This is a genomic window from Anaerospora sp. (assembly GCF_032013335.1).
GTDB lineage: Bacteria > Bacillota > Negativicutes > Sporomusales > DSM-15969 > Anaerospora.
On record NZ_DALZUO010000017.1, the window covers coordinates 33,412 to 84,001 of the forward strand.

45 protein-coding genes, 1 other RNA gene and 1 pseudogene are annotated in these 50,590 nt (G+C 46.8%); 41 read left to right on the plus strand and 6 right to left on the minus strand.

Going from position 1 to position 50,590, the window contains the following annotated elements:
* Window positions 1-1,162, minus strand: a pseudogene (locus RTR76_RS13775) (hypothetical protein); the annotation flags it as partial.
* Between the two features lie 433 nt (window positions 1,163-1,595).
* Here RTR76_RS13775 and RTR76_RS13780 point away from each other — a divergent pair.
* The 16 genes from RTR76_RS13780 to RTR76_RS13855 all read left to right on the plus strand — a co-directional run bounded on the left by RTR76_RS13780 (window position 1,596) and on the right by RTR76_RS13855 (window position 18,573).
* Window positions 1,596-2,168, plus strand: a complete 573-nt coding sequence (locus RTR76_RS13780; RefSeq protein WP_312521699.1) for a glycerol-3-phosphate responsive antiterminator — start codon at window positions 1,596-1,598, stop codon at window positions 2,166-2,168.
* A 506-nt stretch (window positions 2,169-2,674) separates the two neighbouring features.
* On the plus strand, window positions 2,675-3,403 hold the full coding sequence (locus RTR76_RS13785) for an MIP/aquaporin family protein (RefSeq protein WP_312521619.1): 729 nt from the start codon (window positions 2,675-2,677) through the stop codon (window positions 3,401-3,403).
* 63 nt (window positions 3,404-3,466) lie between these two features.
* Window positions 3,467-4,963 carry a glycerol kinase GlpK gene (glpK, locus tag RTR76_RS13790; RefSeq protein WP_312521620.1) on the plus strand — a complete coding sequence of 499 codons (1,497 nt, stop codon included), beginning with the start codon at window positions 3,467-3,469 and terminating at the stop codon, window positions 4,961-4,963.
* Between the two features lie 107 nt (window positions 4,964-5,070).
* Window positions 5,071-6,546: an NAD(P)/FAD-dependent oxidoreductase gene (locus RTR76_RS13795; protein ID WP_312521621.1), complete on the plus strand. Its 1,476-nt coding sequence runs from the start codon at window positions 5,071-5,073 to the stop codon at window positions 6,544-6,546.
* The gene (locus RTR76_RS13800) at window positions 6,539-7,816 is read left to right on the plus strand and encodes an FAD-dependent oxidoreductase (protein ID WP_312521623.1); all 1,278 of its coding nucleotides are present in this window, start codon (window positions 6,539-6,541) and stop codon (window positions 7,814-7,816) included. The genes RTR76_RS13795 and RTR76_RS13800 overlap by 8 nt, the downstream gene beginning before the upstream one ends.
* Window positions 7,816-8,187 (plus strand): DUF1667 domain-containing protein, encoded by a 372-nt coding sequence (locus RTR76_RS13805; protein ID WP_312521625.1) that lies wholly within the window; start codon window positions 7,816-7,818, stop codon window positions 8,185-8,187. The genes RTR76_RS13800 and RTR76_RS13805 overlap by 1 nt, the downstream gene beginning before the upstream one ends.
* A 25-nt stretch (window positions 8,188-8,212) precedes the next feature.
* Window positions 8,213-9,145, plus strand: a complete 933-nt coding sequence (locus RTR76_RS13810; RefSeq protein ID WP_312521627.1) for a glycerophosphodiester phosphodiesterase family protein — start codon at window positions 8,213-8,215, stop codon at window positions 9,143-9,145.
* 126 nt (window positions 9,146-9,271) lie between these two features.
* Entirely contained in the window at window positions 9,272-10,300 is a 1,029-nt protein-coding gene (locus RTR76_RS13815; protein ID WP_312521629.1) for a sugar-binding domain-containing protein, read from the plus strand.
* A 20-nt stretch (window positions 10,301-10,320) separates the two neighbouring features.
* Window positions 10,321-11,328, plus strand: a complete 1,008-nt coding sequence (gene gap, locus RTR76_RS13820; RefSeq protein WP_312521631.1) for a type I glyceraldehyde-3-phosphate dehydrogenase — start codon at window positions 10,321-10,323, stop codon at window positions 11,326-11,328.
* 112 nt (window positions 11,329-11,440) lie between these two features.
* Window positions 11,441-12,628 carry a phosphoglycerate kinase gene (locus RTR76_RS13825; protein ID WP_312521632.1) on the plus strand — a complete coding sequence of 396 codons (1,188 nt, stop codon included), beginning with the start codon at window positions 11,441-11,443 and terminating at the stop codon, window positions 12,626-12,628.
* Window positions 12,629-12,639: 11 nt separating this feature from the next.
* Entirely contained in the window at window positions 12,640-13,392 is a 753-nt protein-coding gene (gene tpiA / locus RTR76_RS13830) for a triose-phosphate isomerase (RefSeq protein ID WP_312521634.1), read from the plus strand.
* Between the two features lie 13 nt (window positions 13,393-13,405).
* Entirely contained in the window at window positions 13,406-14,947 is a 1,542-nt protein-coding gene (gpmI, locus tag RTR76_RS13835; RefSeq protein ID WP_312521636.1) for a 2,3-bisphosphoglycerate-independent phosphoglycerate mutase, read from the plus strand.
* Between the two features lie 23 nt (window positions 14,948-14,970).
* Window positions 14,971-16,254, plus strand: a complete 1,284-nt coding sequence (eno, locus tag RTR76_RS13840; protein WP_312521638.1) for a phosphopyruvate hydratase — start codon at window positions 14,971-14,973, stop codon at window positions 16,252-16,254.
* A 296-nt stretch (window positions 16,255-16,550) separates the two neighbouring features.
* Window positions 16,551-16,952: a DUF2292 domain-containing protein gene (locus RTR76_RS13845; protein ID WP_312521640.1), complete on the plus strand. Its 402-nt coding sequence runs from the start codon at window positions 16,551-16,553 to the stop codon at window positions 16,950-16,952.
* A 137-nt stretch (window positions 16,953-17,089) separates the two neighbouring features.
* Window positions 17,090-17,941, plus strand: coding sequence for a histidinol-phosphatase (locus RTR76_RS13850; protein ID WP_312521642.1), 852 nt, complete (start codon window positions 17,090-17,092; stop codon window positions 17,939-17,941).
* 62 nt (window positions 17,942-18,003) lie between these two features.
* Window positions 18,004-18,573 carry a nitroreductase family protein gene (locus RTR76_RS13855; protein ID WP_312521644.1) on the plus strand — a complete coding sequence of 190 codons (570 nt, stop codon included), beginning with the start codon at window positions 18,004-18,006 and terminating at the stop codon, window positions 18,571-18,573.
* 94 nt (window positions 18,574-18,667) lie between these two features.
* Here RTR76_RS13855 and nudC read toward each other — a convergent pair whose 3' ends face one another.
* Complete coding sequence (gene nudC, locus RTR76_RS13860; protein WP_312521646.1) at window positions 18,668-19,498, minus strand: NAD(+) diphosphatase; 831 nt, start codon at window positions 19,496-19,498, stop codon at window positions 18,668-18,670.
* Between the two features lie 101 nt (window positions 19,499-19,599).
* Between nudC and RTR76_RS20900 the strand changes: the two genes are divergently transcribed.
* From RTR76_RS20900 to RTR76_RS13875, 4 genes are all read left to right on the plus strand, one after another.
* Window positions 19,600-19,731 carry a TrmO family methyltransferase gene (locus RTR76_RS20900; RefSeq protein ID WP_396145118.1) on the plus strand — a complete coding sequence of 44 codons (132 nt, stop codon included), beginning with the start codon at window positions 19,600-19,602 and terminating at the stop codon, window positions 19,729-19,731.
* 259 nt (window positions 19,732-19,990) lie between these two features.
* Window positions 19,991-20,767, plus strand: a complete 777-nt coding sequence (gene codY, locus RTR76_RS13865) for a GTP-sensing pleiotropic transcriptional regulator CodY (protein ID WP_312521648.1) — start codon at window positions 19,991-19,993, stop codon at window positions 20,765-20,767.
* Window positions 20,768-21,126: 359 nt separating this feature from the next.
* The gene (locus tag RTR76_RS13870; protein ID WP_312521650.1) at window positions 21,127-21,975 is read left to right on the plus strand and encodes an ABC transporter ATP-binding protein; all 849 of its coding nucleotides are present in this window, start codon (window positions 21,127-21,129) and stop codon (window positions 21,973-21,975) included.
* A gap of 100 nt (window positions 21,976-22,075) precedes the next feature.
* Window positions 22,076-22,231, plus strand: coding sequence for a hypothetical protein (locus RTR76_RS13875; RefSeq protein WP_312521652.1), 156 nt, complete (start codon window positions 22,076-22,078; stop codon window positions 22,229-22,231).
* Between the two features lie 106 nt (window positions 22,232-22,337).
* Here RTR76_RS13875 and RTR76_RS13880 read toward each other — a convergent pair whose 3' ends face one another.
* A complete protein-coding gene (locus RTR76_RS13880) occupies window positions 22,338-22,973 on the minus strand; it encodes a response regulator transcription factor (protein ID WP_312521653.1) in 636 nt (211 codons plus the stop codon).
* Complete coding sequence (locus RTR76_RS13885) at window positions 22,970-23,830, minus strand: ATP-binding protein (protein WP_312521655.1); 861 nt, start codon at window positions 23,828-23,830, stop codon at window positions 22,970-22,972. The genes RTR76_RS13880 and RTR76_RS13885 overlap by 4 nt, the downstream gene beginning before the upstream one ends.
* Window positions 23,831-24,185: 355 nt before the next feature.
* Between RTR76_RS13885 and RTR76_RS13890 the strand changes: the two genes are divergently transcribed.
* The 16 genes from RTR76_RS13890 to RTR76_RS13965 all read left to right on the plus strand — a co-directional run bounded on the left by RTR76_RS13890 (window position 24,186) and on the right by RTR76_RS13965 (window position 44,762).
* Complete coding sequence (locus tag RTR76_RS13890) at window positions 24,186-25,139, plus strand: ABC transporter permease subunit (protein ID WP_312521657.1); 954 nt, start codon at window positions 24,186-24,188, stop codon at window positions 25,137-25,139.
* Window positions 25,133-25,912, plus strand: a complete 780-nt coding sequence (locus tag RTR76_RS13895) for an ABC transporter ATP-binding protein (RefSeq protein ID WP_312521659.1) — start codon at window positions 25,133-25,135, stop codon at window positions 25,910-25,912. Before RTR76_RS13890 ends, RTR76_RS13895 begins: the two co-directional genes overlap by 7 nt.
* Window positions 25,913-25,926: 14 nt before the next feature.
* Window positions 25,927-26,934, plus strand: a complete 1,008-nt coding sequence (locus RTR76_RS13900) for an ABC transporter substrate-binding protein (RefSeq protein WP_312521661.1) — start codon at window positions 25,927-25,929, stop codon at window positions 26,932-26,934.
* A gap of 314 nt (window positions 26,935-27,248) precedes the next feature.
* On the plus strand, window positions 27,249-27,749 hold the full coding sequence (locus tag RTR76_RS13905; protein ID WP_312521663.1) for a hypothetical protein: 501 nt from the start codon (window positions 27,249-27,251) through the stop codon (window positions 27,747-27,749).
* Window positions 27,746-29,728: a TonB-dependent copper receptor gene (locus RTR76_RS13910; protein WP_312521665.1), complete on the plus strand. Its 1,983-nt coding sequence runs from the start codon at window positions 27,746-27,748 to the stop codon at window positions 29,726-29,728. The genes RTR76_RS13905 and RTR76_RS13910 overlap by 4 nt, the downstream gene beginning before the upstream one ends.
* Before the next feature lie 142 nt (window positions 29,729-29,870).
* Entirely contained in the window at window positions 29,871-32,249 is a 2,379-nt protein-coding gene (locus RTR76_RS13915; protein ID WP_312521667.1) for a DMSO/selenate family reductase complex A subunit, read from the plus strand.
* Between the two features lie 17 nt (window positions 32,250-32,266).
* Window positions 32,267-34,651 carry a DMSO/selenate family reductase complex A subunit gene (locus RTR76_RS13920; protein WP_312521668.1) on the plus strand — a complete coding sequence of 795 codons (2,385 nt, stop codon included), beginning with the start codon at window positions 32,267-32,269 and terminating at the stop codon, window positions 34,649-34,651.
* Between the two features lie 20 nt (window positions 34,652-34,671).
* Window positions 34,672-35,253 carry a DMSO/selenate family reductase complex B subunit gene (locus RTR76_RS13925; protein WP_312521670.1) on the plus strand — a complete coding sequence of 194 codons (582 nt, stop codon included), beginning with the start codon at window positions 34,672-34,674 and terminating at the stop codon, window positions 35,251-35,253.
* Between the two features lie 16 nt (window positions 35,254-35,269).
* Window positions 35,270-36,112 carry a DmsC/YnfH family molybdoenzyme membrane anchor subunit gene (locus RTR76_RS13930; RefSeq protein ID WP_312521672.1) on the plus strand — a complete coding sequence of 281 codons (843 nt, stop codon included), beginning with the start codon at window positions 35,270-35,272 and terminating at the stop codon, window positions 36,110-36,112.
* Window positions 36,113-36,133: 21 nt separating this feature from the next.
* Entirely contained in the window at window positions 36,134-36,763 is a 630-nt protein-coding gene (locus RTR76_RS13935; protein ID WP_312521674.1) for a molecular chaperone, read from the plus strand.
* Window positions 36,764-36,939: 176 nt separating this feature from the next.
* Window positions 36,940-37,173 carry a preprotein translocase subunit SecG gene (gene secG / locus RTR76_RS13940; RefSeq protein ID WP_312521675.1) on the plus strand — a complete coding sequence of 78 codons (234 nt, stop codon included), beginning with the start codon at window positions 36,940-36,942 and terminating at the stop codon, window positions 37,171-37,173.
* A 70-nt stretch (window positions 37,174-37,243) separates the two neighbouring features.
* Window positions 37,244-39,247: a sodium-translocating pyrophosphatase gene (locus RTR76_RS13945; protein WP_312521677.1), complete on the plus strand. Its 2,004-nt coding sequence runs from the start codon at window positions 37,244-37,246 to the stop codon at window positions 39,245-39,247.
* 549 nt (window positions 39,248-39,796) lie between these two features.
* Entirely contained in the window at window positions 39,797-40,531 is a 735-nt protein-coding gene (locus tag RTR76_RS13950; protein WP_312521679.1) for an alpha/beta fold hydrolase, read from the plus strand.
* 34 nt (window positions 40,532-40,565) lie between these two features.
* Window positions 40,566-40,961 carry a PaaI family thioesterase gene (locus tag RTR76_RS13955; protein WP_312521681.1) on the plus strand — a complete coding sequence of 132 codons (396 nt, stop codon included), beginning with the start codon at window positions 40,566-40,568 and terminating at the stop codon, window positions 40,959-40,961.
* Window positions 40,962-40,966: 5 nt separating this feature from the next.
* Window positions 40,967-43,297 (plus strand): ribonuclease R, encoded by a 2,331-nt coding sequence (rnr, locus tag RTR76_RS13960; protein ID WP_312521683.1) that lies wholly within the window; start codon window positions 40,967-40,969, stop codon window positions 43,295-43,297.
* A 61-nt stretch (window positions 43,298-43,358) separates the two neighbouring features.
* On the plus strand, window positions 43,359-44,762 hold the full coding sequence (locus RTR76_RS13965) for an FMN-binding glutamate synthase family protein (RefSeq protein ID WP_312521685.1): 1,404 nt from the start codon (window positions 43,359-43,361) through the stop codon (window positions 44,760-44,762).
* An 82-nt stretch (window positions 44,763-44,844) separates the two neighbouring features.
* Here the strand turns inward: RTR76_RS13965 and RTR76_RS13970 are convergent, their stop codons facing one another.
* Window positions 44,845-45,225 (minus strand): RidA family protein, encoded by a 381-nt coding sequence (locus tag RTR76_RS13970; protein WP_312521687.1) that lies wholly within the window; start codon window positions 45,223-45,225, stop codon window positions 44,845-44,847.
* A gap of 200 nt (window positions 45,226-45,425) precedes the next feature.
* Between RTR76_RS13970 and RTR76_RS13975 the strand changes: the two genes are divergently transcribed.
* A complete protein-coding gene (locus tag RTR76_RS13975) occupies window positions 45,426-46,628 on the plus strand; it encodes a threonine synthase (RefSeq protein WP_312521701.1) in 1,203 nt (400 codons plus the stop codon).
* 64 nt (window positions 46,629-46,692) lie between these two features.
* Window positions 46,693-47,166, plus strand: a complete 474-nt coding sequence (gene smpB, locus RTR76_RS13980) for an SsrA-binding protein SmpB (protein ID WP_312521689.1) — start codon at window positions 46,693-46,695, stop codon at window positions 47,164-47,166.
* Here smpB and RTR76_RS13985 read toward each other — a convergent pair.
* Window positions 47,163-48,062: a DMT family transporter gene (locus RTR76_RS13985; protein WP_312521690.1), complete on the minus strand. Its 900-nt coding sequence runs from the start codon at window positions 48,060-48,062 to the stop codon at window positions 47,163-47,165. The two genes, smpB and RTR76_RS13985, sit on opposite strands and share 4 nt — an antisense overlap.
* Before the next feature lie 148 nt (window positions 48,063-48,210).
* Between RTR76_RS13985 and RTR76_RS13990 the strand changes: the two genes are divergently transcribed.
* The 3 genes from RTR76_RS13990 to RTR76_RS14000 form a co-directional block, all read left to right on the plus strand.
* Window positions 48,211-49,842 (plus strand): L-lactate permease, encoded by a 1,632-nt coding sequence (locus tag RTR76_RS13990; protein ID WP_312521692.1) that lies wholly within the window; start codon window positions 48,211-48,213, stop codon window positions 49,840-49,842.
* A gap of 109 nt (window positions 49,843-49,951) precedes the next feature.
* Window positions 49,952-50,295, plus strand: a transfer-messenger RNA (tmRNA) gene (gene ssrA / locus RTR76_RS13995).
* A 70-nt stretch (window positions 50,296-50,365) separates the two neighbouring features.
* A partial coding sequence (locus tag RTR76_RS14000; protein ID WP_312521694.1) for a hypothetical protein occupies window positions 50,366-50,590 on the plus strand: 225 nt, incomplete at its 3' end.

The window sequence follows — 50,590 nt, forward strand, 5'->3', positions numbered from 1 at the left end:
CAGCAGAGGAAGCAGATTGACCTGCTGAGGTAGCTGCATTGGCTTCTGAAGCAGCAGCACTAGCGGCGGAAGCCTGGGAATCAGCAGCAGCATCGACCGATACGATGGCAGCGCCGACAGAAAGAGCAGCAGCTCCGGTAGAGACAGCGGCGGCACCTTTAGCCGCTATTTCGGATTTTCTGGCAGCGTTAGCGGAGTCTTTGGCATCGTCAGCAGAGGAAGCAGATTGACCTGCTGAGGTAGCTGCATTGGCTTCTGAAGCAGCAGCACTAGCGGCGGAAGCCTGGGAATCAGCAGCAGCATCGACCGATACGGCGGCAGCACCGACGGAAACGGCAGCGGCACCAACTGAGACAGCAGCAGCTCCGGTAGAGACAGCGGCAGCACCTTTAGCAGCTAGTTCAGATTTTTTTGCAGAATTAGCGGAGGTTGCTGCATTATTTTCTGAGGTTTTGGCATTAGCCGCTGAAGTGGCGGCCTTCTCAGCGGAGGAAGCAGATTGACCTGCTGAGGCAGCTGCATTGGTTTCCGAAGCAGCAGCACTAGCGGCGGAAGCCTGGGAATCAGCAGCAGCATCGACCGATACGGCGGCAGCACCGACGGAAACGGCAGCGGCACCAACTGAGACAGCAGCAGCTCCGGTAGAGACAGCGGCAGCACCTTTAGCAGCTAGTTCAGATTTTTTAGCGGCATTAGCCGAGTCTTTGGCATCATCAGCAGAAGAGGCAGCCTGTTTAGCTGATTTTGCTGCGTTATTTTCAGAAGTTTTGGCGTTGTTTTCAGAAGTTTTGGTGTTGTTTTCGGAAGCTTTGGCGTTGTTTTCGGAAGTTTTGGCGTTGTTTTCGGAAGCTTTGGCGTTGTTTTCGGAAGTTTTGGCCTTGTCTTCGGAAGCTTTGGCCTTGTTTTCAGAAGTTTTGGTTTTGTCTTCAGAAGCTTTGGCGTTGTTTTCAGAAGCTTTGGCGTTGTCTTCGGAAGCTTTGGCCTTGTTTTCAGAAGTTTTGGCCTTGTCAGCAGATTGTTGAGCCGATTCAGCATAATATTGATCATTTGGTCTTCCAGATCCCGACAAGTCTACGTTTGCCGAGACGGGGAGCAGGTAGAAGGATTGTAAGAACAGGCATAAAAGCAGAGTAGTTACTTTCTTATTCCGGTTTTTCTTCACGTTTTTTGCCTCCAATTATTATATGATGAAAAATTAGAGCGGATTTCCGATTACAGCCATGTCACCTCCCTTAATTCATATACATAAAATTTCTTAGAGCGATCACTACAATTGATTAACAAGATCTATTTCTGGTGTTTTGTTTACAGTCATGGAAAATATATGCAGGACGAGCAATTATATTAATAAAGTTAAATGAAATTTAATAAAAAATTTTAGACCCATTTAGCTGCTTTAGAGTGACAAGAATGCCGCACCTTGGGTAAGTAAAAAGAGACTGTAAACTTCCGTGCGTTACGGTAGTTCACAGTCTCTTGATATCAGTATGTAATTCATTATCACTTGCTTATTCAGTTCTTACATGCAGGGAATTTTTCCAAATAGGCGAATAGATAAGAAAAGACTAAGAATTAAAGAAGGCGATTTTACCGTGATCCCACAGGGTGTATTAAAACTCTTATGCAATGGCCCCGTTATTCCGGCGGTACGCAATCCTGATGATTTTAGACTTGCGATGGACAGCCCCTCACCGGGAGTCATTTTATTATTCGGCGATATTAATACTCTGCCAGGTTTGTTGGAACAAGCGAAGCAGCATAAGAAACGTCTGGTTATTCATCTGGATTTGGTGGAAGGAATAGGCCGTGATAAAGCAGGTATTAAGTTTCTGGGCAGAATGGGTGTTACAGCTCTGATTACTACCAAATCTCATCTTGCTAAAATAGCCCGTGAAGAAAGTATGATTGTTATTCAGCGGCTCTTTCTGATGGATTCGGAAGCATTGAAATCAGGTGTTCAGTTGTTGCGCGGATTTAAGCCAGATGCTTTGGAAGTGCTGCCGGGGTCAATTCCTGCAGCAGCGGTGCAGGAGCTCAGCCGCACAACAGGAGTGCCTATTCTGGCAGGCGGCTTAATGACGACTCCGGCGGATATTCAGCAGGCCATTGCTAACGGAATCTGTGCAGTCAGTACAAGCCGGCGTGAGTTGTGGACAATAACTATCTGAAAATAGCAAAAAAAAAAAAGCAGCAGGAATTATTCAGATAATGGCGAATACCTGTAATAATCACATAGCTGGACGTCTAGTAAAAAAAGTTCGCTTATATCATGTATTGACTTGGTCTAAGAGAGCTTTTTATTTCTCGTCCAATCTTAGGGCGTGTCTGAAAACTGTCTGACCACCCACTGACGGCGCTTTTCGCACCATACTGCGTTAAATTTTTTGGAACCATTATGCCTGCAAAAATTTGCCTTGTCTGGCACAAAAATCACTCGTCATTGGCCAGCCCGCCAGTTTTTAGACACACCCTGGGGAATATTTAAAAGTATTCCGAATATAGTTCTAGTAATTCAATATGAGGGACAGAGAATGAGAGAAGTCCGAATTGCTCACTACCATCATAGTAGGAGTAGTTTGGGCTTTTTTGCTGTCTTTTTAACGAAGGAAGGTGATTAGAGAAGTGCGCCCAAACCAGGTTATCAGCGTTGATAATAATGAGGAGGGGAATTAACATGACAAGTCCATTGATGGGAGAATTTTTTGGAACGGCAGTACTGATTATTTTTGGTAATGGTGTGGTAGCAAGCTGCTTGCTGAAAAAGAGTAAAGCAGAGGGAGCCGGCTGGGTTGCAATAACCGCAGGCTGGGCCTTTGCAGTTATTATGGGTATATTTACGGCAAACGCCCTGGGATCAGCCCAAGCCGATCTTAACCCTGCGGTAACTCTGGCAAAAACAATTGGCGGTGTATACACATCGGCACAAGCTTTTAGTACGATAGTAGCGGAGATTGCCGGTGGTTTTGTGGGCGCGTGTATTGTTTGGCTGTTCTTTATGGATCATTGGAGTGTGACGGAAGATAAGGGGCTTAAACTGGCCTGCTTCTCAACCGGTCCGGCTATTCGCAATACCACCAATAATCTTATTTCCGAAATCATTGGTACCTTCATGCTTGTCTTTGTTATTTTTTGCATATTCTCTAAAGCCGTTGGCGGAGTAGCTCCCGGCTTTGGCCCTTATCTGGTCGGACTCTTAGTATGGGCTCTTGGCTTATCGCTGGGGGCTACTACCGGTTATGCCATTAATCCAGCTCGTGACCTTGGCCCACGCTTAGCCCATGCTTTTTTACCGATTGCAGGTAAAGGCGATTCCGACTGGAGTTATTCCTGGATTCCCGTGGTTGGTCCCTTTATAGGCGGTGCCTTGGCTGCATTTGCTGCCATCATGTTTGGTATACTCTAATTACTGTATAACGCAAAGTATCATAAATTATAACTTTAGCGTAAAATGTAAGGAGTGAAAACAATGACAAAAAAATACGTAATGGCTCTTGACCAGGGAACGACAAGTTCGCGCGCTATTTTATTTGATCAGAACTCCAATATTGTTGCTGTGGCCCAGAAAGAATTTACACAAATATATCCTAAAGCAGGCTGGGTCGAGCATAATGCTGATGAAATCTGGGGTACGCAAATCGGGGTAGTTGCCGAAGTTATGGCCAAAGCCGGTATAGAAGGCAGTGATATTGCTGCAATCGGTATCACCAATCAACGGGAGACAACTGTAGTGTGGGATCGTCATACGGGCAAACCCGTCTACAATGCGATTGTCTGGCAGTCTCGCCAAACGGCCTATATTTGTGATGAATTAAAAGCTAAGGGATTAGAACCTCTCTTCCGTCAAAAAACTGGTCTAGTGGTGGATGCCTATTTCTCTGGCACCAAGGTGAAGTGGATTCTGGATAATGTAGAAGGCACCAGGGAAAGAGCCGAAAAAGGGGATTTGCTTTTTGGCACAATTGATACCTGGCTGATCTGGAAGCTGACTGGCGGCAACGTTCATGTTACGGATTATTCCAATGCTTCCCGTACGCTCATGTACAATATCCGCGAGCTGAAATGGGATGAAGAATTACTGGCAGCGCTTACCGTACCGGCTCAAATGCTACCTGCAGTCCGGCCGTCCAGTGAAATATACGGCTATACCGATGCCAGTGTATTCTTAGGAGCCCGCGTTCCTATTTCCGGTGCGGCAGGCGACCAGCAGGCTGCCTTGTTCGGACAGACTTGCTTCCAGCCCGGCATGGCCAAAAACACATATGGCACAGGTTGCTTTATGCTGATGAACACCGGCGATACCCTGTATGATTCCAAAAATGGTTTGCTGACCACTATTGCCTGGGGTTTGGATGGCAAAGTAGAATATGCTCTTGAAGGAAGTATCTTTATTGCCGGCGCAGCAATTCAGTGGCTGCGGGATGGCCTGAAGATTCTTGAAGCAGCTCCTGATTCGGAATACTTTGCGCAAAAAGTGTCTGATGCCGACGGTGTATATGTTGTGCCCGCTTTTGTCGGACTGGGAGCGCCTTATTGGGATATGAAAGCCCGCGGTGCTATTCTAGGCTTAACCCGTGGTACGTCTAAGGCTCATATCGTAAGAGCTACCCTTGATTCACTGGCTTATCAGACGAAGGATGTCTTAAGCGCTATGGAAGCGGATTCTAATATTAAGCTGCAGGCCTTAAAGGTAGACGGTGGTGCAGTAGCCAATAACCTGCTTATGCAATTCCAGGCTGATATACTGGGCGTTCCTGTTGATCGTCCGCAGGTAACTGAGACGACAGCACTGGGGGCTGCCTATTTGGCCGGCTTGGCAGTAGGATTCTGGAGCAACAAGGAAGACTTGGTGAAAAACTGGCAGCTTGATGCCCGCTTTGAACCGAAGATGGAAGAAGGCCAGCGAGATAAGCTCTATAAAGGCTGGCAAAAGGCCGTTAAACGCTCAATGGACTGGGAAGATTAAAATCTAATAGTGAAGAACTAGAGATAAAGAGATGGTTCGATTTCAGCGTCTGCAACATGTGCAGGCGCTGAAGAACCATCTCTTTTAATTAGAAGGGAGTAATTACTATGCCTCCTATTGAACAGGCAGATATTATCATTATTGGCGGAGGTGTCGTCGGTACCGCGATAGCGCGCGAACTGGCCCGCTACCGCCTGGATGTTGTTGTTGTGGAGCGCCAGCCTGATTTGGCTATGGGAACGTCGAAAGCAAACAGCGGCATCCTGCATGCCGGTTTTGACGCTCATCCTGGCACGTTGAAAGGTGAACTGAATGCACGGGGCAATGAATTATACCGTACACTAGAAAAAGATCTGGATTTGGATATTCGCTGGATCGGTTCAATGGTAGTTGCCAAAGACGAAGAGGACCGTAAGGTTTTAGATGATTTGTTGGAACGGGGCCGTCAAAATGGCGTTCCTGGTCTCGAAATTCTGCCTCCCGAAGAAGTATTGGCCCGTGAACCCCATCTTGCTCCCGATATTACAGGCGCCTTGTGGGCTCCATCAGCAGGCGTAATCTGCCCTTTCCGGGCTACAATCGCTTTTGCTGAAAATGCCGTGCAGAACGGAGCAAGAGTAATAACGGAATGTGGTGTTAACAAGATTGTTACGGAAAATGGAAAGGTAACCGGTGTCGATACTACCCAGGGCTTTATTGGTGCCCGCTATGTAATTAATGCTGCTGGTGTGCATGCCGATGTACTGAGCCGTACAGCCGGCGATGACAGCTATTCGATCAAGCCGCGCAAAGGCGAATATATCCTCTTTGACAAAGCAGTCAGCCATTTAGTCAATTCTGTTCTGTTTCCTACACCGAGTAAAGTTTCTAAAGGTATTCTTGTTTCTCCTACCGCTCATGGCAATGTATTCATCGGCCCTAATGCCGAAGATGTTGCCGATGCTCAAGACGTAGCAACTTCTTCGCAAGGACTGGAAGGCATCATTGCCGGAGCACGCAGGCTGGTACCGGCGATTCCTCTGCAAGCTGCAATTGTGCAGTTTGCCGGACTCAGAGCTGCTGCAGGTTCAGGCGATTTTATCATAAAGGCATCAGATACCGTAGCGGGCCTTATTCATGCTGCCGGTATCCAGTCACCAGGATTAAGTGCTGCTCCGGCAATAGCGGAAAAGATGGTTCATATTTTGCAGGAACAAGGCATGACAATGAAACTAAAAGAAAGCTTTGTTGCAGCTACACTGCCGCGGGTTCACAGCAGTGAACTAAGCTATGAAGACCGTCAGCAATTGATTGCAAACAACCCCTTATACGGCCGGATTATTTGCCGCTGTGAGAGCATTTCCGAAGGTGAGATCGTAGATGCTATTCACAGGCCTTGCGGTGCCCGGACAGTAGATGGTGTCAAACGGAGGACAAGGGCAGGGTCAGGACGCTGTCAGGGTGGTTTCTGCGGTCCGAAAGTAACGGCAATCTTAGCCCGCGAATTAGGCATTTCCGTTACAGAGGTACGCAAGGACTCACAGCAGTCTTACTTGTTTTACGATAAAATGCCGGTAGAATGCGAGGTGGTCTCTCATGATTGAGCGTGTAGTTGATGTGGCCATTATTGGCGGAGGACCGGCCGGACTGGCAGCCGCCAACGGTGCGGTAGCCAATGGAGCAGAACAGGTATTAGTTATTGAACGGGATCGCGAACTGGGTGGCATTTTGCAGCAATGCATCCATAATGGTTTTGGACTGCATCGCTTTCACGAAGAGCTTACCGGCCCTGGGTATGCCAGCCGGTATGTAAAAATGGTGCAGGGACAGCCACAAATTCAAACGATGCTGGATACAATGGTGCTGGAGGTCGGCGCCGATAAAACGATCATTGCGGTGAATCCTCAGGAAGGACTCGTCCGAATCAGTGCCAAAGCCGTTATCTTTACCATGGGCTGCCGCGAGCGGACCAGAGGGGCCATCCGTATTCCCGGACAGCGGCCTGCAGGGGTTTTCACTGCCGGAGCGGCACAGCGCATGGTAAATATGGAAGGTTATCTGCCAGGGAAAGATATTGTCATTTTGGGTTCCGGTGATATTGGTCTGATCATGGCCCGCCGTATGACGCTGGAGGGGGCAAAGGTCCATGCCTGTATTGAAATTATGCCTTATTCCAACGGGCTGACCCGTAATGTTGTTCAGTGTCTGGAGGATTTTGATATACCACTGTTCTTGTCGCATAGTATTGTGAAAGTCCATGGCGGTGACCGTATTACCGGTATTACCGTAGTACAAGTGGATGATAACCGTTTGCCGGTACCGGGGACTGAGTTCGAACTGTCCTGTGACTGCCTGCTGCTCTCGGTAGGTCTTATCCCGGAAAATGAACTGTCCAAGAACATTGGTTTAACCATGGATGATATAACGGGAGGACCGGTAGTTGATCAATACCGGCAGACAACCTTATCCGGCTTTTTTGCTGCAGGTAATGTTGTTCACGTTCACGATTTAGTAGATTTTGTTTCTGAAGAAGGCGATATTGCCGGCAAGTGGGCTGCCCGCTACGGACAGGGAAAACTGCAGCAGCAGGAACGGACTATTGCTGTAGAGCCGGGAGCGGGAATCCGTTCGGTGGTGCCCCAACAGATTGCCATTACTGCTGAAATGCCTACAGTCCGGTTGTTTATGCGCGTGACGCAGCCACAGCAGAAAATAACCATTGCCATTACGTCAGGCGATGAAAAAATAATGGAGCGGCGCCTGCCAATTGCTAAGCCGGGGGAAATGATTGTAATTGATATACCGGCAGATAAAATAAGAACAGCCGGTGAAAAACTACGTGTTCAAGTAAAAGAACAGGGTGGTGAAAAATAATGGAGGCCATTAAGCGAAAACTGAGTTGTATTGTTTGTCCCATGAGTTGTGTGGGTGAGGTATTGCTGGAAGATGGAAAGTTTGCCGGTGTTACCGGCTTGACATGTCAGCGGGGGCGGGAGTATGCTCAAGAGGAAGTAACTTCTCCCAAACGCATGCTGACAACAACGGTACGCGTCACTGGCGGAGAGCTGGCCTTGCTGCCTGTGGTATCACGCACCGCTTTGCCGAAAAATAAAATATTTGCTAGTGCCCGCTGTTTATCCGGCGTTGCCGTTAAGGCGCCCGTACGGGAAGGCGATGTTATCTGTGCGAATATTCTTGGGTTAGGCGTAGATATTATTGCCGCCCGTGATGTAGAAGCCAGTTAAGAAATCTTTTTAAGGAGGCCGTAGGATGCATATCTTTGATTTACAGGCTCACCGCGGCGGAAGAATGGTTCGGCCCGAAAATACACTGGCCGCTTTTGAATATGCCATCAGGCTGGGTGTGTCTACCTTAGAATTAGATATGCATGTTACGGCTGACAATATAGTGGTAATCAGTCATAACCCGGTATTATCCTGGTATTTGGCCCGCGATGAGCAGGGCCAATGGATAAAACCGGGTTATGAGCCTGTCATTTATGCGATGCCATTTGCTGAAGTGCGCCGGTATAATATTGGCCGGGTCAATCCGGTCTGCACAGAATACTGGCAGCGGTATGGGCAACATCAGCAGGCGGTGGAGCAGGAGCCAATTCCCACTTTGGCGGAAGTATTTGCATTGGTGCAGCAGTACGGAGCTGACTCTATCCGGTTTAACATCGAAACAAAATGTTATCCCAATCATCCGGAGTGGAGTCCTTTGCCTGATGAATTTTGCCGGTCTGTTTTGGCTGTGGTTGATGAGTTTGATATGCAGGAACGCGTGATGATACAGTCCTTTGACTGGCGCACCTTAACGGCAATGAGGCGGCTAAATCCAGCAATTACCTGTGTGGCGCTTACCGACGATGAATGCCGGCAGGCTGACGCTACCGGGCTGTCACCCTGGCTGGCGGGGTTAAATCTGGCCGACTATAACAATAATATAGTGGCTGCTGCGAAAGCTGCAGGGGCGGATATTCTTTCTCCTCAATACCAGGATGTAAATGACAAAATGATGGCAGAAGCACAGGCCGTATATATGCCTGTCATACCATGGACAGTCAATAACCGGCACGAAATGAATGAATTAATTAGTCTTGGCGTAGCTGGTCTGATTTCCGATCATCCGGCGCTCTTGCGTGAAGTAATGGCAGAAAGGAATATGCCCTTGCCGCCTGCTTATGTACTGAAAAAATACTAAAATTTATAATGAAGCAGGAGTTTTTCTCTAGCTAGCGAAGACTAGTAAGTGGAAAGTCTTGTTATTTTTATCGTGGGACATATTTTGTACCGGTGGGACGCGGTAAACCCCGAAGGAGAATGTGCATTGAAAGATGTTGCCCGGCTGCATCGTAAGATAGCGCCAGAACTGATTACAATTGTTGAAGACCGTTACAATATTTTGCGACATATTCAGTTCTCCCAGCCTGTTGGCCGGCGGGCACTAGCCGTTATGCTCGATATGGGCGAGAGAGTCATCCGTGCTCAGGTTGAATTTTTAAAAAATGCCTCTCTTGTGGATTTTACCCCTTTGGGGATGACCATTACCCGGGAGGGAACAGCTATATTAGCTGATTTGGCCGAATATATCCGCCTTATGCACGGGCTTACCGACCTTGAAGAAGAACTAGCAAGCAAGCTGAAGCTGAAGCGAGTCGTCATTATTCCCGGTGACAGTGAAGAAGATCAGGCGGCTCGGCGAGAGTTAGGCAGAGCTGCAGCCGGAGTATTGGGCCAGTACTTGGGAAATAATATGACCATTGCTGTCAGCGGTGGTTCCACCATGGCAGTCGTGGCAGAAGCTGTTCAGTCCTCGTCAGCAGCTGTTACTGTTGTTCCTGCCCGTGGCGGACTGGGGGAAGAGGTCGAGTATCAGGCTAATACGGTGGCCTCTGTTATGGCAGCTAAATTAGGTGGTAAATACCGTATGTTGCACATACCGGACGGCCTAAGCGAAAAGTCACTGGAAGTTATCCTGGAAAATGACAGTAACATGCGTATGGTTGCCGATATGATCCGCCATGCCGATATTCTCATTCATGGGATCGGTCAGGCCCAGCAAATGGCTGTTCGCAGGAATATGTCCGAGGCTGCTGTGGCTGAGATACTCGCCAGCGGAGCTGTCGGTGAAGCGCTGGGGCATTACTGCAGCCTTCAGGGTGAAATTGTTTATGTTACCAATAGTGTGGGGTTACGTCTGGATGAACTGGAGCAAATTGGACTGGTTGTAGCAGTGGCAGGCGGACGCGATAAAGCAGAAGCCATTGTGGCCGTAACCAGTGCCGGCGGCCAGTCGGTGTTAGTCACTGATGAGGCGGCAGCCAGGAGCATCCAGGCTATTATAAACCAATCATAATTTTGAGGAGGAATTCATAAATGGCAACTAAAGTTGGTATTAACGGATTTGGCCGTATTGGCCGCAATGTTTTTCGGGCGGCTCTTGGCAACCCGGAAGTGGAAATTGTAGCGGTTAATGATTTGACTGATGCAAAAACTTTGGCTCACTTACTGAAATATGACTCGATACATGGCACGCTTAATGCGGAAGTAAAAGCTCAGGACGGCAATATCGTTGTGAACGGTAAAACAATCAAGGTTCTTGCGGAACGCGAACCCGCTAATCTTCCCTGGAGTGCTCTGGGAGTAGAAGTAGTAGTTGAATCAACCGGCCGCTTTACCGATGGCGATAAAGCTGCTGCCCATCTTAAAGCAGGTGCAAAAAAAGTTATTATTTCCGCTCCTGCTAAAGGCGAAGATATTACCATTGTAATGGGTGTTAATCACGACAAATATGACGCTGCCAAACACAATGTTATTTCCAATGCCTCCTGCACCACAAACTGCCTGGCACCTTTTGCCAAAGTTCTGCATGAGAATTTCGGCATTAAACGCGGTTTGATGACGACTGTACATTCTTACACAAATGATCAGCAGATCCTTGACCTGCCCCATAGTGACCTGCGCCGTGCCCGCGCTGCAGCCATGTCTATTATTCCTACCACTACCGGTGCTGCTAAAGCAGTATCGCTAGTATTGCCTGAACTCAAAGGCAAGCTGAATGGCTTTGCTATGCGCGTGCCTACACCAAATGTTTCGATCACCGACCTGGTAGTAGAACTGGACAAAGCAGCAACTGCAGAAGAAATCAATGCCGCTTTGAAAAAAGCTGCTGAAGGAGACCTGAAAGGCATTATGGCTTATTCCGATGAGCCTTTGGTCTCTCGCGATTACAACGGTAATCCCCACAGCTCGATCGTCGATGGCTTGTCCACCATGGTTGTGGAAGGTTCGATGGCAAAAGTTGTATCCTGGTATGATAATGAATGGGGTTACTCCAACCGCGTAGTGGACTTGATCCGGTTTATTGCCGGTAAAGGTCTATAATTCATAAAGACAGATCATAAACATATGAGATTGCCACAACGCTTCACAAGGAAGTGCGGCAATCTCATATTGTCGTTATCTCCATCTCGTGTTTGAAAAGGAGGCAGGCGTAGTGAATAAGAAAACTATCTGCGACGTCAATGTAGCCGGTAAAAAGGTTTTCGTTCGTGTAGACTATAATGTTCCTATGGATAAGAGCGGTCATATCACGGATGATACCCGTATCCGGGCAACATTGCCAACGCTAAAATATTTACTGGAACAAGGAGCCGCCGTTATTCTTGCCAGTCATCTGGGACGCCCCAAAGGCGCTCCTGTTGCTGAGTTTTCCCTTGCTCCCATTGGCCGTAAACTGGCGGAGTTAATTGGGCGGGAAGTGACGTTTTCACCGGAATGCATCGGTCCTGCAGCACATTCCATGGCAAAGGCTTTGCAGCCTGGCCAGATCTTGCTGCTGGAGAATCTGCGGTTTCATAAAGAAGAAGAAAAAAATAACAGTGCTTTTGCCGAAGAGCTTGCCGGTCTTGCCGATATAGCCGTAAATGATGCTTTTGGTGTATCTCACCGTGCTCATGCCTCAGTAGAAGGGATTACCCGCTTTATTCCGACAGTAGCCGGATTTCTCATGGAAAAGGAAATATCCTTTGTAGGTGGCGCAGTTGCCAATGCCGCAAGGCCATTTGTTGCGATTATTGGCGGCGCAAAAGTAAGTGATAAAATCGGCGTCATTGAAAATCTGCTGCAAAAGGTGGATATATTGATCATTGGCGGCGGAATGGCTAATACTTTTATTGCTGCCAGCGGCCATAGTACGGGAAAATCCCTGGTAGAGACAGATAAACTGGATTTAGCAAGGACTCTGATCCATCAGGCAAAAGAACGGGGCGTTAACCTGCTCTTGCCTTCAGATGTGGTAATTGCAGATCGTTTTGCTGCTGATGCCGAGCACAAGGTTGTTCCAGTCGATGCCATTAGTGAAGACTGGATGGCGCTTGATATCGGACCAGTCTCGCAACAAACATTTGCACAGGCACTTGTTGGTGCAAAAACTGTGGTCTGGAATGGCCCAATGGGCGTTTTTGAAATGGATGCTTTTGCCAAGGGAACAGAAGCGGTGGCTAAGGCTGTCGCTGATTCGGGATCCATTAGTATTGTCGGTGGCGGAGATTCGATCGCTGCTCTTGAAAAAACGGGTCTTGCGAGTAAAATCAGCCATATTTCCACTGGTGGCGGTGCTTCGCTGGAATACCTTGAAGGTAAGGTACTGCCAGGGATTGCCGCGTTGGCGGATAAAGAATAGGAGGGTACGTTATGCGTAAACCCATTATTGCCGGTAACTGGAAGATGCATAAAACAGTCGGTGAGGCACTTGCTTTAGTGAGAGAATTGTGTGGCATTACTGCTAGTGTAACGGATGTGGAAATAGTTATTTGCCCTACGTTTACCGCCTTATATCCAGTACATATGGCTATATGTGAAGGGCCGCTGCGCTTAGGCGCTCAAAATATGCACTGGGAAGCCCAGGGGGCTTATACCGGTGAAATTTCACCTGCCATGGTTAAAGAAGTAGGTTGCACATATGTTATTATCGGGCACTCGGAACGGCGCCAATATTTTGGCGAAACTGATGATACAGTAAATAAGAAAGTAAAAGCGGCTATTGCTGCTGAACTTATTCCGATCATGTGTGTCGGTGAGACGCTGGAGCAGCGGGAAGCCGGTATTACTGAAGGCGTTGTAGGCCGTCAGGTACGACAGGGCTTAACAGGTCTGACTGCTGAACAAATAGCAGAAATGGTGATTGCCTATGAGCCGGTCTGGGCAATTGGTACAGGACGAACCGCCTCCTCAGAGGACGCCAATGCCGTTTGCCGCTATATTCGTCAGGTTGTTACCGAACTGGCAGGTACAGATAGTGCCGAGAAAGTTCGTATTCAATACGGCGGCAGCGTCAAAGGTGAAAACATTGCGGAGTTAATGGCCAAGAGTGATATTGACGGAGCACTTGTTGGCGGTGCCAGCTTGGATGCCGAGTCCTTTGCCAAAATAATAAAGTTTAAGTAGAGGAGGGGTTAGCGTGGCTAAGTTAGAAACGCCGATTGCACTTGTCATCTTAGATGGCTGGGGCATTGGGAGGACCAATGATCCCAGCAATGCTATCGCCCTCGCCGATACGCAGCACATGACGCATTTGGCTGAACTTTACCCTACTACTACGCTTACCTGCTCCGGTGAAGCCGTAGGCTTGCCTGAAGGGCAGATGGGAAATTCGGAAGTTGGCCATTTAAATATTGGTGCCGGACGTATTGTTTATCAGGAGCTGACCCGCATTTCAAAAGATATTAGGGAAAAGCGCTTCTTTGCCAATCCTGTATTACATACCGTTATGGACGAGGTTAAAAAAGCCGGTTCAGCACTGCATCTCATGGGATTGCTGTCGGATGGCGGTGTTCACAGTCATATCACACATCTCTATGCCCTTTTGGAAATGGCTAAAGCAATCGGCATAGACCGTGTTTATGTTCATGCTTTTCTTGACGGACGGGATGTTCCGCCATCAAGCGGCGCCGGTTTCCTGCAGCAATTGGAAACAAAAATAGCTGAGCTGGGTATTGGCCGTGTGGCCACAATTTCCGGACGCTATTACGCAATGGATCGGGATAAACGGTGGGAGCGGGTCGAGAAGGCATATGGAGCCATGGTTTACCGGGAAGGCGAACATGCTCCCGACTCTGTTGCCGCTATCCAGGCCGCTTACAACCGGTCGGAAACGGATGAGTTTGTCGTACCGACCGTCATTGATGGCTGCGGTGACTGTGGGATAAAAGGACAGGATGGGGTTATTTTCTTTAACTTCCGTCCAGACCGGGCTCGGCAGTTAACTCGCACGTTTGTGGATGAAGCGTTTGCCGGTTTTAACCGCCGTAATGGTTTTTTCCCGCTCCACTTCGCCACTATGACACAATATGAGGAATCACTGGATGTGGCAATAGCCTATAAACCGCAACTGCTGACAAATACGTTAGGTGAAGTAGTCAGCAAAGCCGGACTTCACCAACTGCGTATCGCTGAAACGGAGAAATACGCCCATGTAACGTATTTTTTCAATGGCGGCGAGGAAGTACCATTTACCAATGAAGAACGCCTCCTGGTTCCGTCACCTAAAGTGGCTACCTATGACTTACAGCCAACGATGAGTGCGGTGGAAGTCACGACTAAGCTGGTAGCGGAGATACATTCGGGCAAGCACGATCTGATTATTCTTAACTTCGCCAATTGCGATATGGTAGGCCATACGGGCAAGCTTAATGCTGCTGTTCAGGCAGTGACGACTGTTGATCAATGTGTCGGCAAGGTTGTAGAAGCTATGCAGGCACATGGCGGGATCGTCCTGATTACGGCTGATCATGGCAATGCTGAAATGCTTGTTGATCCTGTCACCGGTGAACCTTACACGGCTCATACCACCAATCAGGTGCCGCTGCTGTTAGTATCGGATGCCCATCGGGGCAGAACACTGCAGCCCGGAATTCTTGCTGATCTTGCTCCTACAATTCTTGACCTGGCTTCAATTGCAGCTCCTCCTGAAATGACAGGCAAGAGCCTGCTGGTAAAATAAAACGAAAAGTGGAGAGTGAATGTATGTCAATTATTACTGATATTTTCGCCCGCGAGATTATGGATTCCCGTGGTAACCCCACTGTTGAAGTGGACGTTGTTCTGGAAGACGGTATTGTCGGTCGCGCTGCTGTTCCTTCCGGTGCTTCTACCGGCATGTTTGAAGCAGTAGAACTCAGAGATGGCGACAAGGGACGTTATTTGGGCAAAGGCGTACTGAAAGCAGTAGCAAACGTGAATGAGATCATTGCTCCTGAGATTGTGGGCATGGAAGTAATTGATCAAATCGGTATTGATAGAGCAATGATTGCGCTTGACGGTACGCCGAATAAAGCTAAGCTGGGAGCCAACGCGATCCTGGGCGTTTCCATGGCTGTTGCCAAAGCGGCTGCCGCTGTTCTAGGCATTTCACTGTATCAATACCTGGGTGGATTTAATGCCAAACAATTGCCTGTACCGATGATGAATATTTTAAATGGCGGTCAGCATGCTGATAACAATGTAGATATTCAGGAGTTTATGGTAATGCCCGTAGGTGCAGGATCATTTGCCGAAGCACTCCGGATGGGTGCCGAAGTATATCACAATCTGAAAAAAGTACTTCATGACCGCAAACTAGCTACTGCTATTGGTGATGAAGGCGGCTTTGCGCCTAATTTGGCCTCTAACGAGGAAGCTCTGCAGGTCATTATGGCTGCTATTGAAAAAGCAGGCTATAAACCAGGCGAACAAATTGCATTGGCTTTGGACGTAGCTTCTTCCGAAATGTTCAAAGACGGCAAATACCATCTCGAAGGTGAAGGCCTTGTTAAAACTCCGGCTGAAATGGTGGAGTACTATGCAGAGCTAGTTGCGAAATACCCCATTGTTTCCATTGAAGACGGTATGGCTGAAGAAGACTGGGATGGCTGGAAGCTGCTTACTGACAAGCTAGGTGGTAAAATCCAGCTTGTTGGTGATGATCTGTTTGTTACCAATACCGAACGCCTGAGCCGCGGTATCAAAGTAGGAGTAGGCAATTCCATTCTGGTTAAAGTCAACCAAATCGGCACACTGACAGAAACCTTTGATGCGATTGAAATGGCCAAACGGGCCGGTTATACCGCTGTTATTTCCCATCGCTCCGGTGAGACGGAAGACTCAACAATTGCTGATATTGCTGTAGCTGTTAATGCCGGTCAAATCAAGACAGGCGCTCCTGCCCGTACCGACCGAGTTGCCAAATACAATCAACTGCTCAGGATTGAAGAAGAGTTAAGCGACATGGCCGAGTATAAAGGCCGGGATGTATTTTATAATTTAAAATAGTTAAAAGGCTGTCCGACAGGAATTTGGCGGGCAGCCTTTTTTGTTTGACTAGTTCAAAAATAGCATATTGATCTGAATGGTAACATATGTTATACTACGATAAAATTCAATAATTGGCTGATCGGCTTAACTGAAGGCTAAAAGTTTTCTCGCACGAGTGAGAAATGCTTTTAGCCTTTTTATTTTATCAAAAGGCATAACTTTCTGATTGGTAAAATAAGAATGACCTAGGCTTCCACCTGCGTTCTAAAGGACGTGGATAAGCTAAGTCTTTTCTAAATAAAAGGAGGGGCTTTATGGAATACTTTTCTACGATAAAAAAGAGTGCACCCGATTTGCGAAAAGGAAAAAAATCAACAAGAATAGCGGTCCCCAAGACGTTATCTCTGCAAGTATTAGATATTATTACTTACTTTTTATATAATGTGCAATATGGAACCCTAATGGTTGTTATTCAAGATGGTGTAGTTATTAAAATAGAAAAACTGGAAAAATTCGTTATTTCAGCAAGAAGCCGGGATATGAAAAATGTCAGAGTAGAAGCTCCAGATAAACCGCATTCACTGCAGGATAAAATAGTTACAGAAATACAAAAAATAATGTATGGACAGTTAATTATTCGCATGGAAAATGGACAGGTAGACCAAATTGAAAAAACAGAGAAAAAGCGAGCCCATGAAATAGACGGATTTAAGTAATCCCAAGGTTAACATACCGAGTTTTTCCTTTTTCCTATTGGCGTCGTTCTAATACGGCGCCAGTTCTTTTTAGGAAATAGATATGGTACAATTAGGTTACAAGTGATAACTTTTTTACACAAGGAGATGAGCGTATTATGCGCATTGACTATCATATGCATTTTGAATATGGAAGCTATGATGTTGACTGGGTACAGGGCTTTTTTGATCACGCAGGCAAGCGCGGGATTGATGAGATCGGCATCTCCGAGCATACTCATGGCTTCATCGAATTTAAAGACCTCTATTATGACGAACTAGTGCTGAATGAGACTGTAGTAGGCCAATTTCAGCGCAAATGGCTGACGAAGAATAAGTTTCGCTACAGCTTAAAAGATTATCTGCAATTTATGAAACTGCTGAAAGAAAAAGGATACGCCGTTAAAACCGGTATTGAAGTCTGTAATTTTCAAAATCAGGAACGGGTTAAAGCTATATTGGCAGAGTATCAATTTGATTATGTTATTGGTTCCATCCATTTTCTCAAGGGATGGGGTTATGATTTTGCCGATATTAAATTTGTCTGGGATCAATATAAATTGCAGGATATGTATGAATGGTATACGGCAGAAGTAGAAGCTTTATGTGCTGCCGGCGTTTACGATATACTGGGCCATCCCTTTAATATCCGTTTATTTAAGAACTTTCCTGAGTTTGATGTACAACCTTATTTGGAGCGTGTTGCAGCAGCGGTCAGCCAAGCCGGTATGGCAATTGATATCAATACCGGTACGTTATACCGCTATCCGGTACAGGAAATCTCACCGTATCCGGATTTTATGAAAACAGCGCGGCGATATGATTTGCCAATTATTTTGTCTTCTGATGCCCATCGGCCCGAAGATTGTGGGAGACATATTGATATGGCCATAGAATATGCCAAAGGCTTTGGCTATGACGAACTGCTGGTATTTACCAATCGTAAGGCTGTAGCTCATAAAATTACCTAAACAAATAAGTTAGATGGCAGGGAGCCATTTGATTTTATAAAATGATAAGGGGCGTGTTTTGGATGTTTCGTGATATGGTAAAAGCAAACCGCAGCTACCGGCGTTTCTTCGAAGAAGAAGAAGTCACAAGAGAGGTGTTGCTTACTCTTGTAGACTATGCCAGGTTGACTCCTTCAGGTGCGAATAAACAAGCACTTAACTACTATCTTTCTTCAGACAAAGTACGTAATGGGCAAGTATTCGAGACCTTGGGCTGGGCTGGTTATTTAAGAGACTGGGACGGACCGGTTGTCGGTGAAAGGCCGTCAGCTTATATTGTAGTCGTTCAGGATAAAGCCTATAAAATGGCTACGACTTTTGATGCTGGAATTGCCGCGCAAACCATTTTGCTTGGCGCGACAGAAATGGGCTTAGGCGGGTGTATAATTGCAAATATTAAACACGCTCAGCTGCAAGCAGCGTTGAATATGCCGGAAAATCTGGAGATCCTGCTGGTGATAGCTCTCGGCAGCCCGAAAGAAACGGTAGTTATTGAAGAAATCGAAGCAGATGGCGATATCAAATACTGGCGGGATGAAGAGCAGGTGCACCATGTACCGAAGCGGCAGTTAAAAGATATTGTGAGAAACTAAAGAAAAGAGAGTCCTAAGTGGACTCTCTTTTTAGCATTAAATAGTGTGTCAGTGGAACCGTCCCCATGCCATATAGAAAAAGAGGGCTGCTCCCCTATATGTTACTGTTCTGCTCAACAAACCAGTCGATCAGCTGACGAGAGATGCTGCCCTTGGCAGGTATTTGCGGCAGGGAGGTTGCCGGGAACCAGTCTGCAGTTATAATTTCGTTATTATCGACCGTGATTTGTCCGCTTGCGTAGCGGGCAATGAAAGCAATCATTAATGAATCGGGGAAGGGCCACGGCTGGCTGCCGAAATAGCGGATATCAGCTACCTCAATCGCAACCTCCTCACGGATTTCCCTTCTTACGCAATCTTCCAATGTCTCACCCGGTTCGGCAAATCCGGCGAGAACACTGTACCGCCCTGCCGGAAACCTGGAAGAATGGGCCAAAAGAATGTTATCTTCTTTGATAACTGCCACAATAATGGCCGGAGAGATACGGGGGTATACGATATGATCGCAGGCTGGACATTTTATAGCAAATTCCTGGGTCTGTGCCGTTACTTTGGTGGCGTGGCCGCAGCAACCACAAAATTTGTTAGTCTTCAGCCAATTCAGGATGTGAAAAGCGCGGAAGGCAAGTGCCCCATATTTTTCAGTGATAGTCTCTGCTGCATTTCTTAATTTTAAGAAGGTAAATTCTGCAAAGGTCTCTTTATTCGTTATTTTCACGGCAAAGTATTGATTGCCGCTAAAAGTACCAATATATTGCAAGTCTGCTGGTTCAATCCTGTTAAGATGCATGATATCGTAAACGGTCGGAATAGGAGTTAGCCCTTCCTGTTTATTTACTAATATCTCATCGTTAAAAAATAGGAAGAGGTACGATTTATCCGGGAGGATTGCGGATAATGTAAAATCAGCTGCTTCGGAAGCCATCTCTTAACCACCTTATTGTCATGATATTCTTTAACCATACTACTATTAAAACAGGAAGAACATAAACATGCAACGTCCAGCTCTGAGCTTCATCTAGAAATTTGTTTGGGGGAGGAGAAGTTCTGCAGGGTGTTGAAATCGGTACTCACATTAGAAAGAGTTTCTTCGCAACCCGCTCGCCAGCCAGGCCCAATACATTTGGCTTGTCGGTAGTACGTCTTAACCAAAGATGATAGAAGATTTTCTAGAGATTGAATAGGCAGGCTTCGAATTTACAGTTGTTTATGGATAAGTAGTGGGTATTTATCAATAATAGTTCTTAATCTCATTGACTCATTGTGATAGTAATGCTATACTGTATCAATGATAAGCCGATCAGTAATCAACTGAAGGCCGGGCAGAGTTGCATCTGAACGGTCTTTTTCTGCTTTTATGGCGGTGATTGGTCTATTTAAGTCTAAATTAGTATGGGTAAGGGTGGGTTAATTTACTGTGCAGTTACTATTAAATCGCATAAGAATCATCAATAAGGCATTGCAAAAATCAGAAAGAATGCAGTATACAGAGCTTGCCGCTATTTTGAGTGAGGTCATGACTGCTAATGTGTATATTGTAGACAAAGCCGGACATGTTCTCGGGTATACTTTAATGGATAACTTTGACTGCAGACTCATGTTTGAACAGGTTTTGCAGAAGGGGATATTTCCCGCAAACTATGCCGAGTGGCTGCTTCGTGTGAATGAGGTTTCGCCTAATGCGACTCTTGAGGAAAACTTGTGTGCCTTCAGTGAAGATACCCAATGTCTGCTTACCGAAAAATTTACTACTATTATACCCATATTCGGTGGTGGTCAAAGGATGGGCACTCTGATAGTCGCTAAGTTCAAGGAGGCATTTGTTGATGATGACCTCATCGTAGCAGAATATGGGGCCGCCGTTGTTGGCATGGAAATTTTCCGGGATAGAACGGAAAATGTTGAAGAAAAAGCTCGCAGGCAAGCTTCCAGTCAAGTGGCTGTTAATGCGTTGTCCTATTCGGAATTAGTGGTAATCAGCCACATTTGCAGCGGTATGGAAGGTGCAGAGAACTTGTTTGTAGCAAGCCAGATTGCCGATAAGGCCGGGATTGCGCGGTCAGTTATCGTCAATGCACTGCGTAAATGTCAGAGTGCAGGGCTAATTGAAGCCAAATCACTGGGTACAAAAGGAACGTATATCAAAATCCTGAATGAGTACTTTTTGGACCAAGTTAAGAAAATAGCGCAATAATCGTCAAGCAGCATACTAGTAGATTGACAAAGCAAATGTTGAAAAAGTATAATAGTAGAAACTATATGTTTTGGCTAATCAGACGACTGAAGGCTAAGGCGGCATCTTTTTGATGTGCCTTAGCCTTTTTAATTTTAATAGGCAACCTGCTGGTCAGCATGAACTGAAGGCAAAGATAACTCCCCTAAGAAGGAGGATCTTTGCCTTTATTTTATCAGAGAGATTAACGATCTGATTGACGTGCGTAAGAACGAAATAGGCTTCCACTGTGTTATAAAGGACTTGGTGAATGAAAAGGATTTTCTATAATTTTTGCGATTAGTGTAAGGAAATTGAGCATATAAAGAGGAGTGAGGCACATGTCAGATGATAAGATTGTTGCCCGTAATATTCGGAGGGTTTACCACATCAAAGGGAAAGAAGACAAAAAGACAACTGAATTCGAAGCAATCAAGCAGCTGGATCTTACCGTCAAACAAGGCGAGTTTTTGGCCATTGTCGGGCCAAGCGGCTGCGGAAAGTCAACATTTCTTGACATGATCGCCGGGCTGGCGAAGCCCAGCTCTGGAGAAATCTTTATGGATGGTAAGCTGATTAAGGGGCCTGCCTTGGACAGAGGGATTGTCATGCAGGGCTACGCCTTGTTTCCCTGGCGTACTGTGAGAAAAAACGTGGAATTTGGCCTTGAAATTAAAAAAGTCCCTAAGCAGAACCGCGGCCCAATTAGCCAAAAGTATATTGAAATGGTGGGCCTGAAAAACTTTGCTGACCGGTATCCCCATGAATTGTCGGGTGGTATGAAACAGCGTGTGGCTATTGCAAGAGCGCTGGCCTATGACCCGGAAGTACTGCTAATGGATGAACCCTTTGCCGCAGTGGATGCGCAAACAAGAGAAACACTGCAGGAAGAACTGCTGCGCATTTGGGAGCAGACGAAAAAAACGATTATCTTTGTTACACATGGCATTGATGAAGCGGTTTTTTTGGCTGACCGTGTGGCAGTCATGTCTTCTCATCCGGGAACGATCAAGGAAATTGTTACGATCAACTTGCCCCGGCCCCGGGAGGGTATCCGGTCTTCTGCTGATTTTGGCTGGATTCGGCACAAAATCTGGGAACTGCTGCAAAATGATGTTGCGGCTGCTCCAGTTGACAAACAAGAAGGCCCCGATGTGGCAGAAGCGATTTCTTCTTCGGCTGCCTTATAAAGAGCATAAAAAAGAGTCAACTGGTTAATTACTAAAGGTCCGGTACTGCTTTTAGCAAAAATAGATACTGGTTCTTATCAACCAACTAGGAGTGTCACTTATGAAAAATATCTGGAGTAAAGCGATTGATCTTTCTGGTCAACCGCAAGACAATAATAAGAAAAAGAGTTTTTATGATGTGGCAAATTTAGTGGTGGAAAGTATTTTTGTCAGCATCATTATTACCATGGTAGCATGGGTAGTTACTGTGCGATAAGAACAGAAGCCGGTCCTACAGTGAACTGACCTCCCGAAAGTAGATTTTAACGTCTAACTTTTGGGGGTCAGTTCACAGGACGGCTCCTTTTTTATCATTACGCATTCTAACCGGCAAGACCGTTTTTATAAGCAAAGGCGATTAATTGCATGCGATTTTGTAGATGCAATTTATCTAAAATGTTACGCAGATGATTTTTAACTGTGCTTTCGCTGATAAATAATTTTTCGCCAATTTCTTTATTGCCAAGTCCCTGGCTGATTAGCTGCAAGACTTCCTTTTCGCGCTCTGAGAGCTTATTGTCACAAACAGGTTGCTTCTGTCCAGCAAACTCCTGCAGAATTTTAATTGCCAATACGCGGGAAATGGGAGCTTCGCCCTGGACGATACTAACAATATAGTCCAACCAATATTCAGGCTCCATATTTTTGAGCAGATAGCCTTGTGCACCGAGTTTAATGGCTTCAAAAAAATCCTGTACGTCGTCAGACACACTAAGAATGATAATTTTAATAGCAGGCAGTGCAGCCTTAATCAGGCGGGTAGCTTCCAGACCATCGCCTTCAGGCATGCGAATATCCATTAAGATAAGGTCCGGTGTAAGGTCTTTTGCTTTTTCAAGCGCTTCCTTACCTGTGGTAGCTTCACCTGCAATCATAAACAAGGGATTAGCGGAGAGGATGCTCGCTATTGCTTTACGTGACAAAATATGGTCATCTACGATTAACACGCTAATTGTCATGATAGTATTTCCCTTTCCCCTGTTTTTAAAGTAACAATGACTGTCGTTCCGGAGCCGGGAGCGCTTGCAATCTTTAGATCAGCCCCAATTGACAGGATATCCTGCTCCAGGATTTTATAGCCAAAAGAGGCTTTTTTCTGTTGTAGATCTGCTGGAGCAAAACCTTTGCCATCGTCGGTTATTGTCATAGAAAATCGTTCGTTTTTTTCCTGTAAATTTACGCTAACCCGGGTCGCTTCGGCGTGCTTTCGAATATTAAACAATAATTCCTGAAAGATATGCAAAAGCTTTTTTTGCTGAAAAGAGCTAAAGCTAATAGCACTGTCGAAAGTGGCAGCTAAGGCTGTTATTGCGCCGGTTTGAGTTTCGTGCTGATCAAGCTGAGTTTGTATGGCGGACACCAGTTCAATGTTGTCATCCGGTGGCGTTACTGTTTGTAAAGTGTAAATATGCTGCCGTAATTCGGTATCAGTTAGCTTTATGGCCTCTCTTAAATCGGTAATTGCTGGACAAGGATCTTTGCTGTTTTTCCAGGCAGCTTCAATTTCCAGCACTTTGACATTCATGAAGAACAAGGATTGGGCGATACTGTCATGCAGTTCACGAGCAATTCGAGTGCGTTCCTGCAAGATGGCCGTTTCTTGTTTCTCCTGCTGTAATTTGCTGTACAGGTTTTCCATTAAGGTAAATATGCCATGAGAAAATAAAATAAACAGCAATCCGGTTAAGACTGCAACTAAAACATTTCCCCAGCTCATGGAAATAACGTGCAGATATTCATGCCTGGCAAATTCAAATAGGCCGATACAGATTGCCGGAATAACGGCAGCCAACCATTTCATTCTGGTGATATTCAAAAAAAGTCGCCTCCTGGCAGGAAAATAGTGCTATCTTAGTCTGACTGTAATCGTAAACATTCATTTTGTCAATGTCCGATCTAGATTGTCGAGCGGTCATGTTTTTCATTGACAATTCTGCAGGCGCAGTGTAGTATATAAACAAAATATCATAAAGCTTAGCTGGCTGATCAAGTAAATCAGAGGCTGTACTTCCCATAGTGCAATTGCACTATGGCGAAGTGCGGCCTTTTTTGTTTTCGAAAGGAGTGGGCTCTAATGTGCAAATAGCATAACACACAAGGTGAATAACGGTTCTTTACTGGCGCAATGAAATAGGATTTAATTTGCGCCTAGAAAGGAAGAGGGAAAAAACGTGATACAAAAAACAATTATTACATGGTTACCGGTGCTTTCGGCTCTAGTGGCAATCGCTGTGGATATTTTCATGATCAACATGAGTAAACACACGCCAGTCAATCAGCCGTATTTTATCTATCTGCTGGGGATTATTACGATAGTCTTTGCAGCAAGTGCAATCGCTTCTTATTATAATGCCAAAGCGAAAGCATGGTTGGAGGAGAGAGCGTTATTTGTGGCTGCCGCAGTTTTGTTTTTAAATGTGCTGAATGTGGTGACAAAAAAGCTTGGCTTATTACCAGTCATCTATTTTCCATCACTTGATAAAGTATTAAGTGTTATTGTTGAGGACCGGGAATTTCTTGCAGTTTGCCTTGCGGCTTCAGGGAAGCTGCTGGCCACAGGCTATATATTTGGCGCCATTGCCGGATTTACCACCGGGATTGCTGTTGGCTTCAGCAAAGGAGCAGCCTATTGGATCAATCCACTTATTCGCATTTTGGGACCAATACCGCCTACCGCATGGATTCCTATTGTGCTGATCAGTTTTCCGACTACTTTTTCAGCAAGTGCGTTTTTAATTGCCTTATCCGTTTGGTTTCCTGCAACCGTTATGACAAGCAGCGGTATATTAAATGTTCAAAATGCCTATTTTGAAGTATCAAGCACACTGGGAGCCGGTAAGTATTATCAAATATTTAAGGTAGGCGTGCCTGCTGCTATGCCGCATATGTTTATTGGTCTTTTTAATGGAACGTGCGCTTCGTTTATTACCTTGATGACTGCAGAGATGATTGGGGTTAAAAACGGTATTGGCTGGTACATAAACTGGCAGAAAGAAATGATGGCTTATGCTAACGTCTATGCAGGTTTGATTATCATTGCCATCACATTTTCCATTCTAATTACGCTGTTGTTTAAGCTGCGGGATTATACGCTTGTCTGGCAGAAGGGAGTCATAAAATGGTAGGGGAAATAAAGGTGGAGGGAGTAGTCAAACGCTTTCCCCAACAGGATGCGGAAGATATTGTTGCGCTGAGTGGTATTGATCTTACCGTTGGCGCAGGTGAATTTGTCTCACTTATCGGCCCCTCCGGCTGCGGGAAATCTACACTGCTGCGCTTGATTGCCGGCTTAAATGGCGCAGAAGAGGGGAACTTGTATATCGATGATGAGGCAATCAGCAAACCCTCTTATGAACGGGGACTTGTATTCCAAAACCCCATGCTCTTTCCCTGGCTAAACGTACATGACAATGTTGCTTTTGGCTTAAAGGCTCGCAAACGGTATAAGCATAATAAGTCTGAGGTTGATAAGTTTATTGAATTGGTTGGTTTGTCAGCTTTTCATAAATCCTATCCTCATCAGCTTTCGGGAGGTATGGCACAGCGGGCGTCACTGGCACGGGCCCTCGTCAATCACCCCAAGGTGCTGCTGCTGGATGAACCGCTTGGAGCGCTTGATGCTTTTACCCGGATGAATATGCAGGATGAGCTGATCCGCATTTGGCAGGAGCGTCAAACAACCATGATTATGGTTACCCATGATGTGGATGAAGCTATTTATTTATCAGATCGGGTAATCGTGATGACACCAAGGCCGGCCAAGATTGAAAGCTATATTGAAGTGACACTCCCGAGACCCCGCGCGCGGAATAATCCGGAATTCTTAAGCCTGCGCTCAAAAATTCTTGAGATACTTAACTTTGTCGGTCGAGTGGAAGAACCGAATTATTATTTGTAGTGGAGGAGAAGCAAATGAATGTTAAGAAGAAAATGGCCGCTGTTGCCTTGACGGTAATAACTTCGCTGGTATTGACGGCCTGCGGGCAAAAGCCGGTAACGAAGGTTGAGGATCTCGTATTAAAGATTGGATATACCGGTAGTTTATGTGAAGCTCCTGTGCATATGGCGCTGGAAAAAGGTTTTTTTGAGAAGGAAGGGTTAAAAGTTGATTTAATCAAGCTCGCGCCGGGAACTAATTTTGAGGCCATTACGGCAGGAAAAATTGACGCCAGCTTTGGCCTGTTGGCCAGCCTGATTCAGCCACTTTCCAACGGACTGCCAATCAAAGTAACCAGCGGATTGCATACCGGTTGCGACAAGCTGCTTGTTCCTAGTGATTCGGGCATTCACAGTCTGACAGACTTAAAGGGCAAACGAATTGGTGTGCCCAGTATGACCAGCAGTCCGATTATTTTTACGAAACGGGCCTTGGCTGATGCTGGTGTCGGGATCAGTGAAAAAAATATGGAAGTTGAATTTGCCGTATTTAATGCCAGCGATCTTCCGCTTGCACTGAAAAACGGGTCTATTGACGCTATCGCTATGAATGATCCAACGGCAGCGGTGGCCCAAAAGGAATATGGCTTGACCACTCTTGCTGATTCAGCTGCTACTGCTCCTTATAAAGACCAATACTGCTGCTCTGCATATGTAAGTGATAACTTAGCAAAAGAGCATCCGGAAATTGCAGCGAAGTATACCCGCGCTATGCAGCAGGCAAGTGCCTGGATTCAGAAAAATCAGGATGAAACAGCCAAGATTCAAGTTGAGAAAAAATGGGTTGCCGGTAATGTCGAATTTAATGCGCAAGTTTTAAAAACCTATAATTATATTCCTTCCGTCAAAGGTGCTTATGATGCCTTCGGGATTACGGCAAAACAATTGCAGCAGGTAGGCATGTTAGGTGCTGCTGTAGATGTTGATGCGTTGCATAAAAATAGCTTCATTAAATTAGAAAATGTACAGGACTCAGTTAAATAGTCTCTCTTAAAATATAAAGGTCAGATGATAGTAGCGTTTCAGCTAAATTTTCATCTGGCCTTTTCTCTTAGTTAATCTTAAATAGTACTTTAGGATAGTAGACAAGAAGGGATACCGGTTTATAATAGAAATGTAATTGAATATGATTATCAATATGGCTGGTTAACAAAAAGTTAAAGGCCTGATTTACCTCGCAGGATAAGTCTGGTCTTTTTGAATTTTCTGGAGGCGTTATCGTTGATGTCTGGAGGTGACAATGAAGGATTTGTATAGGTGGTTTAAACAAATATTGAAAGCGGGAGGTTTGATTTTGAATGAAGAAAAAGGTGGTAACAAGATACTGCTTATTCGTAGCTGCATTGCTGTTGTTGATAATTATTCCTATTACGAATGCAACTCCAGCTGCCCAGTTAGTCAGTCAATTTAATTTAACTAGCGATAGAACGGCAACCCCTGTAACTTACACTTTCTTTACTGAACCGGCAAGTGGTACCTTGAAATTTCATGAGCTATTCAGTCCGAATGGGGTTGAAGCGCATATTACTATCCCCGTGAATAGTAAAGAGGGACCTACTGAAGTACAATTAAAGTTTGACCGTCAATTTGTTACTGCTAATTTTCCGCAAAGTGAAACTATTATTTTACAAATCGACAGAAAGACACTGGATTGCTGCAGCCTCTACAGCTTTGCAATCAAGGATGGTCAGCTTACAGTTGCAATTGGGAATAAAACGAATACGGTTGACAACATTTCAGCCTTTACAGGTTCGTTTGTCAGTCAATCCGTTAGCGGTAAGGCGGCGGTATATAAGTGAGAAAAGCGCATAAGCACGTTGTAGCAGGCATACTTGTTTTATCTTCAGCGATACTGGCTAGTTCGCCATTTGCCCTGGCTGCTGCAGAGCGGGCAGAGGAAAAGGAACCGGTCTTTACACTGGAGGAAATAGTCGTAACTTCTCACCGCATGGCGCAGCCACTGGTGATTGAGACCGATCCCAAAGCACCGCGTCAGCCTGTGCCGGCAGCAGATGGAGGTGGATATTTAAAGAATATCCCTGGCTTTTCTGTTGTACGTCAGGGTGGTACCGGCAGTGATCCCCTGCTTCGCGGCCTTGGCGGTACACGGCTTAACGTTTTGCTTGATGGAACAGCTCAGCTAGGCGGCTGCCCAAGCCGGATGGATCCGACTACCTCTTATGCTTTCCCGGAAGCGTTTAGTAAAATAATTGTACTAAAAGGTCCCGAGAGCGTTCGCTATGGCGGTGGCAATGTGGCCGGTACAGTTCTGTTCGAGCGGGAAACAGCCCCTTTTGACAAAGCGGATGTACGGGTAAACAGCAGTGTTCTGGTTGGCAGTGCCGGGCGCAATGATGAATTGCTTGATGTAACAGCCGGAGATACCTCAGGGTATGTACGGATTATCAAGACCCGGTCTCATGCCGACAATTACGAAGATGGTGCAGGGAACAAAATACATTCCTTTTACACCCGTCAAAGCTTGAGTGGCATCGTCGGCGTAACACCTGATGCGAATACTTTGTACGAGTTTGCTGTTGATAGCAGTACGGCGGAAGCGGCCTATGGCAGCCGCGGTATGGATGGGCCCCAGTTTGATCAAAGAAATTATAGCTTTAAATATGAAAAGAAGCATCTTTCAACACTTGTCAGCAATTTAGAATTTAAGGCATATCATAACTATGTCGATCACGTAATGGATAATTTTACTTTCCGTAATCCTGGAATGATGGGGCCTATGGTGAGTAATGTTGACCGCACGACAACCGGTGGTCGGCTGGCAGCTAAGCTCTCACTTAGCACAGCTACGGAAGCAAATGTCGGCTTTGATTATCAGAAAAATGAGCATACCAAAAGAGGAATGGGGACAGAGTACAAATCGCTGAAGAGAAATCGTGATTTAACTTTTACAAATTATGGCCTGTTTGGCGATGCGAAACGCACCCTGGATAGTCATAATCGGCTGATGGCCGGAATCAGAGCAGACAGCCTGGAAGTGAAAAAGCTGACATCGGTGACGGCTGAGGATAAAGATCATACTTACGGAGCTTTCCTACGGTACGAGCATGATTATGCCAACAATCCCCTCACCAGTTACATCGGCCTTGGCCATGCACAGCGTCCTGCCGACTATTGGGAGAGAACCAAAGGCGCAAACAACAGCACTTTCTTTCTGAAACCGGAAAAAAATACCCAGCTCGATACAGGAATTTTATATAATGCCGGAAAATTCCATGCAAGTTTATCGGTGTTTTATGCTGATATTAAGGACTTTATCCTGCTTACAGGAGCTTCATCAGCGAATAATATTGATGCTACCCTGTTTGGCGGCGAAGCGGATGCGGCTTATCGCCTGGCGGATCATTGGACAGCTACAGCCACACTTGCTTATGTTCGCGGTACCAATGAAACGGGCAGTAAGCCTTTGGCACAAATTCCGCCGCTTGAAGCAACCATTGGTCTGAAATACAATAGAGACAAGCTGGAAGTCGGCCTTCTATGGCGTGGTGTGCAGGCGCAAACCCGTTACGATATAGGCAGTGGCAGCGAAGTGGGGCTAGATATTGGACGGAGCAGCGGTTTCGGCATTCTTTCAATGAATGGAGCTTACCGTCCTTCACGAAATATAGTTATTGCTGCAGGTGTAGACAATTTGTTTAATAAAAACTACGCTGAGTTTGTCAGCCGTGAGGGTAAAGCTGTTGATGGAATTCCTGCCTCCGTCAGGCTTAATGAACCGGGACGTACTATTTGGGTGAAAACCAGCTATAACTTCTAATACAGCCGAGTGTTCAGTAAAGGGGTCTTACGGATATTTGTAGAATATTCCGTAAGACTCTTTTTTGCTAAGACAGTGAGGTATATTGGTGATAAAGCTTTTATAAGATGTAATACCGACGATCGAAGGGGTGGGATGATTGGTGTCTGAAAAGGAGATTAAGGGACCGTTTTCACTGACAAGGCGGCGCTTTCTGGCCTGGAGTGCGGCAGTGGCCGGAAGTTCCAGTCTGCTTCACTGGGCAGAGGCGGCAAATTCCTTTGAACCGGTTACTGCCGGGGCGACAATACAAAAAAATGAGAAAGTCGTCTTGACTGCCGGATCACATAACTGCGGCGGCCGCTGCCAAATCAAGGCACACGTCAAAGATGGCGTGATTGTTCGGATTACCACTGATGATAATATAACCGACTCGGAAGCTGCGCCGCAGCTGCGCGGCTGTCTGCGCTGCCGGTCATACCGCAACCGGTTGTATCATACCGATCGTTTGAAATACCCGATGAAACGTGTGGGCAAACGGGGGGAAGGCAAGTTTGTCCGCATTACCTGGGATGAAGCGATTACTATCATGGCTGAGCATACGCAGCGCATCATGACCCAATATGGCCCGGAAGCAATTTTTCTGCATTATGCATCAGGCATTGCCGGTAAGGTTGCCGAACGGGTCTGGATGGGCCGGCTGCTCGGACTCTACGGCGGCTATCTTGGCTATTACGGAACGTACAGTACGGCCTGTACGCAAGCGGCAACGCCCTATACCTATGGTACGGTAGCCACCGGTAATAGCCGGGAGGATTGGGTTAATTCAAAAATGATTATTTTGCTTGGCTTTAATCCGGCTGAAACGGTACATGGCACCAATACTGCCTTTTATCTGAAACAGGCGAAAGAAGCCGGTGCCAAAATTGTCGTTATTGATCCGATTTATTCAAGTACTGCCATAGCGCTGGCTGATGAGTGGATTCCCATAAAACCGACAACCGATAATGCTTTGCTTGATGCAATGGCTTACGTGATGATTACAGAGAAGCTCCATGATCAGACGTATCTTGATACATACTGCCTGGGCTTTGATGAAGAGCATATGCCGCCGGGCATACCGGCAGGCCAGTCCTATAAAAGCCATGTCTTAGGCCAGGGCGGTGATGGAACGGCAAAAACGCCGGAGTGGGCAGAAGCAATTACCGGTGTTCCCCGGGATACCATTATCCGCCTGGCACGCGAATATGCCCAACTGCGTCCGGGTGCCCTCATTCAGGGATATGGGCCGCAGCGCCATGCCTATGGGGAACAGGTGGTCAGAGGCGGAACGGTATTGGCCGCTATGACGGGCAATGTGGGAGTAAAAGGCGGCTGGGCCTCAGGTACTGGGTATAAGGCCAGGGATCAGGTTGTTGGTTCGATTCCTTCGTCTAATCCCTGCAAAGCATCTATATCTTGTTTTATTTGGCCTGACGCGATACGGCGCGGCAAGGAAATGGGAGCTGCCGATGGCGTGCGAGGTGTGCCGAAATTATCCTCTAATATAAAAATGATTTATAACCTGGCAGGCAACTGTCTGATTAATCAGCATTCCGACTGCAACGGCACTGCTAAGCTGCTCGCAGATGAAAGCCAGGTGGAGTGCATCGTGGTAAGTGAGCACTTTATGACTGCCAGTGCGAAGTTTGCCGATATTTTACTGCCCTCCGATAACTTTATGGAACGGGATGATATTGTAAGCCCCTGGGGATGGGGGGATTATCTGCTGTACATGAATAAAGCCGTAGATACCGTTTTTGAGTGCCGCAACGGTTATGACTGGATTAGTGAACTGGCAGATAAACTGGGGCTAAAGGAAAAGTTTACTGAAGGCAAAAGCAAAGAGGACTGGCTCCGCTACCTGGTGGATAAAACCAGGCAGGCTAATCCCGGCTTTCCCACGTGGGAAGAATTCCGAGAACAGGGTGTTTACCGCTGGAAATACGATCAACCGTCGATTGCTTTTCAAAAGCAAATTGAAGAACCCGACAAATATAAGTTCCCCACTCCTTCAGGGAAAATTGAAATTTTTTCACCTCGTCTCTGGGCAATGAATAAGCCCGAACATATTCCAGCCGTACCTAAGTATATTCCTGCCTGGGAAGGACCGGAGGCACCGCTGGCCGAGAAGTATCCGCTTCAGTGTATTGGCCATCATTACAAACGGCGGGTACATTCGACATTTGATAATGTGCCGTGGATGGAGGAAGTCAGTCCCCAGGAAGTATGGATTAACCCGAAAGATGCTGTAGAACGGGGGCTCAAGACGGGAGATAAATGCAAAGTCTTTAATGACAGGGGTGTGATGGTGATACCAGTCAAAATTACCTCCCGCATTATGCCCGGCGTGGTATCGGTACCGCAAGGGGCATGGTGGACGCCGGATGCTAATGGCATTGACCGGCGGGGCTGTACCAATACCATCACCAAATATCACCCGACGCCGCTGGCTTTCGGTAATCCTCAGCACACCAATCTTGTGCAGATAGCCAAAAACTAAAAAGAGTAGGAGGAAGTATGGCGTATGATAGAATTTGGTCAGCCCCGTTGTCCAGGCGGCGCTTTCTCGTTATGAGCGCATTAGCCGGGGGTGCGATGGGACTTACCGCATTGCCTGTAACGACAACTGGTTCAGCGAAAGCAGAAACGCCACTCACAAGAGAGACTGTTCATCCGACAAGCTGTACGCATAACTGCGGCGGCCGCTGCTTTTTAAAAGCCCATATCAAGGACGGGGTGATTACGAGGCTGAGCACGGATGATACTCCAGATAGTCCCGAATTTCCGCAAATCAGAGCCTGTCTGAAAGGATGGGCCCAGCGCAAGCGGCTTTACCACCCTGACCGATTGAAATATCCAATGAAACGGGTGGGCAAGCGCGGTGAAGGCAAATTTGTCCGTATCAGCTGGGAGGAAGCACTTGACACGATTGCGTCCCAAATGCAGCGCATTAAACAAGCCTATGGTAATGAAGCTATTCATTTGCTCTATGGCACGGGTGTGTACGGACAAATCAGTCAATCCTGGCTCATTCCCTCATTTGGCGGGGCACTTGCCCGTTTTCTTCATATGTTTGGCGGGTATCTGGGATATCACAATACCTATAGCTCTGCCTGTTTCAGTTACAGCACACCCTACACATACGGCACTACCGAGGGCAACAGTCCTGATGACCTGGTGAATGCCAAACTCATCGTGCTTTTTGCGGAAAATCTCATGGAAACCAGAATGGGCGGAGCCAATACCGGCCATTACATCAAGCAGGCAAAAGAAAAAGGCGCAAAGGTCATTGTTATTGATCCGCGCTATAGTGATACGGCGCTGGCGCTTGCCGACGAATGGATACCTATTAAGCCGACAACTGATAACGCACTGCTGGATGCTCTGGCCTATGTTATGATAACGGAAAACCTGCAGGATCAGGCTTTTCTCGATACCTACTGTCTGGGCTTTGATGAAGCGCATATGCCCGAAGGTATTGAACCGGGCAACTCATATAAAAGCTATCTGCTTGGTCTCAGCAATGATCATACTGCAAAGACACCCTCCTGGGCAGAGGCGATTACTGGGATAAACCGGGAGACGATCATCAGGCTGGCGCGGCAAATTGCGGGCATTAAACCTTGCTGTCTGCTGCAGGGACTTGGCTGGCAGCGTCACGCCTATGGTGAGCAGCCGGTCAGGGGCTTGCCTGTTTTGGCCGCTATGACCGGCAATGTGGGAATAAGCGGCGGTGGACCGGGACTTCGTCTCGGCGGTCACAGCATCCCGATGGGGTGGATGAGAGCCGGAACCAATCCGGTAAAAGCAACGATCTCCTGTTATGTATGGCCGGAAGCGATACTGCGCGGAAAAGAAATGGGAGTTGCTGACGGCGTACTCGGTACCGAAAGGCTGCCTGCCGATATTAAAATGATTTGGAATTATGCCTCTAATACGTTGATTAACCAGCATTCCGACTGCAATGGAACTGCTAAAATTCTGCAGGATGAGGAAAAATGCGAATTTATTCTTGTTCATGATGTCTTTATGACACCAAGTGCCCGGTTTGCCGATATCCTGCTGCCCGATACTACTCAATTTGAACGGGAAGACATTATTACCTTTGCTTCAGGCATCGGTTATGCCATATACCATCAGAAGCTGGTTGAGCCGATGTTTGAATGCAGAAGCGTTTATCAAGTTACTAGTGAGTTAGCTCAGCGGCTTGGCTTTGGTACCGAGTTTACGGAAGGCAAGAGTGAGCAGGACTGGCTGCGGGAATGTGTTGATTTTGCGAGACAAAAGGATGCAAAATTCCCTGCTTTTGACCAATTTCGCGAACAGGGGATTTATAAAGCTGCGCCGGCTAAACCGCTTATTGCTTATGAAAAGCAGATTGCTAATCCGGCAGCTAATCCCTTTAAGACACCTTCCGGTAAAATTGAATTGTTTTCACCCCGCTTGTGGAAGATGAATAAGGCTAAGGAGATTCCTGCCATACCCAAGTACATTCCCGCATGGGAAGGACCTGAGGCTGCTCTGACAGCCAAATATCCGCTGCAATGCATTGGGCACCATTACAAACGGCGCGTACACTCCACCTTTGATAATAGTGCCTGGCTGGAAGAAGCGGCGCCGCAGCAAATGTGGATAAACACGGAAGATGCTCTAGCTCGGGGACTCAAAGAGGGGGATCTTGCCAAAGTCTTCAATGACCGGGGTACGATTGTAATGCCTGTGAAAATAACGCCCCGCATCATGCCTGGCGTTGTTTCCATCCCCCAGGGAGCCTGGTGGACACCGGACAGTGAGGGAATCGACAGGCGGGGCAATGTTAACACCATTACCAAATATCATCCTACGCCGCTAGCTAAAGGCAACCCTCAGCATACCAACCTGGTAGAGGTTGGTAGAGCGTAATATGGAAGGGAGAAGAGAGTATGTCGGGACAACGTGGATTTTATCTTCGGCAAGACCGCTGTATTGGCTGTTTTACCTGCCAAATAGCCTGTAAAGATACAAATGATTTAGATGTAGGGCAATGTTTCCGCAAGGTTCATGAGTTTGCCGGCGGTGGCTACAGCAAGACCGATAAAGGTTTTACCAATAATGTTTATGCCTATTGGCTGTCTATGAGCTGCAATCATTGCCAGGAGCCGCTGTGCGTCAAAAATTGTCCTACTGGAGCCATGCAGAAGCGTCCGGAGGACGGGATCGTATTTATTGACCAGACAAAATGCGTCGGCTGCCGGTATTGTATCATGAGCTGTCCTTATGGAGCACCTCAATATAACCCTAAAACCGGTAAAACCGGTAAATGTGATATGTGCAAATACTTGATCGATAAAGGGGAACAGCCGGTATGTGTAAGTGCCTGCCCCATGCGGGTGCTGGAAGCGGGTAATGTCGAAGAATTGCAGAAGAAATACCAGGGTGTGCAGCAGATTAAAGGCATGCCTGAGCCAAAAACGAAGCCGTCTTTTGTGATAACGCCCCATCGTGATGCTGTGATGGAAGGATAGAAAGGAGAGGAACAGAATGGGTGAAGAATGGTCCTTGGTTCTATTTACATTATTGGCTCAAACCAGTGTGGGGATCGTTGCCATAAGCCAGTTCACGCCGGAATTAGAGAATAGAACCAACTTGATAGTGCTTCGCTGGGCAGTGGGGACTATGGCTGTTAGTTTGTTGATTTCTTTGACACATCTGGGTGATCCTTTAGGCGCGTACCGGGCACTGTATCACGTAGGAGCGTCATGGCTGAGCCGGGAAATCTGGTGCGCCAGCGGCTTTTTTGGCTTGACGCTGCTGCTGTACTGGAGAGTGCAAAAAGGCGCAAAGCTCAAATCGCCGATGGGCTTTGCAGCAACTGCAGTCGGGGTTCTGATGCTCATCAGCATGTCTTTTATCTATGTGCAGACTGCGATTGATGCCTGGAGTACGGCCTATACGCATGTGACGTTTTTCGGAACGGCTGCAGCTTTAGGGGCACTGACGTATTCAGCAGTGATCATGCGCGTTCAGGCTGATACTCCACCAGTCTTATATAGCCGTCCTTTTACTGTTGGGGCTGTTGGTGCAGGTGTGCAGCTGCTTAGTCTGGCGCCGTATCTGGCTGCTCTTGCTGCCGGCTCTGCTCCTATGCAGGCTACGGCTGCGCTGCTTTATCAGCATAGCTGGCTGCTTGCTGTCAGTCAGCTGTTATTGGTTGCCGGAGCAGGAGGGTTTACTTTTGCAGCATGGGAAAAAGTTGCGATGAAAGGCGCCAGTGCTGCCGGGAAATGGCTATATTCAGGCCTTACTGCCGTTATTATTGGAGAGTTAATCAGCCGGTATCTCTTTTATGCTACCGGCGTGCATGCGATGATGGGGCGCCTATAGAAAGTGAGGGGTACAACAACGGTGGAATGGCAATGGAGATCTTATGTATATGTATCACTGGCCTGTCTGTTCAGAAAAGAGCCTGATGAGGAAATTTTGGCAGCTCTTAGTGAAGAACAGCCGTTATCATGCCTATTTGAGGATTTAAAAAGTCTTTTGCCGGTGGCTGTAGAGCTGGAAGCTGATATCGCTGCTCATACTCACGAGAGCGATGCTTATCAGGCACAGCTAAGGGAGGATTTCAACCGGCTGTTTATAGGGCCGGGGCCTTTGCTGGCCCCACCCTGGGAGTCCGTTCACCGATCCAGGGAGAGGCTGCTGTTTGGCGAACATACTCTGGCGGTACGGGCCTTCTATCATTCTTTTGGCTTAAAGGCTGCCAAACAGGAACAGGAGCCGGAAGATCATATTGCTTTGGAGCTGGAGTTTGCCGGCTGGCTGTGCCAGCAAGCTGCCAATGCAGAAAGTCCTGAACAAGCGGGAGTATTTATTGACGGACATCGTGAGTTTCTTGTGCGCCATATGTTCGAGTGGGTGCCTGCCTTTTGCGGGGCTGTCAGCCGCAGCAGCGAGACAGCGTTTTATCGCAAGCTGGCAATATTGACAATGCTTTGGCTGGATTATGAAAAAGAGGCGGTACATATCGAATAGAATGTGCAGTAAACGCCTGCAGAATAAAGAAACAGAGCGTTTAGTGATGCTAATTACTGGTAATACTACAATAAAATTAGCCTAATTAAGTAAAAATCTACCCAGTACAATTGTCAAGGTGTTTTTCGGTGTGCTACAATAGTAGGGTACAAGCGGGTAGGGGGGTAAGGAACGAAATGAAATCTGTGCTTATGATTCTTGAAGCGGTTGTGGCAATTGCTTTGATTGCATCCGTAGTACTGCAGTCAGGTAAAAGTGCCGGTATGTCAGGCTCGATTGCCGGAGGAGCAGAGACTCTGTTTGGTGGCAAGAAAAAAGGCCTTGACGAGATGTTGGCTCGTGTTACCATGATTCTGGGTATTGTATTTGGTATACTAACCTTGATTCTTGGTCGTGTTCTCACCCATTAACCTCAATGAAAACATTGAGGTTCTTTTTCGTTCTGAATTGCTCTAACAGGTAAAGGGAGGAAGAGAAATAATGGAATTATTGTACTTAGCGCCTGCAGCAGGTATTGTGGCGCTTTTATTTGCGGCCTATCTTATGTCCAGTGTGTTGAAGGAAGACCCAGGCAATGAAAGAATGCGTGAATTGTCTCAGGCTATTTTTGAGGGTGCTATGGCATTCCTTAACAGGCAGTACAAGACGCTGATTCCGTTCACAGTCGGTATTTTTGTTATTTTATTTTTTGTTGACGGATATAAATTAGCCAGTTCCTTTTTAGTAGGTGCCGTTTGCTCGGCTATTGCCGGCTACATAGGCATGACTTCAACTACCAAAGCAAATGCCCGTACAACTGAAGCTGCCCGTCATAGCCTGAATAAGGCACTGGGAGTATCCTTCAGAGCCGGTGCCGTTATGGGTATGTCTGTTGCCGGACTTGGTCTTTTAGGCGTATCCACGCTGTACATTATTTTCCGCGATCCTGTTGTCATTAACAGCTTTGCCTTCGGTGCAAGCGCGATTGCCTTTTTTGCCCGTATTGGCGGCGGTATTTTCACGAAAGCTGCTGACGTAGGCGCCGACCTTGTTGGTAAAGTGGAAGCCGGTATTCCCGAGGATGATCCCCGTAACCCTGCAGTAATTGCCGATAACGTTGGTGACAATGTTGGTGATACTGCCGGTATGGGTGCTGACCTTTTTGAATCATACGGCGCTACCGCAATTGCTGCTATGCTGATCGGTAATACGCTGTTCGGTGTAACTGGTGCGATCTTCCCCTTGCTGATTGGTGCAGCAGGTATTGCCGCATCTATTATCAGTACCTTCTTTGTCCGTACCTCTGAAGATGGTGATCCCCAGGCCGCTCTTAACCGCGGTTTATGGGCTACTAATATAATAACAGCCGTACTTTCCTATCTATTAGCAACCGCTGTTTTTGATGCTAAGCACGCTTTTGGCATCTTTATCGCCATTATTTCCGGCTTGGTTGTTAACGTATTGATTGGAATGCTGACAGAATACTATACCTCTAACGACAAAGCACCTTGCCAACACATTGCAGATGCTTCGCAAACAGGTGCTGCAACTAATATTATTGCTGGTATTGCAAATGGCTTGCGCAGTACCGGATTACCGATGATCGTTTTTTGTGCCGCTACCTGGCTGGCTTTCTCTCAAGCCGGTATTTACGGTATTGCGATGGCAGCAATGGGCATGCTCTGTACTGCCGGCATGGTAGTAGCGGTAGACTCCTTTGGTCCTGTGGCCGACAATGCCGGTGGTATTGCTGAAATGGCTGAGCTTGGTCCTGAAGTTCGTAAAACGACTGACAAGCTGGACTCCGTAGGTAACACAACTGCTGCGATTGCCAAAGGCTTTGCTATTGGCTCAGCGGCGCTCACTGCACTGGCTCTCTTTACGGCCTTTGCCGAAGAAATTGCTAAAAATCCAAAGCTTACCGGACTTTTGGTTGATGGACATTTAGTTGTTAATCTGACCGAACCTGGTGTAATTATCGGTATCTTCCTGGGTGCTACGCTGCCCTTCCTGGTTTGCGCTTTCACGATGGAAGCTGTCGGTAAAGCTGCTTTTGAAATGATTGAAGAAGTTCGCCGCCAATTCCGTGAAATTCCCGGCATAATGGAAGGCACTGGCCGTCCTGATTATGCGAAATGTGTTGATATCAGCACAAAAGCGGCTATTCGCGAAATGATGCTGCCCGGCGTCTTTGCCGTTGGCGCGCCGCTTGTAGTTGGCTTCCTGCTTGGTGCGAAAGCCCTGGCTGGTTTCCTAGCCGGTGTAACTGCCTCCGGTGTACTATTGGCCATCTTCATGTCCAATGCCGGTGGTGCCTGGGATAATGCAAAAAAATACATTGAAGCCGGAAAATACGGCGGTAAAGGAACTCCGACTCATGCTGCTGCCGTTATCGGCGATACCGTTGGTGACCCCTTCAAAGATACCTCCGGTCCGGCGATGAACCCGCTGATCAAAGTTGCCGGTACCATTTCACTCATCATTGCGCCGTTGCTCTTCTTCTAGAGTTAAGCATAATGATAAGGCCTACAGGTTTTAAACCTGTAGGCCTTTTTGTGTTAAAAAAGGGACAGTTCCCTTTTTTAAATGTGTGTCACTGGAACCGTCTCCGTGACAGGAATTCCTCCGTGATACGTGTTCCTTCGTAAATATCTCTCATTTTTTTTGCCCTTCTGGAAATAGCCGGTCCGAAGGATGGAAACTTGCCGGCTTACGTTAAGAAATTCGTACTGTTTGAGCGATAGCGAGTTTACGAATTTTAGTAAGCCGGCAAGTTTCCAAGGCTATTGGAAGATTAGGCCTAGACTTTTTGGCTACTTTTGTGGCAATGACAAAAGTAGCACCCGTGCTTTTTCCTTCAGCCTGTTAAGCTTTAAGCAAGTTTGTGCAAATGAAAAGGTCAACATCTTTTATGCCCATCCTGAGCATAATGAAAACACCACAATACATAGATTCGGCGTTTTCCTGCATTTTCTGACACTGCCAGTATATACCCATTCCTGAACATGATATAATAGAAGGGTATTACCATTATTTAACGGGAGGACAACAGAATTGTCTGTTATGAGAGGTGCTGAACCGTTTCTGCTGCCAGGCAGCGGGCAGGGAGTACTGCTTGTCCATGGCTTCACAGGATCACCGGCAGAAATGAAATTGCTTGGCGAATATTTACATGGTTTGGGATATACGGTACTTGGTGTGCGCTTGTGCGGCCATGGCACTCATGTGCGCGACATGAACCCTACGACCTGGCCGTATTGGTATGGTGCAGTCGAAGACGGCTATCATCTTTTAAAGGGATTATGCAAGGAAATAAGCGTAATCGGACTATCGATGGGTGGCTTATTGTCGCTCAAGCTGTCAGTTGAGTATCCGGTAGCCAAAGTTGCTGCCCTGAGTGCCCCCATCTATCTTTATGAACGCCGCTTGCCACTGCTGCCTATTTATCGTTTATTTCGCAACTATATACCCAAAAAGCGCAAGCGTTTTGCTGACATTGATCCCCTGTATTCAGTGGGTTATGACCATACACCGCTGAAAAGCCTGGAAAGTTTATTAGCTTTTATCAAGCATGTGGATAAATTATTACCGCTGGTGAATGTACCGGCCTTTGTTGCCCAGTCCCGCATAGAACACACAGTACGTCCTGAAAGCGCCAGTCATATTTATGACAGGATTGCGAGTGTAGACAAACAACTGTGCTGGCTGGAGAAGTCGGGACATATTATTACCCTTGATGTGGAACGGCAGCAATTATTTGAAGAGCTTAAACAGTTTTTAGAAAAGTAATATCTTACGGCAATGGAGATGGGAGGGATAAACTATGGATGACCGCAATAGTATGTGTTTTGTATGCGGGCCCAATAATCCTATTGGATTAAAACTAAAATTTCGCGAAGAGAATGAGCAGTATATCACGGAATTCACGGCCGGACCGGAGCATCAGAGCTATGATGGGATCGTGCACGGCGGCATTGTCAGTACCGTGCTTGATGAAATTATGGCCGGGTATATTTATACCAAAGGTCTTCACGCTGTAACCGCGCGATTGGAAGTACGCTATCGTCAGTCGACACCAATCGGTCAGCCGCTCACGGTTGTAGGATGGATAACGCGCGAACGGGGCAAACTATACGAGTTAGCCGGAGAAATACGCTTAGCTGACGGTACTGTCACAGCGGACGGCAAAGCAACAGTAGTACTGGTGCAAGGTGAGTGATGAAAATGGATAAATCGAATGTGCTAAAAGAACGTATCTTGGACTTTATGAGAGAAGAAGCCTACAAACCAATTTCAGCTGAAGATTTGGCTGAAGGAATGGCACTAAAAGGCAAAGAGTTGGCTGAATTTTGGCCTATTCTCGACGAGTTGGAAGCCAAAGCGTTCATTATTAAGACCCGGTATGGCAAATATGGCGTTCCGGAAAAGATGAACCTGATTGTAGGCCGTTATGCGGCAACTTCCAAAGGATTCGGTTTTGTTATTGATAATGTCAGCGTTGAAGGGGATGTCTTTATTGCTCCTGACGCAACCATGAGTGCCATGCATAATGACCGGGTGGTAGCCCGGGTGCATCGCCTAACTTCCGGAGGAACGGGCCGTCGTCGGGAAGGGGAAGTAATCCGTATTGTCGAGAGAGCCAATAACAAGGTAGTAGGGACTTTTGAATCAAGCCGTCACTTTGGATTTGTCATTCCCGATGATTTACGCATCGGTCATGATATTTTTATTCCCAAGAGTGAGTTTAATGGGGCGAAAAAAGGTTCAAAAGTTGTTGTGGAAATTACTAAATGGCCGGAAAAGCGCAAAAGTGCTGAAGGCAAGGTTGCAGAGGTATTGGGGAACAAAGGGGATACGGGAATTGAAATCCTGTCTATTATTACCCGTCACAATTTGCCTACGTCTTTTGATGCCGATGTAGAACGGGAAGCAGAAAAAATCCCTGAAACAATCAGCGAAAATGAATTGGTCGGCCGCCGCGATTTGCGTCATCTGCGGCTTGTTACTATCGATGGTGAGGATGCCAAGGATCTGGATGATGCCGTCCATATCGAGCGTCTGCCCAATGGCCGTTACCGGCTAGGTGTTCATATTGCCGATGTCAGCTATTATGTGAGGGAAAACACTCCGCTCGATAAAGAAGCCCGTGAAAGAGGGACAAGCGTTTACCTCGTTGACCGGGTTCTGCCCATGCTGCCCCAGCGGTTATCCAATGGCATATGCAGTTTAAATGCCGGAGTAGACCGTCTGGCGTTGTCTGCTCACATGGATATCGACCACAAGGGCCAGGTAGTGAATTACGAAATATTCCCCAGTGTCATTCATGTTCATACCCGTCTGTCCTATACGATCGTTAGAAAAATTCTTGCTGATCATGATGAAGAGCTGCGCAGCCAATATGGTGAGCTTGTGCCGGAACTGGAGCAAATGGAGCGGCTTTGTCGCATTTTGAAGGAACGGCGGCTGCGGCGTGGGGCAATTGACTTTGATTTCCCGGAAATAAAAGTGAAACTTGACGAACAAGGTCAGCCTGTGGAACTGGTAAAACGAGTCCGTTCTATTGCCGAATCCATAATAGAAGAATTTATGCTTGTTGCCAATGAAACGGTTGCCGAGCATATGCACCATATTGGAGTACCATCTGTTTTCCGTGTCCACGATGAGCCGGATGCCGAAAAAATGCAGAAGCTGAATCATTTGCTGCATAATTTTGGACAGCAACTGCAGAAGGTGGACGAAATTCAGCCGATGGCGCTGCAGCAAATTCTGTCGCGCATTGCCGGTCGCCCCGAAGAACGGATTGTCAGCACCGTTATGCTGCGCTCGTTAAAACAGGCTCGTTATGAAGCGGAAAACCGGGGACATTTCGGTCTGGCCGCCCGCTATTACACGCATTTCACTTCACCTATCCGGCGTTACCCGGACCTTATCGTTCATCGTCTGGTTAGAGAAACCTTTACCAGTGGCGATATTTCCGCAAAACGGCGTGAAAAACTAGCGCAGCTTTTACCGCAAATTGCGCTGCATTCTTCCGAAAGGGAACGGGCGGCAGCTGAGGCGGAAAGAGAGACAGTCGACTTGAAAAAAGTCGAATACATGGCTCAGTTTGTGGGCGAAGAGTTTGACGGCGTAATTAATGGTGTTACAGCCTTCGGTTTATTTGTTGAATTGCCGAATGGTGTTGAAGGCCTTGTCCATGTATCCAGCATGGATAATGACTATTATCGTTACGTGGAACAGGAGTACGCCTTAATTGGCGAACGGACAGGCAAGGTATTCCGTTTGGGCGATGCTGCCCGTGTACTGTTGACAAAAGTAAATCCGGAAGAGCGCACAATTGATTTTGTGCTGGTTACCGACGTGGGAGTGCAGGCAGCAGGAAGCAAAAGGCCGTCAGCACGCAAGCCTATTGGCGGTAAACGCTCTGCTGCTAAGAATACTGTCGCCGTTAAGTCTGCCGGTAAAAGTAGTGCCGCAAAACCCGCTAAGCAGAGTAACCGGACGAAAAAGAAGAAAACCTCCAGTGCGAGACCGAAATCCTCCAAAAAAGAATAAATAGCGTGTATTTTAAAGCCCGGCTACTCATACTACACATAAGCAAGACGGAGGTGTATGTATGTTTTTAAGCTGGGCTTTAATGAAGTTAATGAACCCGATGGTAGATGAAACAACCATCAAAATGATGACAGAAGAGTATTCCGATAATCCCCTGGCTATGCTTACCGTATCGGAAAAACTATCACCCCGGGCACTGATCGAGGCAGCAATGCGGGCCGAAGCCGGTATGGAACTGGCACGTCCCCTGGGCAGTCCGGTGGTACTTTCTCCCTGGACTAAGCTGTATCTGAACCCAAAACAATTATTTGAATTGCCGAGTACCGACTACACATCAGTTGATACGTCTACCGTTATCGGAGCGGGAGCCAAAAGGCCTCTTCAACTGGATATTCCGATCATGATTACTGGCATGAGCTATGGCGGTTCACTCAGCCTTCAAATGAAAATAGCTCTGGCGAGAGGTGCTGCGGCAGCAGGTACATCTACGAATACCGGTGAATCGGCTGTTACTGATGAAGAGCGGGAGGCTGCCAAATTTCTTATTGGTCAGTATCATCGCGGCGGCTGGTTAAGTGGTCCCGAGCAGCTGGGACAGCTGGATGCTATTGAGATTCAGCTTGGGCAAGGGGCCTGGGGCGGGGCTGTCGACGAAACGATTGAAAGCGATACAATTGGCAAACACTTGAGAAAAGCCTGGCATTTGGAAAAAGGTCAGGATGCCAGTATTTATTCCCGGATGCCCGGCAAAGAAACTCCTCAGGATATTATCGATATGGTCAATAAAATGAAGGCGCAGTTCGAGGTGCCGGTAGGTGTGAAGATTGCTGCTACCGACTATATTGAATACGAGCTTGCGATTATTGCCAAAACGCAGGCAGATTACATTGTAATTGATGGTGCGGAAGGCGGAAGTGCCGGCTCACCGCCAACTCTTCAGGACGATATGGGACTGCCGACGCTGCACGGTTTAGTGCGGGCAGTAGACTATTTAACAGAAAATGGGCTGCGTGAGAAATTCAGCCTCATTGTTGCTGGCGGGCTTGCCACTCCGGGCCATTTCTTAAAGGCTATGGCTTTGGGAGCCGATGCCGTCTATATTGGCTCAATTGCCTTATTGGCTGCTATGCATACCCAGGCATCTAAAGTCATGCCTCAAGCACCGCCCTCGCAGCTGGCGCTGTACAAAGGAAAAATGAATGATAAGCTGGACATTGACAGTGCAGCCCATCATTTAACGAACTTCCTCGCATCATGTACGGCTGAGATGAAGCTGGCTGTACAAGCCATGGGTAAGCACGCAGTAAAGGAACTGACCCGGGAGGATCTGGTAGCTGTAGACAGGGATTTAGCGGAATTTGCCGGCATTCGTTATGCTGCCAGCCATCGGCGTTCTGATTCCAAACAACCTTCCACTCAGCCTGGTCGTACAACTCAAAATCAAGAGAGTGTACCTCTCCAATAAAAATAAAAAAAGGCAATGTCCTCACACGAGGGCATCGCCTTCCGAAAATAAAAGAAATCCCCGATTTATTCGGGGATTTCTTTTATTCTACGTAGGCTACAGCCTCAATTTCTACCAGAACGTCTTTTGGCAGACGGGCCACTTCCACGCAGGAACGGGCTGGCGGGGTTGCTGTGAAGTAACTGCCATAAACTGCATTAATAGCAGCAAAATCATTCATATCTTTAATGAAGACGGTTGTTTTGATAACCTTGTCAAGGTTGGTACCGGCTGCTTCCAGAACTGCCTTAAGGTTAGTCAGCACCTGGTGAGTCTGTACTTCGGCCGTGCCTGTGATTACTTGTCCGGTTGCAGGATCTAAAGGTATCTGTCCGGAAGTGTAGACCAGGTTTCCCATTTTAATTGCCTGCGAGTAAGGACCAATTGCAGCAGGTGCATTGGAAGTACTGATAACTGAAATCATGTTCATCGCTCCTTGTAACTTGATTGGTAGCAATATCTACTATTAGTGTACCCAGTTTATTCCATAGTTGTCAATCGCTTTGGCCGACAAAGCAGCTTTAATTAAAATCTAAGAGGAAGTAGCCCATAAACGGAGAAATACTAAGGAATAGGATAAAGAAGGCAAACTGCCTTTAGTGAATGGAGTGATCACCTGTGTATATGACTCACCTTGAATGTCCAAAATGTAAAGCAGAGCATAACCCTCATCACTTAACCCAATTGTGTTCCGAATGTGGAGCGCCATTATTGGTTCGGTATGACTTAGAAAAAATCAAAGCGAATTTCAAAAAAGAAGATTTACCATACCGCAAGCCCGACTTGTGGCGTTATCATGAAATGCTGCCTTTAGTGGACGAGCAAAATAAGGTGACTCTCGGTGAAGGCATGACGCCATTATTGTCACTAGACAAGTTAAGTAAAAAGCTGGGCATTGAATTATTCTTAAAAGACGAAGGAATTATTCCCAGCGGCACCTTCAAATCCCGCGGTGCTGCCGTTGGTGTTTCGCGGGCCAAAGAACTGGGAGTTACGGCCCTTGCTATGCCGACTAACGGTAATGCGGGTGCTTCGTGGAGCATTTACTGTGCCAAAGCCGATATTGATGCATATATTGTCATGCCTGTTGACGCACCGTCTATTACCCGCAATGAATGCGCCATTGCCGGAGCAAAACTGTTTTTAGTCAATGGACTAATCAGTGACGCCGGTAAAATAGTTGGACGGGCAGTAGCTAAAAATGGCTGGATGGATGCATCAACGCTAAAAGAGCCTTACCGGATTGAAGGTAAAAAGACGATGGGGCTGGAAATTGCCGAACAAATGAACTGGGAAGTTCCCGATGTGATTCTTTATCCTACTGGCGGCGGTGTAGGACTGATTGGAATTTATAAAGCTTTAAGGGAATTACAGGCTATTGGCTGGATCGGCGAAAAAATGCCTCGTCTGGTAGCCGTACAGGCAGCTGGCTGCGCTCCTATCGTAAAAGCCTGGGAAGAAAAGAAAGCAGCATCCGAGTTCTGGAACAATGCTTCCACAGTAGCTTTTGGTATTACTGTGCCGAAAGCCTTAGGAGATTTCCTGGTGCTGGAAGCGTTATATGAGACTGATGGCTGCGCCATTGCGATCGATGATGAAGAGTTGCTGCGTGATCTTGCTGAACTGGCTAGTGAAGAAGGATTATTTATCTGCCCCGAAGGAGCAGCTAACTATACGGCGACCAAGAAGCTATGCCAAAGCGGCTGGATCAAACCAGGTGAGAAGGTAGTCCTGCTCAATACCGGTACGGGACTGAAATATCCTGATACGGTGAAAGTGGAAGTACCGGTGCTGCAGCCTGATGAAGATATCCCTGTGTTGCTGTAAGCTTGACTAGTTTCCAAGTTTTAAGGTAACATATAGTGTACACTAGTAAAAGAGGTGTCAGGCAATGCAAAAAACTGCAGGCATAAAAATAGCTGCCGAAAACCGTAAGGCGCGGCATGATTATCATATTCACGAAACATTTGAAGCAGGCATTGCTTTGACCGGTACGGAAGTAAAATCATTGAGAGCCGGCAAGGCTAACCTGAAGGACAGCTATGCGCGGATCGATAATGGTGAGCTGATGCTGCATAACATGCACATCAGCCCTTATGAGCAGGGCAATCGCTTCAATCATGAACCGCTGCGAACCCGTAAGCTGCTGATGCACCGGTATGAGATTAATAAGCTGGTTGGCCAAACCCGGGAAAAGGGTTATACGTTAACGCCACTTAAACTCTATTTTTCCAAAGGTAAAGTGAAAGTGGAGCTGGCTCTGACGACCGGGAAGAAAAATTACGATAAGCGTAATGATATGGCCGAAAAAGATGCAAAGCGGGAGATTGACCGCCATATGCGGGATAAACAAAAGGATTTTTAAGAAGCACCGGTAGTCTGCTGTGACTGTTTAGTGCCTCCCCAGAGCTGTAAGAATAAAATGCCAGCTAGAATTAACAGACCGCCGCCCAACTGGGGCGGCGTTATTTTTTCGCCCAGAAGCGAAATGGACATACATACGGTTAGAACGGGCTCAGCACAACTGATAATCGCAGCATTGGAGGGGCCGATATAGGGCAAGGCGGCAAAAACACCAAGGATACCGACGATTGTCGAGAAAATTGACATAGCTAATAGCGTTAACCAGCCGCTTGCAGGCAGGGTAAAGATGAACTCACCGGTTAATAGAGATATGAGGATGAATGTTATTGCTGCTGCCGTACATACATACGTGGTGGCAACAAGGGAATCAACCGTTTTCATTAACCGATTTCCTGCAAGAATGTATAGTGAATAAATAATTGCCGAAGTAATTCCGCAGATAACCCCAACCGTACTTACGCCGGTAAAGGAAACGCCGAGAATGAAAAACAAACCAGAGAAACAGATAGAGAGAGAAGCGAATTTCCGCCAGTTGAGCTGGTCATCACCCAGCACAATGGCAAGCAGACTGACGATGGCCGGATATAAATAGAGGAGCATAGAACTCAGAGAGGCTGGCAAGTATTGAATGGAAGCCGCAAAGGTAGCAGACATCGCTCCATAGCCAACTACACCCAGGAGGACCAATTGAATGCCGATTTTTTTATTGACAGAGGCATTTATGTTTCGCAAATATAGGATCAGCCAAAGGAAGATACTGGCCAGAATGAACCGGGTCGTCAGAATAGTAAGGGTATTGGCTCCGGCAGCGTAAGAAAATTTTATAAAAATCGGCAGAGTTGCAAAACCGGCAGCAGATGCTAAGGCTAGCAGCGTTCCCTTGTGATGTGGAATCATGACAGCATTCCTCCAATTATATACAATAGCTTTATCATATAGTAAATGCAGTGAGAAAGGAAGGCGTAACCTTTTATTCTTATCTCTCCATAGGAATGATGGATATTCTTTCGCTGTCATAATATATATGTAAGAGGAGAAGGAGGAGATGGATTTGGATGCTCTGATTGCCTCGATACCTTTGTTTGTTCTGTTAATCGGGCTGCCGCTGCTGATGAAGCCGGCAGTAAAGGTAGCTCCCATTGCGTGGTTGGTTACGGTCTTACTTGCTATTTTTTATTTTGGTTTTCCGGTGGGAGTAACTTTGCTGGCGGCTTTGCAAGGCGCAGTAACCGGTATTTTTCCTATCATGTACATTCCTTTTGGTGCCTTAGTTGTCTATAATGTTTTAAAAGTGACAGGCTGGATGAACAAAATGCAAGGAGCCATGGGGTCTCTTACAACTGACCGTCGGGCGCAGGCTTTATTGATCGGCTTTGGTTTCAGTGCTTTTCTGGAAGGTATTTGCGGTTTTGGCGCACCGGTAGCGATTCCGGCAAGTATCTTGGTTGGCTTAGGCTATGATCCCATGATGGCCGCGCTGGTTTGTTTGGTAGCCAACACAGGGCCAGTGCCTTTTGGATCGCTAGGCATACCTACAGATACGCTTGCTCTTACCACTCAGCTGGATTGGATGAAGCTTTCTCAAATGACGGGCCGCATAATGCCGGTGTTAGCCTTTATTATGGCATTTGCCACTGTGTATGCTATGTCGGGCACTCGCGGCGTAAAGGGAGTCATTCCGCTGATTTTAGTAACAGGCTTGAGTTTTTCCGTTATGCAGTTTTTTACCGCCAATTATTTGGGTGCAACGCTGGTAGATGTGCTTTCATCCCTTGTTTGCCTGACGGCCGTTGCCGGTTATCTCAACTATCGCAAAATCGAGCCGGTATGGCTTTTCCCTGGAGAGAAAAAGCGGCAGCAATCCAGAATCGGGCGGATTAATTTCCGCGAGTTGTTCTTATCCTGGCTGCCCTATATTTTACTGGCGGTATTGATTATCGCAGTTAATCTGCCGTCTACAAAAGCATTTTTTGCCGGAAGGACAGTAGGTTCAGAGTTCCTGCTTATCCGGGCAGATATCTATAATCCAGGCAAACTCTATGCCTTTACCTGGCTGCAAAGTCCCGGTACTATTATGCTGATTGCCGGACTGATTGCTTTCCGCTTTATGGGCATACGTTTTGCAGTAGTGAAAGAGCAATTTGGTAAGACCTTCACCCAGATGATTCCCTCCTTTATTGCAGTAGCGTGTATTCTCTCTATCTCAGAAGTGATGAATCTGGCATTGCCTATTATCGATCCTAAGACGAAGGCGGCCATATGGGTCAGCTCCACCGGCGCAGCATTGCCCTCCATGGTTGCTGTTATGGCTAAGAGTCTGGTCAGCATGGTGAATGCCTATGTATATCCTTTCCTAAGCCCCGTATTTGGCACAATCGGCGTTTTCCTAACAGGCAGCAATACCTCCTCGAATGCTTTGTTCGGTAACCTGCAGAAAATAACTGCCCAAGGACTTGGCTTATCTGATATCCTCATGGCTGCGGCAGGTAACGCCGGAAGTACGGCCGGGAAAATGATCTCACCACAGAGTATTGTCATTGCCGCAACTGCCGTAGGATTGTTAGGTAAAGAAGGCCTGATTATGCGCAAAACCATTAAATATACAATTCCATATGTCATTTTCCTCGGACTTATGGTGTGGATGTATGCCTTTGTATTTCCTGGTCTAGTTCCATAGAAGAGCGGCTCTACTAAGAGCCGTTTTTTCGTTATTATTGACTTTTTAACTGTATTAGTATATACTAAACAGTGCACTAGAGTCATACTGCCAAATGCTCCATAACCATGGGGGCGTACTGGTTTCGACAGGGGTGGGTGTGGCATAGGTAGCGAGCCGGGGTTCCATCTGCCCGTTGATACGGTGGAAAATTGTAAACGCAAACGAAGATTACGCTTTAGCTGCATAGCTAACGTTCTGCCCACGCTCGCCCGTGGCCTGGGATAGAACGTCATTTAGCGGGATACCTGAAGCCCAATTCTCGGAGGGCCGACTGGAAAACTTTATCGAGATAGCGCCAGAGAAGCCTGTCAGGGGGCGTCAACGGGGCGAAATTTAAAGCACTGACTGCGCTCGGAGAGACTTATGTAGCAACGCCTTTGGACAGGAGTTCGATTCTCCTCGCCTCCACCAATTGAATCTCCCCTCCACCCGGTATATAATAGATGTAAGATCTATCTATATTAGGTGGAGGTTTTGCTTTATGAAGGTGACTTGTCATTTGTGTGGAGTCGAATTTGAAAAAGCAGACAAAGAAGTGCGGCGACAGCAAAAAGAAGGAAGAGATTATTTTTTCTGCAGCCGCAGCTGTACTGGCATTCACGCAAATAAAATTAGGCACAATACTCCTGATGATGGCTTAAAGTCCTACCATGCAATTATGAAGCAGGAACGAAGAACTATGTTAGCAATTGTAAAAATACCATTA

Bases quoted from the DNA above. Each gene is read 5' to 3' on its own strand.
- RTR76_RS13785 (WP_312521619.1), top strand. From the start codon at position 2,675: ATGACAAGTCCATTGATGGGAGAATTTTTTGGAACGGCAGTACTGATT.
- glpK (WP_312521620.1), top strand. From the start codon at position 3,467: ATGACAAAAAAATACGTAATGGCTCTTGACCAGGGAACGACAAGTTCG.
- RTR76_RS13795 (WP_312521621.1), top strand. From the start codon at position 5,071: ATGCCTCCTATTGAACAGGCAGATATTATCATTATTGGCGGAGGTGTC.
- RTR76_RS13800 (WP_312521623.1), top strand. From the start codon at position 6,539: ATGATTGAGCGTGTAGTTGATGTGGCCATTATTGGCGGAGGACCGGCC.
- RTR76_RS13805 (WP_312521625.1), top strand. From the start codon at position 7,816: ATGGAGGCCATTAAGCGAAAACTGAGTTGTATTGTTTGTCCCATGAGT.
- RTR76_RS13810 (WP_312521627.1), top strand. From the start codon at position 8,213: ATGCATATCTTTGATTTACAGGCTCACCGCGGCGGAAGAATGGTTCGG.
- gap (WP_312521631.1), top strand. From the start codon at position 10,321: ATGGCAACTAAAGTTGGTATTAACGGATTTGGCCGTATTGGCCGCAAT.
- tpiA (WP_312521634.1), top strand. From the start codon at position 12,640: ATGCGTAAACCCATTATTGCCGGTAACTGGAAGATGCATAAAACAGTC.
- eno (WP_312521638.1), top strand. From the start codon at position 14,971: ATGTCAATTATTACTGATATTTTCGCCCGCGAGATTATGGATTCCCGT.
- RTR76_RS13845 (WP_312521640.1), top strand. From the start codon at position 16,551: ATGGAATACTTTTCTACGATAAAAAAGAGTGCACCCGATTTGCGAAAA.
- RTR76_RS13850 (WP_312521642.1), top strand. From the start codon at position 17,090: ATGCGCATTGACTATCATATGCATTTTGAATATGGAAGCTATGATGTT.
- RTR76_RS13855 (WP_312521644.1), top strand. From the start codon at position 18,004: ATGTTTCGTGATATGGTAAAAGCAAACCGCAGCTACCGGCGTTTCTTC.
- nudC (WP_312521646.1), bottom strand. From the start codon at position 19,498: ATGGCTTCCGAAGCAGCTGATTTTACATTATCCGCAATCCTCCCGGAT.
- RTR76_RS13870 (WP_312521650.1), top strand. From the start codon at position 21,127: ATGTCAGATGATAAGATTGTTGCCCGTAATATTCGGAGGGTTTACCAC.
- RTR76_RS13875 (WP_312521652.1), top strand. From the start codon at position 22,076: ATGAAAAATATCTGGAGTAAAGCGATTGATCTTTCTGGTCAACCGCAA.
- RTR76_RS13880 (WP_312521653.1), bottom strand. From the start codon at position 22,973: ATGACAATTAGCGTGTTAATCGTAGATGACCATATTTTGTCACGTAAA.
- RTR76_RS13895 (WP_312521659.1), top strand. From the start codon at position 25,133: ATGGTAGGGGAAATAAAGGTGGAGGGAGTAGTCAAACGCTTTCCCCAA.
- RTR76_RS13900 (WP_312521661.1), top strand. From the start codon at position 25,927: ATGAATGTTAAGAAGAAAATGGCCGCTGTTGCCTTGACGGTAATAACT.
- RTR76_RS13905 (WP_312521663.1), top strand. From the start codon at position 27,249: ATGAAGAAAAAGGTGGTAACAAGATACTGCTTATTCGTAGCTGCATTG.
- RTR76_RS13920 (WP_312521668.1), top strand. From the start codon at position 32,267: ATGGCGTATGATAGAATTTGGTCAGCCCCGTTGTCCAGGCGGCGCTTT.
- RTR76_RS13925 (WP_312521670.1), top strand. From the start codon at position 34,672: ATGTCGGGACAACGTGGATTTTATCTTCGGCAAGACCGCTGTATTGGC.
- RTR76_RS13930 (WP_312521672.1), top strand. From the start codon at position 35,270: ATGGGTGAAGAATGGTCCTTGGTTCTATTTACATTATTGGCTCAAACC.
- secG (WP_312521675.1), top strand. From the start codon at position 36,940: ATGAAATCTGTGCTTATGATTCTTGAAGCGGTTGTGGCAATTGCTTTG.
- RTR76_RS13945 (WP_312521677.1), top strand. From the start codon at position 37,244: ATGGAATTATTGTACTTAGCGCCTGCAGCAGGTATTGTGGCGCTTTTA.
- RTR76_RS13955 (WP_312521681.1), top strand. From the start codon at position 40,566: ATGGATGACCGCAATAGTATGTGTTTTGTATGCGGGCCCAATAATCCT.
- rnr (WP_312521683.1), top strand. From the start codon at position 40,967: ATGGATAAATCGAATGTGCTAAAAGAACGTATCTTGGACTTTATGAGA.
- RTR76_RS13965 (WP_312521685.1), top strand. From the start codon at position 43,359: ATGTTTTTAAGCTGGGCTTTAATGAAGTTAATGAACCCGATGGTAGAT.
- RTR76_RS13970 (WP_312521687.1), bottom strand. From the start codon at position 45,225: ATGATTTCAGTTATCAGTACTTCCAATGCACCTGCTGCAATTGGTCCT.
- RTR76_RS13975 (WP_312521701.1), top strand. From the start codon at position 45,426: ATGACTCACCTTGAATGTCCAAAATGTAAAGCAGAGCATAACCCTCAT.
- smpB (WP_312521689.1), top strand. From the start codon at position 46,693: ATGCAAAAAACTGCAGGCATAAAAATAGCTGCCGAAAACCGTAAGGCG.
- RTR76_RS13985 (WP_312521690.1), bottom strand. From the start codon at position 48,062: ATGATTCCACATCACAAGGGAACGCTGCTAGCCTTAGCATCTGCTGCC.
- RTR76_RS13990 (WP_312521692.1), top strand. From the start codon at position 48,211: ATGGATTTGGATGCTCTGATTGCCTCGATACCTTTGTTTGTTCTGTTA.